Source organism: Pseudomonas sp. MPB03, from assembly GCF_046605385.1.
Taxonomy (GTDB): Bacteria; Pseudomonadota; Gammaproteobacteria; order Pseudomonadales; family Pseudomonadaceae; genus Aquipseudomonas; species Aquipseudomonas zanjanensis.
In genome coordinates this window covers 5,316,069-5,372,114 of the sequence record NZ_CP176770.1, presented here as the reverse complement: position 1 = coordinate 5,372,114, position 56,046 = coordinate 5,316,069, and the positions used below count along the sequence as shown (strand labels likewise).

Below are 56,046 nucleotides of genomic sequence, written 5' to 3'. Positions count from 1 at the left end.
GTTTGTAAGGTTTTTTGTCGGGTTGGCCGTGGTTGGGCTTGAGGTAATAGTCCAGGGCTCTTTGGGCGGCTTCGTCGAGTTTTTCGGGATCGGGGGTTTCGTGAGGGGATAGCGGATCGGTGTGGGGTGGGTTAGGTGTGGCTTTGAACATGGTGATCTTCCTTAAAATAATGCCTTGACCACTTCGCGACTAAACGGAGGGGTGGCGGCTGTACGCAGGTTAGTCGACCGGGGAAGTGTCACCAAAAACCGGCGCGCCGAAGCGCCCTGCGCACAGCCACCATCAAGAGCAGGGATAGGGAGACCTGACTGATGGAGACGCAATGCATCTTGGTGATGTACCCCGGGCGACTAAACCCGATCGCTGGATATCAGCGACGCGAATCAAGTTACGGGGCGAGGCCAAGGTGCACAAGCCGGCGGATTCTGGCGGATCTGTAGTCCGTTGCGCAAGGCGCTGTAGTTAATCGGACTTTTGCTGTCTCGCTGTAGGACCAATGTGATCGGGCTGCTGTTTCAGTGCGAAGCGCTCCCCAAAAAAGGGGCTGCTACGCAGCCCAGCGGGAGCAAGCTCCCTCGCCACGGGTTCATCGTGTTACTTAAGTGATCAGCTTCAGGCGGTTCCGGCTTTTTTCCAGGCCAGGTATTGGGTCACCAGGGCCGCACCCAATTCGCTGGGGCGCGAATCCAGGGTTGGCACGCCGTGGGCGGCGAGCTGCTTGTGCAGCTCCGCCCGCGCATTCAAATAGTCCACCGTCCCGCAATAGGCCAAGGCCTCGGGCAAGGTTTGCACCGGTGCCTGGCGCAACCGGTCGAGGGCGTCTTCGCGCAGGCTGGCCACCAGCACCCTATGCTGTTGCCCCAGCCGTTTCACGGCCGCGAGCAATTGCGCATCGTCTTCATCCCGCAGGTTGGTCACCAGCACCACCAGGGCCCGGCGTTTTTGCCGGGCCAGCAGTTCGGTGACGGCGGCCTGGTAGTCGGCGGGACGTTGGCTGCTGTCGAGGTCGTACACGGTGTTAAGCAGGACGTTGAGTTGGCCGGTGCCTTTGACCGGGGCGAGGTAGCGGCTTTGCTCGCTGGCGAAGGTGCTCAGGCCCACGGCATCGCCCTGGCGCAGGGCGGTGTAGCTGAGCAGCAGGCACGCGTTGAGGGCGTGGTCGAAATGCGCCAGCTCGCCGTCCTGGCTGCGCATGCGTCGGCCGCAGTCGAGCATGAAGATGATCTGCTGGTCGCGCTCGTCTTCGTATTCCCGGGCGATCGGCGTGCGATGGCGGGCGGTGGCTTTCCAGTCGATCTGGCGCAGGCTGTCGCCCTCGCGGAATTCGCGCAATTGATGGAATTCCTGCCCCTGGCCGCGGCGTTGCCGCTGGCGAATGCCGAGCTGGCTGAGCCAATTGTCCACCGCCAGCAACTGGCCGTCGTAGAGCCTGGCGAAATCCGGGTAGACGCGGGTGTGGTCGACGGCGTCCAGCAGGCGCTTATCGGTCCACAAGCCCAGCGGGCTCGGCAGGTTGGTTTCGCACTGGACGAAGGTAAAGTGACCGCGCTTGAGCGGGCGCAGGCGGTAGCCGACCTGGCTGCGCTGGCCGGGTTGCAGTTCGACCGACTGCGGCAGGTTTTCGAAGTCCAGGCCATCGGGAACATGATCGAAAAGCTGCACGTGCAGCGGCTGGGCAAAGTCGTGGCTGACTTCCAGGCGGACATCACCCCAGCGGCCCAGGGCCAGGCTCCCGGGCATTTGCCGTTGCACCCGCGGCGAGGGCAGGCGCCGGACGCGCACCGCGTCGAGCAGCGCCAGGGCCAGCAAGGCCAGCAGCAACCCCCAGTTGATCGACAGCAGCGTCGATGGCACCGCGATGCCCAGCGCTCGCAGTGCGCCGAGCACGATACTCACGCCCAGCAGCACGGCGAGCCAGGTCAGCAGCAGGCGTGAGGGTTTCATCGGCGCATGCCCTTGCAGGGGATGTTTGCCTTGGCAAAGAAATTTGCTGCAGTGAGGTTTCCTGTGGCGAGGGAGCTTGCTCCCGCTGGACGCGCAGCGTCCCTTGGCGGTGTGTCAGATAGAACTTGGGGGCTGCTTCGCAGCCCAGCGGGAGCAAGCTCCCTCGCCACAAAAAGCATGCCTGCCACCAAGAATTTTCCTGGCACAAAAAGCATGCCTGCCACCAAGAATTTTCCTGGCACAAAAAGCATTCCTGGTACAGAAGACATTCCTGCCATAGAAGGTATTCCTGGCACAAAAAGCACGCTTGGCACAGACGCCCTCATCACAACCGCGGCGCCGGCACTTGATCAAGCAACTGCCCCAGCACCTGATCCACCGACAGCCCTTCGATGTCCAGCTCCGGCGCCAGCCGCACGCGATGGCGCAGTACGGCCAGGGCGCAGCCCTTGATGTCGTCCGGCACGACGAAGTCGCCGCCGCGCAACAACGCCCGGGCCCGGGCGCAACGCACCAGGGCAATCGACGCGCGAGGCCCGGCGCCGAGGGTCAGGCCTGGCCAGCTGCGGGTGGTGCGGGCCAGGCGCACGGCGTAGTCGAGCACCTGGTCGTCCATCGGCAGGTCGCTGGCGATGCGTTGCAACGCTTGCACGTCCTTGGCCTGCAACACCATGCGCAGCGGTTGCACATCGAGCATGTCGGCGCGGGTCGAACGGCTGACCTGGCGGACCATGTCCAGCTCCTGGTCGGCATCCGGGTAATCCATGCGCACCTTGAGCATGAAGCGGTCGAGCTCGGCTTCCGGCAGCGGGTAGGTGCCTTCCTGTTCGATGGGGTTCTGGGTGGCGAGGACCATGAACGGCTGGGCGATGGGCAGGGCACGGCCTTCCAGGGTGACCTGGCGCTCCTGCATGGCTTCGAGCAGCGCGGCCTGGGTCTTGGCTGGCGCACGGTTGATCTCGTCGGCCAGCAGCAGATGGGTGAACACCGGGCCCTTGCGCAGCTTGAACTGTTCGGTCTGCAAGTCGTACACCGCGTGCCCGGTGACGTCGCTGGGCATCAGGTCGGGGGTGAACTGGATGCGCGCAAACTCGCCGTTGAAACAGCGAGCCAGGGCCCGCACCAGCAAGGTCTTGCCCAATCCGGGAACGCCTTCGAGCAATACGTGGCCACCGGCGATCAATGCCGTGAGCACATCGTCGATCACACTGGCCTGACCCACCACCGCTTTGCGTAGCTCGGTGCGGATGGCCTGGGCCAACTGACTGGCGCGCTGGCGCTGTTGGGCGGCGTGGGCCTGGCCGTCGGCAGGTTCGTTCTGTTCAGTCGTCAATTCTGGCGTTCTCCTAACGGTTAAATCCTATTTACTCGTGATCTAACGCTTTCATCCTTCAGTGCCGGGCAGTGATAGCTGAGTCGCTGGCACACCTTAGCCCATCTGAAAATGCAGGTTTGGAAAGATTAATCCGGCGAAGCGTGCGGGCAACCCCGCTTCCACCGTTCGAGACCGGGGGGTACTGCTAACCACGATCCCCGCTTCGATCAAGCGGCCCAGCTCTTCGGTTGCCAGCCGATCCTTCAAGCCTGTGAATACCTTGAACTCCGCCCGCGGCATTACGCCCTGAGTGAGAAGCGCCAGTACGGCAGCAGCACTGGTGGGCCGGATGCCGGCACGGCGAAGCTCAGGATCCGTCGAGAACACATGAACAACCTGTTCGCGCAGCTTGGCCGGGTTTAGCGAGGTCGTCATGTACTCGATCTGGTCGTGGCAGACATCGAGCATGAACTCGATGAAGTTGAAGTAGTGACGCTGTGAGAGTTGGCCGCGCCCGTCATAGTCACCCTCACGCGGGTGATCAGCCAAGGCCAGGAAGCGATAGTACTCGTCTTGCCTGCGAGCCAGGCCGCGAGACAGTGACCAAAGAAAAGGTTTTAGCCCGAGGTGAACCAGTTGCAGGTGGGTGAGCATCCGAATCACTCGACCATTGCCGTCCAGGAAGGGGTGAACAAGCGCCACCCGGTGATGGCCTGCCAGGGCAGCGATCAATTGGCGCCGCGGATCCCTGATTCGTCCGTAGTGCAACTGCAGATGCTCAAGCATGGGCAATACAACAGCCGCCGAGGGAGCGACATGCGCGCCAACCTGGACCTGTTCATTCTCTTCGGCCCGCAGCCTGCCGGGTTCCATCAGGCGCCCATCGCCCAGGGTCAGTTCCTGCTTGGACGCGTCCTTGAACAGACGACGATGGATGGCCGCGATCAACTTGGGATCGAACAGCGCGGAGAAATTGTCCGCTGGCCGCATACGAAGTAGCCGCTCCATCACTTCCTGCTGCGTCATGTGGTGCACGGCCAGCTCTTTGAGTTCCTTTCTTTCCCGTTTTGGTGTCGTGCGAGCAACTTGGAGGTCGGCAATCTCGGTGCGATGCCCTTCGATCAGGTTCGAGTAGTAGGTGTTGGTGATGCGCAACAGGCCCGCCAGTTGCCTGGATGTCTCATCGGCCAGACGTCCGGCCAGAAAGGCTGCCTTGCGTGGCAACTGATCCGCGGCCTGAATGAGCGAGTCGGGCAGGTTTTCTGGCAGTACGGGATCCAGGTACGTTTTCGAGGTGATCATCGTTTGCTTCCAGCGAACATAACGGCTGTTTATTGGGCAATACCTGCGGAAATTTTTACGGAAAATAAAACGGCTTGTAACGCCTGTTATTACTAGCTGTAGCGACACCGTACGATAGGCGATTTCCAGTGATTTTGCGGATTTTTCTGCGGAAAAATCTATAAGGCATTCCTAAGGCTTTGCAAATGGGCGACCTGGCGGCAGAACTCGGCGCCGGACATCCGCTGTTTCGGCCGTGGGCTCAAGGCCTGGCTGATGGCCCGCGTCGGTTGTCGGGTCAGGCGGGCGAGTACCTGCCACTGTTCGGCGACGGCCAGTTGTTCGAAACCTGGGTGAAGGTGGCGTGCCCGGCGCAGCACGTCTTGCTGCAAGGCGTGCAACAGGTGCTGCTGGCCGTTGTGGCGCAGGTGGAAACCGGCGCTGGCCTGCACGTGTTCTTCCAACTGGCGCCGCGCCTTGGAGGCGGGGGGTTGCAGCGGGCCATGGCGCACCGCCGAATGCCAGAACCACAGGGCAACCAGGGCCAGCAGTGCCACCAGCGCTTGGGGGAAATAGCGCAGCAACAGGGTCAGCAGGTCGTCGTGGTCGGTATTGAACAGCAGCGTGACGTCCGTGTCGGCGCTCAAGTACCAGAGCAGCCAGGCGTTGTCGTACTGCTCGATCGCATCGTTCTTCCACAGCTCGGCATCGGTGAGCACGGTGATCGAGCCCAGGCCGAGGGTCAATTGCATCATGTGGGTCGACGACGCGCTGTTGGCCCAGGCCTGGGCCAGGTTATGCGGGTCTTCGAGGTGAAAGTCGGTGTCGAAGCCGATATAGGCCGGCGCCTCTTCGTCTTCCAGGTAGAGCTTGGTCAGTTCCGGATAACGGTCCTTGATCAGTTCGGGCGCGGGCTCCTTGAGGTCCTTGCTCAGGAATTGGCGCAGGCGCACGCGGTCGAGCAGCAGGTCGCCGCTGTTGCCGGCGCTGTCGTCCCACAAGGCTTCGGCCACGAAGAGCAAGCGCCCGCCGGCCCGGGTCCAGTTCATCAATCGGTCGACTTCCCGGGGCGTCATGTGGGTGCGCTCGCCCAGCAACAGCAGGCTGTGCTGGCGAGGCTCCAGGGTGGGCAATACATCCAGGCTGTTGGCGTGCTCGACGTTGATGCCCCGCTGGCGCAGGAAATGCTCGGCGGCCAGGTAAGGGTTGGCCTGGGCTTCGGGAGAAGGGCCGTGCTCGACGACCTCTTCATAGGGCACGGCTTTGGCGTAGAGATAGAAGCCGAATGCGCCCACCACGGCGGCCAGCACGGCGCCGATCAGCCACCCCGCATGCCGGCTCATCGAGACGCTCCCGGACCGAATAGCCCGCGCCAGCCGTCACACAGTTCCTGTTGCAGGTGGGTCGGCGGTGGGCGATGCCCGTAGGCAATGTTTTGCCAATGCAGCGTCAGGGCTTTGCTGAAGCCCAGCAGGTCGTCCTGCTTGAGCTGTTCGACGCGTTGCAGCACCTGGCCTTCGGTGTCGGACGGTTTCAAGGGGATCTTGAAGTCATGATGCAACCGGCTGAGCAGCGCCCGGTACAGCAGGCCCAGGGCTTCACGGGGTTGCGTGGCCCACAGTTGTTCGACGCTGGCGGCGATGTCGGTCGGCAGGCTTTCTTCACGGATATCCAGGCCGAACATGCGTGCCGGCGCCGCTCGTTCCACGGGCAGGCGTGGCGTCGGTCGGCGATTGACCAGGGCCTTGAGCCGTTCCCGATAGTGCCAGGCCAGCCAGACGATCGCGCCTATCAAGCAGGCCCACAGCGCGATCTGGATCAGCGCGGCGGCGATGTCGAAGCGTTGGCCGCCGAGCCATTTGAACAGGGCCTTGAGCCAGCTCGGTTTGGCCTCGGTCTCTTCGGTCTCCTCGGCGGGTTCAGCGGTGTCTTCGCCGAAACGATAACGGGTGATGGTCTCGGAGTTCTTGAAGGGCGGGGCGTCGAGGATCGCCTCGATGCCGTCCCGGGAGGCTTCGCTGGTGAGGGGCTGGTTGAGCAGCCGCGGGCTGTCGGGGCCGTTGGTGTCCTCTGCGGCAAACGCCGGGGGCGCCAATGGCAGCATCACCAGGGCCAGGAGCAACAACACCGGGGCTACGCCGCTCAGCCGTTGGCGAAGGCGCCGGAACACCAGTTCGATGTCCCACGCCTCGAGGATCGTACGCCGGTTCAGGTAGAGGCTGAAGCCGCAGGCGACGTACACCGGTTCCCACAAGATCAGCAGCAGCGGATACAGGAAGTTGACCAGGTGCTCGAACCACAACCAGTCGTGTTCGGCTGCGGACACCAGCGTCTCCCAATCCCATTGCAGTTCGACTTGTTGCGGCACGAACAGATAGAACAGCGCCATCAGGCCGAACCACAGGGCGGTTTCCAGGTGCATGCCGATGATGGTCAACCATTGCGAAGCGCCGCGATTACGTTGCAGCAAGACCCGTATGCGTTGCTCCCGTGCTTCACCTGCGAGCCCTTCGAGTTGCACCACCGGCAGCAGGAAACTGCGGCTCAGGCTCAGCCGGCGCCAGGTCAGGCTGGCCAGCAACTGGGGCTTGAGCAGCGCTGGCCATTGGCGCAAGGCCTGCCTCAAGGTCGGGGTTTCGCCAAACAGCGCCTTGGACAGAATGTACAAGGGCAGACGGTCAAAGGCCGGCTTCAGCCACCAGAACAGCATCACCACCAGGGACGGTGAATCCCACAGCAGCAGGGTCAGCAACAGGTACACCGGTAGCGTGATGATCGCCCAACTGGTCATCAGCAGGCGTCGATGCTGCTGGCTCATCAATACACCCAGGTCCATGGCTTCCCAGGTGGTGCGTGGGCGGATGACGACGGTGGCATCACTCAGGCGCATGGCGGACCCGTCCGGCAAACGACAGATAGCTGATCACCAACAGCCATAACAACGCGCCCACCGTGTATTTGGTGGCGGGCGTCACGGCGCTGGAGGACCAGTAGGCCTCGATGAACGCGGCGATGAGCAGGAACAGCATCACGCCGCCGATCATCAGCACGCTTTTGCCCGCCGCGAGCCGCAAGGCCTCGCCCCGGGTCAGGCGTCCCGGCGCGATCAAGGCCCAGCCCAATTGCAGGCCCGCGGCACCGGCCAAGGCGATGGCGGTGAGTTCGAAGGCGCCGTGGCCGATCACGAACGACCAGAACGTTCCCCCCGAGCCGATCTGGGTCAGGTGCCCGGCCACTGCGCCGATGGTCAGGCCATTGAAAAGCAGGAAGAACGCGCTCCCGAGACCAAACATCAAGCCACTGGCGAACGTCTGAAAGGCAATGCCGATGTTGTGCATGATGTAGTAGCCGAACATGACCCAGTCTTCGCTGGCGGCCCGTTCGACCGAGCGCCCCAGGTGCCCGGAGGCGGGGTCATACATGCTGCGGATCTGGCTGATTTCGTCGGCGCCCAGCACGCTGTAGACCAGTTCCGGAAACAGATAGACCAACAGCCCGATGCCCACCAGGCTGCCGAGGAACAGCAGGCTGGCGGCCAGCACAAAGCGCCATTGTTCACGTACCAGGCGAGGGAAACCGACCAGGATGAAGGCCGAGAGGCTGGCCGAGGGGCGGCTGCGATCCCGGTAGAGTTGCTGATGACCGCGTAGCGCCAGTTGTTGCAGGGTGTCGACCAGCAAGCTGCTGTAGCCCCGGGCCTGGGCCAGTGCCAGGTGATGGCAGAGCCGTCGATAGGCGGCGGGGAAATCACCGCTCTGGGGCACGTTGCGGCTGCGCTCCAGTTGATCGAGTTGTCGGGACAGATGCTCCCATTCGCCTTGGTGGCGGCTTTCGAACAGGCTTTGCTTCATGTCGGCCCCAACAGGCCACGGGCGATGCCATTGAGCTCGGCGGTGGCGTTCGGCCCCTGGACGTTCAGTGGCGCAGCCAGGATCGCCGCCAGTTCGTTGACCCGCGCCCGTGACAGTTCTGCCTGGCGTTCGGCGAAGCCCAGCACGGCGCGTTGTTCATGCAAGTTCAGGGTGAAAGGCGTGCGTATCGGCGGGGCCATGGGCAATGCGGGGCGTTTGACAGGTTGTTCGCGATACACCACCAGCGTGCCGGCCGCGAGATCGCCCAGGCGCTTGAACGCCGGATGCTGCAGGCAGCAAATGGCCCCGAAGGTGTAGCCAAAGGGCAGCATGTCGACGAAACGCAGCAGGTTGCGGATCAACGACGCCGACCAGCCGATGGGCCGGCCATCGTCCTGCACCACGCGCAGCCCCATGATCTGCTTGCCGGGAGAGCGCCCCTGGTTGAGCACCTCGAACAGCACCATGTACCACCAACTGACGACAAACAGCAGGATGGAACCCAGGCCGAGCCCCAGCTCACCGAAAAACGCCAGGACCAGGAAGAAAAACCCCAGGACCAGCCCGCGAATGCCCAGGTCGATGGCGAAGGCGATTGCACGCGGCATCAACCCCGCCGGGCGCAGCGGCAGGTCGATGCCTTCCGGCGTTTCAACCTGATAACGCGTGTCCAGGGGCGCGGGCAGCGTCGCGTTCCTTTGCAGTGCTGGTGTCTCGAGCATGGGCAACCTGTGATGGGCCAGACCGAATGTTCAATCTCGGCCCAGATGCTAGCAGTCTTCGCGCGGGCAAACGATAGAACTGTGTGGGTCATTTCATGGTTTGCAACAGGATTGGGAGGGCGAACACGGTCTGTACCTCCATGCCGGGATTGCACTCGCAGGCACCGCAGACCAACTGTGGGAGCGAGCTTGCTCGCGATGACGGCAGCCCATTCAACAGGGATGCAAGCTGACCCACCGCCATCGCGAGCAAGCTCGCTCCCACATGGGGCATGGGGTGGACCCGTGTGTTGGCATTCAAAAGTTACAGCACTGCTGGTCGCAGGCGGGTTCGAGCGCCTAGACTTCGCCAGTCTTCAGTTCAGGAACAGCCCGTGACTTCCATCTTCTGGTACGACTACGAAACCACCGGCATCAACCCGCGTTGCGACCGGCCCTTGCAGGTGGCGGGTATCCGTACCGATTTCGAGCTCAATGAAATCGACGAACCGGTGAACCTGTATTGCCGGCCCAGCGATGACATCCTGCCGCATCCGGCGGCCTGTGCGATTACCGGCATTACCCCGACTTGCCTGGCCGAAAAAGGCTTGAGCGAAGCCGATTTCATGACCCGTGTCCACGACCAACTGGCCGCGCCCGGTACCTGTGGCGCCGGCTACAACACCCTGCGCTTCGACGATGAAATGACCCGCTACAGCCTTTATCGAAACTTCTTCGACCCGTACGCGCGGGAATGGCAGGGCGGTAACAGTCGCTGGGATCTGATCGACCTGGTGCGCGCGGCCTATGCGCTGCGCCCACAGGGCATTGTCTGGCCGCAGGAAGACGGTCGCGTCAGCCTCAAGCTCGAACGCCTGACCGCCGCCAACGGCATCGACCATGGCCAGGCCCACGACGCGTTGTCGGACGTGCGCGCGACCATCGCCCTGGCTCGCCTGATCCGCCAGCAGCAGCCCCGGCTCTACGACTGGCTGTTCCAGTTGCGCAGCAAACAGAAGGTGATGGACCAGATCCGCCTGTTGCAGCCGATGGTGCATATTTCCGGTCGCTTCTCGGCGGCGCGCAACTACATCGGCGTGGTCCTGCCCCTGGCCTGGCATCCGAAAAACCGCAACGCCCTGATTGTCTGCGACCTGCACCTGGACCCCCAGGGCTTGTTGGACCACGACGCCGACAGCCTGCGCCAACGGTTGTATACCCGCCGTGAAGAACTGCTCGAAGGTGAGCTGCCAGTGCCGCTCAAGCTTATCCATATCAACAAATGCCCGGTGGTCGCGCCGTTGTCGGTGCTGCGCCTCGAGGACCAACAGCGGCTGGCGCTGGACATGGAGGGTTACCAACAGCGGGCATTGCGGCTAACTGACGCACAGAAAGTTTGGCAAGATAAACTTCAGGCTATTTATGGCCACGAAGATTTCACCGCCAGCGAGGATCCCGAGCAACAGTTATACGCAGGCTTCTTGGGCGACCGCGATCGGCGTTTATGTGAACAAGTGCGCATGGCGGACCCGGCGCAATTGGCTCAAGAGCGCTGGCCTTTCGATGATGAGCGTCTACCGGAACTATTGTTCCGATATCGCGCACGCAACTTTCCAGACACCTTGGATCCCGAAGAGCAGGGGCGTTGGAGACTTTTCTGTCAACAACGTCTGTCCGCCCCGGAATGGGGAGCGCCTAATACCTTGCAAAGTTTTGACGAGGCGATGGGAGAGTGGCTGGACCTGTCGACACCCATGCAGCGAGAAGTACTCATGCAATGGCAAGGCTACAGCCAGCAATTGCGCAAACGTTTAAGCCTTGAGTCGCTATGAATTGAAAAGATGACAGGCATAAAAAAACGCCAGCAATCGCTGGCGTTTTTTTGTTCGCAAAGAAGCATGCGACGCGGCGAGGCTTAGCCCAGCAGGGTTGCCCAGCCTTCTACCACGTCACCGCCCCACTTGGCTTTCCACTCTTTCAGCGTCTTGTGGTTGCCACCTTTGGTTTCGATGACTTCGCCGTTGTGCGGGTTCTTGTATTGCTTAACTTTGCGAGCGCGCTTGGTGCCAGTAGTTTTGACGGCGCCACGTGGCGCTTTGCTCGACTTGGCTTCTGGATCCAGCAGGGCAATGATGTCACGCAGCGACTTGGAGTATTCGCCCATCAGCGTGCGCAGTTTGCCTTCGAATTCCAGCTCGGTTTGCAGTTTGTCGTCTTGCGACAGATTTTTCAGGCGAGCTTGCAGTTCTTTGATGGCTTCTTCTGTGGCGCGGTATTCATTGATCAAGGACATGTGGACTACCTTATGTAGGACGCGGGTGACAAGGAGACAGTGCGGCAATAGTAATCAGACAGTTTCATCAAGTAAACATTTAACCGATGTTTTATTTAATTAATTAGTGCTGCGCCACAAAAAAGCCTGTTGCAGTTAAATACCGTGACAGTGTCTTCACATCTATTCACACATATAGCCGGCCTTGCCAGGCCTCGCCGGCCATGGCCTGGGGCGGTCGCCCAGGCTCCGGCGTGTCATCGATACTGCAGTTTTGCCGCGCAATGGCTAGAATGGCCGCCTTTGCGAAGTTCTGGAGTTTCCCTAATGCGCACTTTTCGTCTGGTGATTGCTTGCCCGGACCGCGTCGGCATCGTTGCTAAAGTCAGTAACTTTCTGGCGTCCCATAACGGCTGGATCACCGAAGCGAGCCATCACTCGGACAATCAAAGCGGTTGGTTTTTCATGCGTCACGAGATCCGTGCCGACTCGCTGCCCTTCGGTATCGAAGCCTTCCGTGAAGCGTTCGCACCCATTGCCCAAGAGTTCTCGATGGACTGGCGCATCACCGACACCGCGCAGAAAAAACGCGTGGTGCTGATGGCCAGTCGTGAGTCTCACTGCCTGGCTGACCTGTTGCACCGCTGGCACAGCGATGAGCTCGATTGCGACATCGCCTGTGTGATCTCCAACCATGATGACTTGCGCAGCATGGTGGAATGGCACGGCATCCCGTACTACCACGTGCCGGTCAACCCGCAAGACAAGCAGCCGGCATTCGCCGAAGTCTCGCGGCTGGTCAAGCAGCACGACGCCGAAGTGGTGGTGCTGGCCCGCTACATGCAAATCCTGCCGCCGGCGTTGTGCAGCGAGTACGCCCATAAAGTCATCAACATCCACCACAGTTTCCTGCCGTCGTTCGTCGGGGCCAAGCCGTACCACCAGGCCTCGATGCGTGGTGTGAAGCTGATTGGCGCCACCTGTCACTACGTGACCGAAGAGCTGGATGCCGGCCCGATCATCGAGCAGGACGTGGTGCGCGTCAGCCACAGCGACAGCATCGAAGACATGGTGCGTTTCGGCCGTGACGTCGAGAAAATGGTGTTGGCCCGCGGTCTGCGTTATCACCTGGAAGACCGGGTGCTGGTGCACGGCAACAAGACCGTGGTCTTCTGACAACACTTCGAAGGGCCTGGACGAGCGATCGCCAGGCCTTTTCATTGACTAAAGAACAACGATGCCCCGTGGCGAGGGAGCTTGCTCCCGCTGGGCTGCGAAGCAGACCCAAAACCATTCAACACCGTGCACCGGGAAAATAGAATAGGCAGGCTTTACGACTGCTGCGCAGCCGAGCGGGAGCAAGCTCCCTCGCCACAGTGATTCATACCGCTCAAGGAGCAACGCTGCGCCATGACCGATCCATTGGACAAAGCCACCTCCAAGGCCCCAGTCACCCTGGGCGAAGGCTGCCTCAGCCGCTACGACCCTGACGCATTGAGCCCGGAGGACGGCACCGAGTTTCCCGACGCCGCGCAATTGTGGGAGCAACTGCATCCCCAGGACGAGGCCGAACAAAAGCCGTGACCGGTCAGGCTTGCCTGAGCCTGATCAGCTTCTTGATCAACGGCCGCCCGACCATCAGGAAAAACACCGGCCCGCCGGCCACCAGGTAGAAGTAATAGGTCACCGCCCGCCAGATCAGGATCGCCGCCGCCGCGGTGGACTTGCCCACCATGGGCGCCAGCAGCGCCGCCGAGGTCAGTTCGGCCGCCCCGGCGCCACCCGGCAGCAGGCTGAACTGTCCCGCGCTCAAGGACAGCATCTGGATCAGGAAACTCCAGGCCCACTGCAAGTCCGCCCCGAGTCCCTTCAAGGCCAGGTACAACACGCTGTAGCGCAGCGCCCAATGCAGGCAGGTCAGGCCGAAGACCTGGAACAGGGTCCGTCGCGGCAATTTCAAGGTGTCGGTGAACGCCGCGAGGAAGTTCAGGATCTTGCGGCCCCAGCGTCGGCGGGTGGTGGTCTTTACCCGCAAGTGCCGCAGCACCCGAGCGCCCAGCAGGATCAATCGACGATGATAACGGGCCACCAGGACGCAGCCGAACAGCCCGCCAAACAATGAAATCGCGCTCAACGCCAGCATCCATTCCAGGCGCTGGCTGAGGTTCTGGAACAGCGCGTAGAACAGAATGCCCACCAAGGCACAGAGGAAGAACAGCAAGTCGCTCAGTTGATCCATGGCGAACACCGCGCTGCCATGGGCCGGGCGCACGCCGTTGCGCGCTAGCAGGGCCATCAACGTCAGCGGGCCGCCACTGCCGCCGGGCGTCGCGCACATGGCGAACTCGGTGGACATCACCACGCCCATGCTTTTCCACCGGCCGATGCGTCCACGGTATTCACCCAGCAACAGGCGCAAGCGTACGGAGTTCAAGCCCCAGCACAGCACGATCATGCCGAGCATGGCCAGCAGCAGCGACAAGGGAAAACGCTGCACCCGCGACCACATTTCCCCGCCGCCGACCAGCAGCGGCACCAATAGCGCCGTGAGCAGCGCGGCGCCCAGCCAGATCAGCCGTTTCATGCGGCGCTACGGGCCGGCAGCCCCTGGGTCGCCAGCCAGCCGACCTTGGTCATCGGCACGCGACCGTCGTTGAGCAGGCGTTCGAGGGTGCGCAGCCAATAGTCGCGGGAAAATCCGTGGCGCATGTCCACCGGGTGCAAGCCAAGGCGAATCACCGGGGCCTGGCGCCAGCGCTGTTCACGCTGGTCGCTGATGACTTTCGACAGGCCACGGCGCCAGGCGCTGCGGGCACTCCAGACCAGGCCCGGCGCGTCGATGGCGGTAAAGTCGGGCAAGCGATAGAGGTGTTGGGTATCGCTGGTGTAGCTCAGCGGCAACTGGCGCAACGCCCGACGCGTGCCTTCGCTCATCAGCCAGGCCGGGGCGACGAAACCTTCCAGCGGCCAGTGGTAACGCTCAAAGGTGTCGATCCCGGCGCGCAGGCGGGCGAGGGCGGCTTGCTCGGACAGGTTGTAGAACTCCCCTTCGTGGGTATAGACCCGGCGCATGAACCAATCCTTGGGGTGACGGGCAACAGGGCCGTCGTCGCAATGGTAGTAGCCATGCAACACCAGCTCATCGCCACGCTCCACCCGACTGTCGAGCAGGCGCCGAAAGCCGGGGTGAGCCTCCAAGGCATTGTTGCGATGAAAATCCGGCACCACCAGCCAGGTCATCGGCACCTGGCCGAGGGCATCGACGGCCTCGACGAAGGGCTGGTAATCGGGCCAGGTTTGCGGAGCCACGTCGTGCAGCACCAAAAGCACGCTGGGTGAGGAACTCATCGACACGGACCTCGCCTCAACCATTGGCCAGCAGCGGTAGCTGTTCGCCGAGCACGGCGTGGTAATGCCCCAGCAAACTGTTGACCACGGTATCCCAAGCGTAATGCCGTTCCACATGCCGGCGCGCCAGTGCACCACGGCGCTGGCAGCCTTCGGCAAACAGTTGCCGCACGGCATTGGCCATGGCCTGCGGGTTGTTGGGCGTGCACAGCAACCCGCAGTCCTCATTGACGATTTCGGTGAAGGCCCCGGCCGCCACGGCCACCACGGGAATACCGCTGGCCATGGCTTCGAGGATCACCAGGCCGAAAGTTTCCTGGTCACCGGCGTGCAACAGGGCATCGGCGCTGGCCATGAGCCGGGCGACTTGCGGCGCCGGGCAGAACTCATCGACCACCGTGACGTTGTCCGGCACCACGGCGGGCATCGACGAGCCCACCAGCAACAGGTGATAGCGCTCGCCCAGGCGTTTCATGCACTTGAGCAGCACCGGCAGGTTTTTTTCCTTGGAGCCGCGACCGGCGAAAATCAGCAGGCGCGTGTCTTCGGCAATGCCCAGCTCGGCCCGCAGTTCCGGGTCGCGGGCGGCGGGGGTGAAGGTTTGCAGGTCGACGCCCAAGGGTTGCACGAAGACGTTCTTGACCCCCAGCCCGGTCAGTTTGTCGGCCATGACCTGGCTTGGGGCCAGGACCCGGTCGAAATTGCCATATAACTTGCTGACGTAGGCTTCGATGTTGGGAGTGAACCAGTTGCCCATGCGGTTGCTCACCAACAATGGCAGGTCGGAGTGATAGAAGCCGATGACGGGCACATCGAGCTGACGACGGGCATCCAATGCGGCCCAGGCGGTGAGGTACGGGTCGCCGACCTCGATCAGGTCCGGCTGCAGATCGCGCAGGACATTGCGCCACGGCGCCAGGCGAAGGGGAAAACGATAGCCCTTGCCGAACGGCAGCGCAGGGGCCGGAACCTTGTAGATTCCGTCGTGCTCGCTCAAATGCGCGCCGGGAATCAACAGGCTGTGACGAATACCGGGCCGATCGCCCAGGCGCCGGTGCTTGGCATCCAGGTAAGTGCGCACGCCTCCGCTGGCAGGGGCGTAGAACATGGTTATGTCCGCGATATGCACGATGAACATCCCTCCGGTCTGTGTTCTCCTGTGTTGACCTTCATGAAGAATAGATGTTCGGTTGGGGTTGTGGTGACGGGGTGTCAGTGGCGTATTGCTGGGTTTGACAGGGCCTCATCGCGAGCAAGCTCGCTCCCACACGGGATCTGTGCATACCACAACCCCCTGTGGGAGCGAGCTTGCTCGCGATAGGGCCAGCCCGGGTTCCCAGCTATTATTCCTGCTGCCGAGGCCTTAATGCCCCAGGCATGCTTTTATATAAGCGTGCAAAATGGCGTCATATCGCAAACACCACGGGTGACCACATGCCTGACTCATCGCAACTCGTTATCGGCGCCGACCTCAGCGGCCAGCCCATCGGCCAGGCCATGCGCCTGGCGAACCGCCATGGCCTGGTGGCGGGCGCCACCGGTACCGGCAAGACCGTCACCTTGCAGCGCCTCGCGGAAATGTTCAGCGATGCCGGCGTGGCGGTGTTCGCGGCGGACATCAAGGGCGACCTGTGCGGCCTCGGCGCGGCGGGCAACCCTCAGGGCAAGATCGCCGAGCGTATCGCGGGCATGCCCTGGCTCGATCACAAACCCCAGGCTTATCCGGTGACCTTGTGGGATATCCACGGCCAGTCCGGTCATCCGCTGCGCACCACCCTGAGCGAGATGGGGCCGTTGTTGATCGGCAGCCTGTTGGAACTGACGGACAGCCAGCAATCGGCGCTCTATGCCGCGTTCAAGGTCGCCGATCGCGAGGGCCTGTTGCTGCTGGACCTCAAGGACCTGAAGGCGCTGCTCAATCACCTCAAGGACAATCCCGAGTTACTGGGGGATGATGCGGCGCTGATGACCACCGGCTCCAGCCAGGCGCTGCTGCGGCGCTTGTCCACCTTGGAGCAGCAGGGCGCGGACGCGTTGTTCGGCGAACCGGCCTTGCAGCTTGAAGACATCCTGCAACCGGCCAGCGATGGCCGCGGCCGCATCCACTTGCTCGACGCCAGCCGCCTGGTCCACGAAGCGCCGAAGGTCTACGCGACGTTCCTGCTGTGGCTGCTGGCCGAGCTGTTCGAGCAATTGCCCGAGCGCGGCGATGCGGACAAGCCGCTGCTGGCGCTGTTCTTCGACGAGGCGCACTTGCTTTTCGCCGGTACGCCCAAGGCGTTGCAGGAACGCCTGGAGCAAGTGGTGCGGCTGATCCGCTCCAAGGGCGTGGGGGTGTATTTTGTGACCCAGTCGCCCGGCGACTTGCCGGACGACGTGCTGGCGCAATTGGGTTTGCGCATCCAGCACGGGTTGCGAGCCTTCACGGCCAAGGAACAGAAATCCCTGCGGGCGGTGGCCGATGGTTTCCGGCCCAACCCGCAGTTCGATGCCCTGGCGGTGTTGACTGAACTGGGCATCGGTGAAGCCCTGGTGGGCACCTTGCAGGAAAAAGGCACGCCGGAAATGGTCCAGCGCGTGCTGGTGGCGCCGCCGCAATCGCGGATCGGGCCATTGAGCGAGGCCGAGCGCGCCGGGCTGATCGCCAGTTCAGCGTTGCAAGGGCGCTACGACAAGCCGATTGATCGCGAGTCGGCCTATGAGGTGCTGATGGGGCGCAAGGGGCTGGAGCCCCAGGCCGAAGCGGTACCGAGCAAGCCGGCGGCTGAAGCGCCCAGCTTCACCGAACAAGCCGGCGAGTTCCTCGGCACGGCGGCTGGCCAGGCACTTAAATCGGCGATGCGCCAGGCAGCCAATCAATTGGGCCGGCAGTTGGTGCGTGGGTTGATGGGGTCGTTGCTGGGGGGCAGCAAGCGCCGCCGGTAGTTGGGACCGAGTCGCCGCCCTTCGCGAGCAGGCTCGCTCCCACAGTGGAGCGATGTCGTACGCAAAATGTGCGTCCGCTGAAGATCCCCTGTGGGAGCGAGCCTGCTCGCGAAGGCGGTCTGGCAGGCGAAAATAGGCTGGCTGACCTGCCGCTATCGCGAGCAAGCTCGCTCCCACAGTGGAGCGATGTCGAACGCAAAATGTGCGTCCGCTGAAGATCCCCTGTGGGAGCGAGCTTGCTCGCGATAGCTATCTGACAACCGCCGAAAATTTCAATCCTTGGGCCTGGCATGGGCCGCCAACCGCTCCAGCGCCGCCCGCAGGTTGGGATCGCTGATGCCATCGGCGGTGGCCTGGATGGTCGCGGCGGCGTCGGTGGACAAATCCAGCGTATGCCCCTTGGCGCCGACCTGGACAGTAGGCGGTTGGACCTTGAACAGGATCCGCGTCAGGTTGGCGAATTCTTCGAACGCCTGGAGTTGGCGCAGCAAGCGTTTTTGCTGGTAGCGCAGGCGCGTGGCCCAGTGGCCGTCGGTGACGATCAACAACAAGCTGCCTTCGCGCCACGACGCTACGTGGCAATGTTCGCGCGCGGCCGGTTGCAACTGGCTGTCCAGCAGGCGCTGCAGGTGGCCCAGGCGCCGGGCGTGGCCGAAGATGGCTTTCAGCGGCTTGGCTTCGCGCAGCAGAACGGCGGGTGCCTTGGCTGGAAGAGGGCGAAAGGCCATGAATGAGTACCGCAAATGACAGAGGCGCCATGGTAGCAGAAAGCGCCGGATGCGCCTCGACCCTCTCGCCCAGCGGCTTTTAGCTACACAATCAATGAGTAACTTCTGCACCTTGCGGGTTGAAGTTCGCGCAAAAGCCCTTATTTTAGTGTGGCCCCGTCACAGCGCTGTGCCAGCATCGTGGAATAACGCCACTTTCCTCTCCATCGTTTCCGGGTAGAATGCTCGTTCGCATGCGGCCATGAGGGCTGCACGGGCGACTCATGGGGCCGCCCTCCATCCCTTTAGTGTGGAAGATCCTGCCGATATGTTTGCGCCTTTGTTAAAGAAACTTTTTGGAAGCAAGAACGAGCGTGAAGTCAAGCGCATGCTCAAGACGGTACAGACTGTCAATGCCTTCGAAGAGCAAATGGTGGCCCTTTCGGACGATCAGTTACGCGCCAAGACTGCCGAATTCAAGGACCGCATCGCCAAAGGGGAAACCCTTGACCAGCTCCTGCCCGAAGCCTTTGCGGTCGCCCGTGAAGCCGGCAAGCGGGTCATGGGCATGCGCCACTTCGACGTTCAGTTGATCGGCGGCATGACCTTGCACGAAGGCAAGATCGCTGAAATGCGTACCGGTGAGGGCAAGACCCTCGTGGCGACCCTGGGCGTGTACCTCAATGCATTGTCCGGCAAGGGCGTGCACGTGGTGACGGTCAACGACTACCTGGCCCGCCGCGACGCCAACTGGATGCGCCCGCTCTACGAATTCCTCGGCCTGACCGTCGGCGTCGTCACGCCGTTCCAGCCGCCGGAAGAGAAGCGCGCCGCCTATGCCGCCGACATCACCTACGGCACCAACAACGAATTCGGGTTCGACTACCTGCGCGACAACATGGCGTTCAGCATGGAAGAGAAATTCCAGCGTGAACTCAACTTTGCCGTGATCGACGAAGTCGACTCCATCCTCATCGACGAAGCCCGTACCCCACTGATCATTTCCGGTCAGGCGGAGGACAGCTCCAAGCTGTACATCGAGATCAACAAACTGATCCCGCAGCTCAAGCTGCACGTCGAGGAAGTCGAAGGCGAAGTGACCCAGGCCGGGCACTACACCGTTGACGAGAAGACCCGCCAGGTCGAACTCAACGAGGCCGGTCACCAGTTCATCGAGGAAATGCTCACCCGCGTCGGCTTGCTGGCTGAAGGCGAGAGCTTGTACTCGGCCCATAACCTGGGCCTGCTGACCCACGTCTATGCCGGCCTGCGTGCCCACAAGCTGTTCCATCGCAACGTCGAATACATCGTGCAGGACGGCCAGGTCGTGCTGGTGGACGAGCACACCGGCCGTACCATGCCGGGCCGTCGCCTGTCCGAAGGCCTGCACCAGGCCATCGAAGCCAAGGAAGGCCTGAACATCCAGGCCGAGAGCCAGACCCTGGCCTCGACCACCTTCCAGAACTACTTCCGCCTGTACAACAAGCTGTCCGGCATGACCGGTACCGCGGACACCGAAGCGTTCGAATTCCACCAGATCTATGGTCTGCAAGTGGTGGTGATTCCGCCGAACAAGCCGCTGGCTCGTAAAGACTACAACGACCTGGTGTTCCTGACCGCCGAAGAGAAGTACGCGGCGATCATCAACGACATCAAGGAAGGCATGGCCCAGGGCCGTCCGATCCTGGTGGGTACCGCCACCATCGAGACCTCCGAGCACATGTCCGCCTTGCTCGACAAGGAAGGCATCGAGCACAAGGTCCTCAACGCCAAGTTCCACGAGAAGGAAGCCGAGATCATCGCCCAGGCCGGTCGCCCGGGTGCGCTGACCATCGCCACCAACATGGCCGGTCGTGGTACCGACATCCTGTTGGGCGGCAACTGGGAAGTGGAAGTCGCCAGCCTGGAAAACCCGACGCCTGAGCAGATCGCGCAGATCAAGGCCGACTGGCAGAAGCGTCACCAGCAGGTGCTCGAGTCCGGCGGTTTGCAGGTGATCGCGTCCGAGCGTCACGAATCCCGTCGTATCGACAACCAGCTGCGTGGCCGTGCCGGTCGCCAGGGCGACGCCGGTTCCAGCCGTTTCTACTTGTCTTTGGAAGATAGCCTGATGCGCATCTTCGCCTCTGACCGGGTGAAGAACTTCATGAAGGCCCTGGGCATGCAGCCAGGCGAGGCGATCGAGCACCGCATGGTGACCAACGCCATCGAGAAGGCCCAGCGCAAGGTCGAAGGCCGCAACTTCGATATCCGCAAGCAATTGCTCGAGTTCGACGACGTCAACAACGAACAGCGTAAAGTGATCTATCACATGCGTAACAGTTTGTTGGCCGCCGACAACATTGGCGAAACCATCGCCGATTTCCGCCAGGACGTGCTCAACGCCACTGTCAGCGCCCACATCCCGCCGCAATCGCTGCCGGAACAGTGGGACGTCGCCGGCCTGGAAGCCGCCTTGCAGAGCGACTTCGGCGTGGCATTGCCGATCCAGCAATGGCTCGACGAAGACGATCACCTGTACGAAGAAACCCTGCGTGAAAAACTGCTGGCCGAACTGATCGCCGCCTATAACGAGAAGGAAGACCAGGCGGGCGCCGAGGCCCTGCGTTCCTTCGAGAAGCAGATCGTGCTGCGGGTGCTGGACGACTTGTGGAAAGATCACCTGTCGACCATGGACCATCTGCGCCACGGTATCCATTTGCGTGGTTACGCCCAGAAGAACCCGAAGCAGGAGTACAAGCGCGAGTCCTACACGCTGTTCTCCGAGTTGCTCGATTCGATCAAGCGCGACTCGATCCGTGTGTTGTCCCATGTTCAGGTTCGCCGCGAAGATCCGGCCGAAGAAGAAGCTCGCCTGCGCCAGGAAGCCGAAGCCCTGGCCGCGCGCATGCAGTTCGAACACGCCGAAGCCCCTGGCCTGGAAGTGGTCGCCGAAGAGGGCGTCGATGTGGATGTCGCCCTGGCGACCGCACCGGTGCGCAACGAGCAGAAGCTGGGCCGTAACGAACTGTGCTACTGCGGTTCGGGCAAGAAATACAAGCATTGCCACGGGCAGATCCAATAATCCCGTTTCAACGCTGAACGACCCGCGCCGCGACAAGAGTCTCTTGTCGCGGCGTTTTGCCATTTGATCAATCGTCTTGATAAGGACGATGCTGAATACATTTTATTAAGGAGCGCATTCATGGCTGTTGGTCTTGGTCCGTTGCCCACGTTGCACCCGGTTGCCGGTTTTGAACTCGGTATTGCCTCGGCCGGCATCAAGCGCCCCGGGCGCAAGGATGTGGTGGTCATGCGTTGCGCCGAAGGCTCGACCGTAGCGGGCGTGTTCACCCTCAACGCCTTCTGTGCCGCGCCGGTGATCCTGGCCAAGCAACGCGTGCAAGGGCCGGTGCGTTACCTGCTGACCAACACCGGCAACGCCAACGCCGGCACCGGCGCGCCAGGCCTGGCCGCCGCCGAGCGTACCTGCGCCAAGCTGGCTGAGCTGACCGGCGTCGACGCCAGCCAGGTGCTGCCGTATTCCACCGGTGTGATCGGCGAGCCGCTGCCGGTGGAGAAGATCGAAGGCGCGCTGCAAGCCGCCCTCGATGACCTGTCGGAAAACAACTGGGCCGCGGCCGCCACCGGCATCATGACCACCGACACGCTGCCCAAGGGCGCGAGTCGCCAGTTCCAGCATGACGGCGTGACCATCACCGTCACCGGCATCAGCAAGGGCGCCGGCATGATCCGCCCGAACATGGCGACCATGCTCGGCTACATCGCCACTGACGCCAAGGTCTCGCGACAAGTGCTGCAAGACCTGATGCTCGACGGCGCCAACAAGTCGTTCAACCGCATCACCATCGACGGCGACACGTCCACGAATGACTGCTGCATGCTGATCGCCACCGGCCAGGCCAACCTGCCGGAAATCACCGAGGCCAGCGGTTCGTTGTTCGCTGCCCTGAAGCAGGCAGTGTTCGAAGTGTGCATGGAAGTGGCCCAGGCCATCGTCCGTGACGGCGAAGGCGCGACCAAGTTCGTGACCGTGCAGGTCAACGGCGGTGGCAACCACCAGGAATGCCTGGATGTCGGCTACACCGTGGCGCACTCGCCGCTGATCAAGACCGCGCTGTTCGCCTCCGACCCGAACTGGGGCCGGATCCTTGCCGCCGTCGGCCGGGCCGGCGTGCCTGAGCTGGACGTGAGCAAGATCGACGTGTTCCTCGGTGAGGTCTGCATCGCCAGCCAAGGTGCGCGCGCTGCCACCTACACCGAAGCCCAGGGCGCGGCGGTGATGCAGCAGGAAGAAATCACCATCCGTATCGAGTTGGGACGGGGTGATTGCAGCGAAACGATCTGGACGACTGACCTGTCCCACGAGTACGTCAAGATCAACGCTGAGTACCGGACTTAATACGCTCGGGACCGAGCTGCTCCAATCGCGAGCAAGCTCGCTCCCACAGTGGATCTGTTGGGTGATATCGATAGTGTTCACACTACAAGCCCCCTGTGGGAGCGAGCTTGCTCGCGATGGCAACAGAACAGACACCTCAGAACCACAAGAAAGGAATCCACATGAGCCTGCACCTGATCATCGGCGACAAAGATCTCTCCTCCTGGTCCATGCGCGGCGCGCTCGCCCTGGCGCTGACCGGCGCGAAGTACACCGAAGAATTGGTCAGGCTCGGCCAGCCGGATACCCGTGAAAAGCTGCTCAAATATTCAGCCACGGCCAAGGTCCCGTTGCTCAAGACCGAATTCGGCGTGATCTCCGATTCCCTGGCGATTGCCGAATACCTGGCCGAACAATTTCCCGAGGCCAATCTCTGGCCCAGGGACGTGGCTGCCCGGGCCCAGGCGCGCTCGGCCTGTGCGCAGATGCACAGCGGCTTTTTCGCCCTGCGCAACCATATGCCCATGGATCTGCTGCACGATGCGCCGTTGTCACCGATGCCATCCGACGTGCAGGCGGACATCCAGCGGATGCTGGCGTTGTGGGCCGAATGCCGTGCGGCGGCGACCGAAACCGGTCCCTACCTGTTTGGCCGCGTAAGCCTGGCCGATGCATTTTTTGCCCCGGTTGCCGTACGCTTGCGCACTTATCAAGTGGCACTGCCGGAGGTCGATGAGGCCTACGTCCAAACCCTATATCAATGGCCGGCGTTCAAGGCGTGGCAACAAGCTGGCCTGGAGGAAACTACGCGGTGAAACGAGTCCATGTGGCGGCGGCGGTGATCCGCGACGCTGCCGGCAAAATCCTCATTGCCCGACGGGCCGACACCCAACACCAGGGTGGCCTGTGGGAATTTCCTGGCGGCAAGGTCGAGGCCGATGAGTCCGTCGAGACGGCCCTGGCCCGCGAGCTTCATGAGGAACTGGGCATTGTCGTCGACGCTGCCCGGCCGTTGATCAAGGTGCGTCACGATTACCCGGACAAACAGGTGTTGCTGGACGTCTGGGAAGTTTCGGCGTTCAGTGGCGAACCCCATGGCGCCGAAGGTCAACCGTTGGCTTGGGTGACGGCCCGAGACCTGACGAATCATGAGTTTCCAGCGGCCAACCAGCCGATCGTCGCGGCGGCCCGTTTGCCGGGTGAATACCTGATCACCCCGGAAGGCCTTGAGACGCCAGCCTTACTGCGCGGCCTGCAGAAGGCGATTGCCGGCGGGATCAAGTTGGTCCAGTTGCGTGCGCCCAACGGCTACGACCCGCAATACCGCGATCTGGCGGTGGATGCGGTGGGGTTGTGTGCCGGCAAGGCCCAACTGATGCTCAAGGGACCGTTCGAGTGGCTGGGGGATTTTCCTTCCGCTGGCTGGCACATTACCGCTGCGCAACTGCGCAAGCATGCCTCGGCCGGTCGACCATTCGGCAAGGACCGTTGGCTGGCGGCTTCTTGCCATAACGCCGAGGAACTGTCCCTGGCGCAGCAGATGGATGTGGACTTCGTCACCCTTTCGCCGGTGCAGCCGACCCAGACCCATCCCGATGCGCAGCCGTTGGGCTGGGCAGAGGCGGCGCGGTTGATCGAGGGCTTCAACCGGCCGGTCTATCTGTTGGGCGGGGTGGGGCTTGGCGAGCAGCAAAAAGCCTGGGAGGCCGGGGCGCAGGGTGTGGCGGGGATTCGGGCGTTTTGGCCTGAGGCTTGATTTTGTGGTGTAACCGCTGACGCCATCGCGAGCAGGCTCGCTCCCACACGGGATCTTCGGCCTTCACAGAACCCCTGTGGGAGCGAGCTTGCTCGCGATGGCGGCCTCAAGAACGATTCAGCCCTCAGGCTTGGCCGCCGCCACCCAAAGCACCTCCGCCACCCCTTGCCGCCGGGCAATGACCCGCGCGGTCACGAACAGCAGATCCGACAACCGATTGATATAGGCCAGCCCCGGCCCGGCCAACGGCTCCACCGCGTTCAGTTGCTGACAACGACGTTCGGCGCTGCGGGCCAGGGCTCGGCAGACGTGAGCTTGCGCGATCAAGGAAGAGCCGCCGGGCAGGATGAAGTTTTCCAGCGGCCCCAGTTCTTCATTCCACAGGTCAATCGCCGCTTCCAGCCGCTCGATTTCCGCCACGTTCAAGGCTTGGTACGCCGGCATCGCGAGCTCACCACCCAGGTCGAACAACCGGTGCTGACACGGCGCCAACACTGCGATGACTTCCTCCAGCGCCGAATGCCGGACGGACTCCTCGGCCAGCCCGGCGAGCAACAAGCCCAACTGGCTGTTCAGTGTGTCCACTTCGCCGATGGCCTCGACCCGTGGATGATCCTTTGCCACGCGGCGACCATCGCCCAACCCGGTTTCACCTTTGTCGCCGGTGCGGGTGTAAATCTTCGACAGGCGAAAGCCCATGCTCAGCGCTCCAGTTGTTTGTTTTCCTGGGCCACCATCGACGTGCCCGCCAGGGGCAGGCGCAGCGTGAAGCAGGTGCCTTGGCCCGGCGCCGACTGCACTTCCATCTGGCCCTTGTGGTTGTTGGTGATGATGAAATATGAGACCGACAGTCCAAGGCCGGTGCCCTGGCCGATCTCCTTGGTGGTAAAGAAGGGTTCGAAGGTGCGCTTGCGCACGTTCTCGCTCATGCCGATGCCGTTGTCCTCGACCTGGATTTCCGCCCACGGCGGATTCAACCGTGTGCGCAGGATAATACGCCCGGGCTCGCTGTCGTCCTGGCGCTGATGAATCGCCTGGGCGGCGTTTTTCAGCAGATTGAGCAGCACCTGTTCCAGTTCGTTGGCCGTGCCGGGCACCGGCCCCAGGTTCGGGTCGAACTGGCGGATGATCGCCTGGCCCTTGAAGTCGAAGCCGATCGCCAGGTCGAAGTCGTTACCGGCGATTTCCACCGCCTGGTCGATCAGTGCGGGCAGGTCGCAAGGCGCCATTTGCCGGGTGCTGCGCCGGCTGAAACTGAGCATGTGGGTGACGATTTTCGCCGCCCGGGCGCCGGCTTGCTGGATGCCGTCGAGCAACTGCGGAATCTCGCGGCTTTCCAGGTAGCGGTTGACCACCGGCAATTCGATGCCCAACTGCTCGGCCTGTTCGAGGTTCTTTGGCAATTCCGGTGACAGCCGCCGACGGATGTTCTGCACGTTGTGCAGGATGGCGCCCAAGGGGTTGTTGATTTCATGGGCCATGCCCGCCGCGAGGCCACCGACCGAGAGCATTTTTTCCGATTGCACCATCATTTCTTCCAGCGACAGGCGCTGGGTGATGTCATCGATGCGGATCACCACGCCACGCCCGGCGCCGCCCATCAACGGGTAGAAGGTCAGGGCGTAATGCCGGGCTTCGTCGTCCTTGGTCCAGGTGACGCGTTCGATCTTGGCCACCGTGTGTTGCTCGACGGTCTGCTTGAGTTGGGGCAGGTACGGCTTGAGTGGTTCGAAGGCGAGGAAGATCGGCTGGTTCAAGGCCTCGTCCAGGCGCGTGCCGGAGAGGGCGCTGGCTTCCTGGTTCCATTGGGTCACGTAGAGTTGTTCGTCGAGGGCGATCAGCGCCGACGGCATGGAGTCGATGATGCTGTTGAGATAATTCTGGAAGCCCGTGAGTTTTTTCTCGATCTTGCTGCGCACCTGGACTTCCAGCTCCAGCTTGCGATTGGTATGGCGGGTTTCTTCCGCCAGGCCCTGGGCCTGGTCGTAGGCGGCCTGGGAGTCGTCCCGCGCGCGCTTGAGTTGCTGTTCCCGGGCTTCGATCCGCGACAGCATGGTATTGAACGCCTCGGCCAGGCTGCCGATTTCATCATGGTTGCCCCGGGCGGCGCGCAGGGCATAGTTTTCCTCGCGGGTAACCTGGCGTGACAGCTCTTCGAGCTGATGGATCGGCTGGGTGATCAGGCGTTTGATCTGCTGGGCAATGACCAGCCACAGCAACACGCTGAAAATCAGGATGCCAAGGCTGGCGGTCAGGGTGCCGGTGTAGAACGCCGTGGGCAATTCGCTGCTGGCCACCAGCAACAGGTGGCCGGGCTCGGTGCCCGGACGGGGCAGGGTAATGACCTTGTTGCTGCGAAACTCACCCGCTTGCCAGGCTTGTATGTTGCGGTAATGGTCCGGCAGCTTGAGCTTTTCGCCCTGTTGCAGCTGTGCCAGGCGCTCGCCCTGGCCGTCGTACAGCGCCGCCGCCCGCAGCGGTGCATAACTGTTGAGCTCGTCGAGCAGGCGTTGGGCACTTTGGGGCGATTGCAGGGCGTCGGAGATCAGGCTCGGATTGGCGATCAGCCGGCCAATGGTCTGCAGGGCCTGGGGCGCCATGCTTTCCTGGGAAATGTAGTAGGCGGCGCTGATAAAGGTCAGGTTGGCCACCAGCAGGACAGTGGTCAACAACACCAACAGGGCGGCCAGCAGTTTCTGGCCGACCGGGAGGTTTTCAAGGCGCTGGCGCAATGGCATCAGACTCGTCGCTAAGAAGGAACACGAGGCCAGCGTAGCCGCTGCTCAGTCGCTGGGCAATCCGAGGTTGTCCAAGTGGGCAATCAGTCGCTGGCGCAGCTGTTCCAGATGCGGCACGCTCAGCTCATGGCGTTGGGCGACCTTGCAGGCGTAACCGAGCAAATAGCTGATTTCGGTGCGACGCCGATTGGCGACGTCCTGGTACATCGAGGAGTAATTGGCGGCCGTGGCCTGGATCACCCGTTCGACTTCCGGCTGCAAATCCTCAGCCGCCGCGGGCTGGCCGCAACGTTCGAGCAGGTCAGTGAGCTCCGCGCACAAGGTCGCGACTTCGCAGCGGTGTTCCTGCAAACCGCCGTTCTTGCAGTGATGCAGCACGGTCAGTGGGTTGATCGCGCAATTGAGCGCCAACTTGCGCCAGAGTCGGGTGAGGATGTCGGCGCTCCATTCGTGGGGAATGCCGGCGGCGGTCAGGTCGTCCAGCCAGAACGGCGCGACCGGGTGCGCCGGGTCGCCCAGCCAGGTATAGCCGTGGCCGGCGAACACCACGCGCCAGTCACCGTCGCGGAACGCGCCTTCGGTGCTGGAGGCGCTGATGCAACGGGCCTGGGGCACACAGTTGGCCACCGCATCCTGGCTGCCGAGGCCGTTTTGGAGCAGGATCAGTTCCGATTCGGCGCCCATGCGATGGGCCACCGAATTCACGGCTGCTTCTGCGTCGTAGGCTTTGCAGGCGAGCAGCAGGCGCTTGATTGGCGCCGGGCTGTCCGCCGTTTCGCCCGGCACCGGGTAACACTGCGCCTGGCCTTGTTCCACCAGGGTCAGGCCACCGGCGTTGCGGTAGGCCTGCAAGCGCGCTTCGCTGCGCAGCACCAGCCGCACCGGCAACCCGGCCCGGGCCAGGCGCGCCGCCCACAACGTGCCGAGGCTGCCGGCCCCGAGGACATGCCAAGTGGTCGACATCAGTTTTTTGCTCGGATTGATGCAGGCATCGGAGGGCTCGCAGTGTCGGCAGGAAAAGAGCCGTTATAATGAGCCCGATTTTAACCACAAGCCAAGCGCGCGCCGTTGATACTGGCGCGCCTTTTTATTTGGAGAACACTACATGCCGTCATTCGACGTGGTATCCGAACTGGACAAGCACGAAGTCACCAACGCGGTTGAAAACGCCGTCAAGGAACTCGACCGTCGTTATGACCTCAAGGGCAAGGGCAGTTTCGAGTTCAAGGAAAAAGACCTGACCGTGAACCTGACCGCCGAGGCCGACTTCCAGCTCGAGGCGATGATCGAGATCCTCAAGCTGGCGCTGGTCAAGCGCAAGATCGATGTGCAGTGCCTTGAAGTCAAGGACGCCTATGCCTCGGGCAAGTTGATGAAGCAGGAAGCCGTGCTCAAGGAAGGCATCGATAAGGAGCTGGCCAAGAAGATCGTCGCTCACATCAAGGACGCCAAGCTCAAGGTACAAGCCGCCATCCAGGGCGAGCAGGTGCGGGTCACCGGCAAGAAACGTGACGACTTGCAAGAAGCCATTGCGGCACTGCGCGCCAAAGCATTCGACATGCCCCTGCAATTCAATAATTTCCGCGACTGATTTCGGATTTTCGCGGTTACCGTGGCGAGGAAGCTTGCTCCCGCTTGGGTGCGCAGCACCCATCAATAGGGCCGCTACGCAGCCCAGCGGGAGCAAGCGCCCTCGCCACACAATGCCGCGTGCAACAGGAATAAGGAGAATTAGATGGACTTGAACGCTGAAGTGGACAACCTGGTCAAGGCTTCCCAGGCCTGGATTCCCATGATCATGGAATACGGCAGCCGCGTGCTGCTGGCCGTCATCACCCTGGCCATCGGCTGGTGGCTGATCAACAAAGTGACGCAGAAACTGGGTGCGTTGCTGGCCCTGCGTAACGCTGACCTGGCCCTGCAAGGGTTTATCAGCACCCTGGCCAACATCATCCTGAAGATATTGCTGATCGTTAGCGTCGCTTCGATGATCGGTGTGGAAACCACTTCGTTCGTCGCCGCCATCGGTGCCGCCGGCCTGGCGATTGGCCTGGCCTTGCAAGGCAGCCTGGCGAACTTCGCCGGTGGCGTGCTGATCCTGCTGTTCCGTCCGTTCCGCATCGGTGACTGGATTGAAGCCCAGGGCGTGGCTGGTACGGTCGACAGCATCCAGATTTTCCACACGGTGTTGCGCACCGGTGACAACAAGACCGTCATCGTGCCCAACGGTAATCTCTCCAACGGCATCATCACCAACACCAACCGCCAGCCGACCCGCAAGGTCGTGTTCGATGTCGGCGTGGATTACCAGGCCGACCTGCAAAAGGCCCGGGAAGTGTTGCTTGAGTTGGCCAAGGATGAACGCGTGCTGGCGGATCCGGCGCCTGAAGCAGTGATTTCCACCTTGGGCGACAGTGCGATCACGGTGTCGTTGCGTATCTGGGTCAAGACCGCGGACTATTGGAGCGTGATGTTCATGCTCAATGAGCTGGCACGGGATCGCTTGAAGGACGCGGGCATTGATATTCCGTTTCCACAACGAGTGATTCGGGTGGTTCAGGAAGGGCCGGCGCAATAACGACTTGAATATAACCTGGCACTGGAGTCAGGTTATGTTTAGTTAGCTTGCTATTTAAGAAGTTGTGCTAGAGCTGACATTGCAAAGGACATAAAAAAACCGCTCACCTGATCAGGTGAGCGGTTTTTTGTTTGTTGCGGGTGAAGCTATCGAACTAGCACTGAATTACAAGATGCTCAGTGGGTATTCGACGATTACGCGGAAGTCGTTGTTGTCTCGGTTGCCACTGGCGGTGGTGTAAGAGGTGTTGGTGCGGTAGAAAGCGCTACGAACACGGAACGACAGGTCTTTGGCTGGACCGCTTTGCAGAACGTACTTGGTTTCGAAGTCCCATTCGTGCTCTTTTGCTTCGCCATCAGCGGTGGAAATGTTGTCACCGGTAACGTAACGAGTCATGAAGCTCAGGCCAGGAACGCCGTAGGTTTTCATGTTCAGGTCGTAGCGAGCCTGCCAGGAACGCTCGTCCTGACCGTTGAAGTCGGAGTACTGGATGGAGTTGGCGAGGAAAATGGTACCGCCGCCGTCAACGCCGTACACGTAGCCGGTATCACCGGTGGAGCGCTGGTGAGCCAGGGTGAACTTGTGGGCACCGATGGCATAGGCTGCTGCGAGGGACCAGATGCGGTTGTCAACGTCGCCGCTGAGCTTCTGGCCTTGGTCCTGGCTGTCATAACCGTTGAAGTCGAAGTTCAGGGACTGATCTTCGTTGATCGGCAGGGTGTAGTTCAGGTTCAGGTATTTCTTTTTGTAGTGGTCTTCAACATCGGAAGCCGCTACGCCACCGACGAAATTGTCGGTGAACTGGTAGGTCGCGCCAACGATGTCAGCGGATTTCAGGCCAAGGCCGTCATCACCCATGCCAGTTTGCGAGCTGATGGCGTTGAAACGACCTGCGGTCAGCTCCAAGCCTTTGATTTCTTTACTGGTGATCAGGGTACCAGTGGCAACTTCCGGCAGCAGACGGCTGTCGTCAGTGGAGAAGACCGGGCTGGTAGTGAACTGGTTACCGTATTTCAGGACGGTGTCGGACAGGCGGAATTTAACCGCGCCACCCACTTTAGATTGTGTGTCTTCCAGGTTGCCGTCGCTGTCACTAGCGAACAGACCGTTACCGGCACGACCGCTGCCGCCATCGATGCGAACGGTGCCAAATGCGAAGCCGTCAACGCCTACACCAACGGTGCCTTGAGTGAAGCCCGACTCGTAAATGGCACGAGCGGCAACACCAGACTCTTCACGATAACTTTGACGAGTGTTTAGTTCGTTCTTGAAATCACGGTTCATGTACAGCGCACGGGTCAGAACAGTCAAGCTCTGATCTTCGATAAAACCCTTGGATTCCTCTTGGGAGGACGCCATTGCGAACTGCGAGGTACCGGCCGATACAGCCAGTGCGATCATGCTCCACTTCATCACGCGCATCGTGATTTGCTCCTTTGGTTTTTAGAAGAGTACTGCCGTCCCACCTGTTTTTTTATCTGGGCGGCTCTTTCTTTTTGTGTCGGCGCAAACTTATATCACGTCGACATTCTTTGGCGATACTTGCCCATTCAACCTTTCAGCTTCTTTACGACCCTGTCGCCAATGGCTCGATCCATGTCGCATTTCAGCTGTTCCGACGCAACCGTATTCACAACTTTTATGTTGTTTTTCTTTTCCGGCATCGGTGTAAAGAGTCCGTCGTTACCGCGTTTGAAGCTCCTGTGGGCAGCCTTGCCACTTTAATTTGTGTGTCGGCAGGTTCTCGCGTCCGGCGAGCCCCTTGGACAGTGCGAGTATGAATGCAACAAGCATGCACAAACCCGGATTTCGTTTACATTTTTTTCACATTTCACCGGTTGACGCGGTGAAACCTCATGAAACCGGGCTCCAAAGGCCTTGTTTTAAATAGGGTTGACTCGTGTGAGCTCCCGTGTTTGGCATCGGTAAATGCGGCAAGACAACCAAAAACGTTACCGGTTCACCCTACCCAGTGAGTAAATCACGGATGCTTTGTGCACTGAGCGTAGACGTACTGTGCTGTTTTGGTGCAAAAAAATTTCATGTTGTACGAAAATCTTACAGCGCCGAGGCTTTGCCTGGGCTCTGGCATGGTCCTTCCAGGGTATTGCCGTGCCGCTTGCGCTGTGTTGGTGCGTCACCTGGCACAGGATGATGCCGTATGTTGAAAAACACTCGAAAAAATGGGCGTCGGGACGCTACGCAGTGATCGATCCGGCATTCGCGGGTATGCTGCACCTCTGTGTCCGGCGCAGGCCTGCGGGCCGCTGAGCCGGGCAGAATCGATAACGAGGAGTACGCGCGGTGTTTGCCTTAGATCCACGACTGCAACAAGACACTTTGCCTATCGGCGATTTCCCGTTGTGCCGTTTACTCTTGTCCAACGACGCCAACTACCCGTGGTTCATCCTCGTGCCGCGGCGAGAAAATATCAGCGAATTGTTTCAGTTGGATGACATCGATCAAGTGCAGCTGTGGAAAGAAACCACGGCGCTCGCCGAAACCCTGAAGGATTCGTTCGATGCCGACAAGATGAACGTTGCAACCTTGGGTAACGTGGTCAGTCAATTGCACATGCATGTCATCGTGCGCAAGCGTGATGATGCCGCCTGGCCTGCGCCGGTCTGGGGCAAGCATCCGGCCCAGCCGTATAATGCGGGGCAGGTCGCGGCCATTCGCGAACGGTTGCGAGTGGCCCTGGCCGATGATTTCAAGTTTCTGGAGGGCTGAACCATGAACCTTGAAGAACGTGTAACCGATCTGGAAAGCCGTCTGGCTTTTCAGGATGACACCATCCAGGCATTGAATGATGTGCTGGTGGCGCAACAGCGCGTTGTCGAGCGTCTGCAGCTGCAGATGGCGGCGTTGCTCAAGCGCCAGGAAGAAATGGCCGGGCAATTCGAGTCGTTCGAGGAAGAAGCGCCGCCGCCTCACTACTGATGTGGCCTTGATTGCCAGGCAATAAAAAACCGCGAGCAGCCAGGCTGCATCGCGGTTTTTTTACGCTTGGATCAGCGGCGTGGTAGCGCAGCGATCACATCTTCGGCTTGCAGGCCCTTGTCGCGGTTCATCACGGAGAATTCCACGCGCTGGCCTTCCACCAGGACGCGATGGCCTTCGCCACGAATGGCCCGGAAATGCACGAAAATGTCATCGCCGGAGTCGCGGGAGATAAAGCCGAAGCCCTTGGACGTGTTGAACCACTTCACCGTGCCGGTATCGCGGTTGGACATGTCGTAGTTCTGCGCAGCGGCGGCTGGCGACGACTTCTTGTAGAAGCTGACGGCCAGGTGCAGTGCCACGGCGAACAGGGCCGCGCCCAGGCTGAACAGAATGGCCGGTTGACCGCCGATTTCCGGCATCGGTGCCAGCAGGGCCAGGGTTTGCAGGGCAACGGCCAGCACCAACAGGGCGCTGACCAGGTTTTGCAGCTGGTGACGTGGACCTTTGTTCCAGTAAGGGATAACAGGTGCAAGGGTCAGGTTGAGCAGGCCGAAAAAGGCCAGGTACAGTGCATCGGGATGTTGCAGGTAAGGTGTGGCTTCGGAACCCAGGCTAGGGATGAAGGACAGCAGCAGGGCAGCTGCGCCCATTAGCAAGTGGACGATTTTCAACATTTTGATTGGCTCACGGTTAAGACAGGTCACAAGGAAGAGCGGGTCGGGGACGGTTCGCTTCGAAACAATGAGAGGCGTTGGACACGTACCCGAATCAGCCTATGCGCTACGCCCGGGAAAATAAGCGTAGCGACACACTGCCTATTTAACAGCAAAGCTTGGGCCTTCTCAAACCCGTTACGGGCGCGCACCGCGCTGTTCGTCGGCCAGAAAAGCTGCGCCGATGCCTGGAGGTGCCAGGCAAGCGGCGTTGAATTGCCCAGGGTGTCGGAACCGTCGGCTGTCCTGGCTTGTCGGTTCTGGAGGGCTGGCGATCTGTCGCAGGCCATCGGCCGCCAAAACCACTAGAGTTTAGGGCGTCGTTGAATTCATCACCCTCAGGAGATCAACCCAATGGCAATTGATATCGGTATCAGTGAAGAAGATCGCAAGTCCATCGTCGACGGGCTTTCGCGACTGCTGTCGGACACCTACGTGCTGTACCTCAAGACCCACAATTTCCACTGGAACGTCACAGGGCCGATGTTTCGGACCCTGCACCTGATGTTCGAAGAGCAATACAACGAGTTGGCCTTGGCGGTGGACCTGATTGCCGAGCGAATCCGCGCCCTTGGCTTCCCTGCACCGGGCGCCTACTCGGTGTATGCGCGCCTGTCTTCTATTAAGGAAGAGGAAGGCGTGCCTGCCGCCGAAGACATGATCCGACAACTGGTCGAGGGTCAGGAGGCGGTGACGCGTACGGCCCGTGGCATCTTTCCTTTATTGGACAAGGTCAGCGACGAGCCCACCGCTGACCTGCTGACCCAGCGCATGCAGGTCCACGAAAAGACCGCGTGGATGCTGCGCGCGCTACTCGAAGGCCAATAAGCCCAGACGGGGATGACGTGGGGTGGGGCTTATTGCCTGCACGTGCCGTGTAGGACGACGTAATTCGTCGCCGGCCTGCTGTTGGCTTGTCCTACGCCCATGGTCATAAAGTCATCTGGAACTGGCGGTGCCGTTGAGCTTCCATAGAGCCACGGATGGGTTGTTCCAACCCAGAGGCTCGTATGGCAAAGGAGTGTCAACGGTATGATTCAAGGAAAAGAACCCGGAGAAGGGGGGCGAGGGCGGTTCCAGCCCATCAGCGTCGACCCGTTCGTCCGGGGGTTCGATATGCAGCTGGCCCGGCCCCTGGCCCGATCCATTCGCTTGAACGGGTTCGCCACCTGTCTGCGGCTGGAGCAGGTTTATTGGGATATCCTCGGCGACATGGCCGAGCTCAACCGCTGCTCCATCAGCACGTTGCTGTCCCATGTGGACAGGGAAGTGCACCTGCGTCACGGCGGGGTGCGCAATTTCAGCGGGTTGGTGCGCGTGGTCTGTGTGGTGCACAGCTTGAAAGAGGCGGGAATGGATCATCGTGTGGTCTAGCCCCGTCAATGGTTGCGAGCGCGGTGTCCCCCAGGGGAATGAGTTCATTCGTGGCGAGGGAGCTTGCTCCCGCTGGGCTGCGCAGCAGCCCTCCTTGTGAGCGCTTCGCACTCAAGCGGGAGCAAGCTCCCTCGCCACAATGAGTCGCGCAAGCCTTGAATGAACAAAAGGATCGGCAATGACTGTGCGGTCTTACGGCTGCACAGGCCGCATTTAATGGATATAATCCCGCTCTTTGCCGCAAAGCCTGCCTTTGCGCGTGTAACCTGATCGCCGAGACAACCCCATGCCGATGTACGACTACCAATGTGCTTCCTGTGGTCATCAGATGGAAGCCATTCAAAAGATCAGCGCTGCACCGCTGGTCGATTGCCCTGCCTGCCAGGCGCCGGAACTGAAAAAGATGCTCTCCATGCCTGGTTTTCGCCTCGGTGGCACGGGCTGGTATGAAACCGACTTCAAGACCGGCGCCAAGAAGAACCTGGCCGGTGGCGACAAAGCTGATTGAGTTGAATACGCGCGAGTTCTTGCACGGGCAGGGCCTCCAACCGAATGTCGAATTACGAGAAGTGAAACCACTACCATGATGCGCAGCCATTATTGCGGCCAACTGAACGAAAGCCTGGAAGGTCAGGAAGTTACTCTTTGCGGATGGGTCCATCGTCGCCGTGACCATGGCGGGGTGATTTTCCTCGATATCCGTGATCGTGAAGGCCTGGCCCAGGTGGTGTTCGATCCGGACCGCGCTGAAACCTTCGCCACCGCCGACCGCGTGCGCAGCGAATACGTCGTCAAGATCACCGGCAAGGTGCGCCTGCGCCCGGCCGGCGCCGGCAACGCCAACATGGCGTCGGGCATGATCGAAGTGCTGGGCTACGAGCTGGAAGTGCTCAACGAAGCGGAAACCCCGCCGTTCCCGCTCAACGAATACTCCGACGTGGGTGAGGAAACCCGCCTGCGCTACCGCTTCATCGACCTGCGTCGCCCGGAAATGGCCGAGAAGCTGCGCCTGCGTTCGCGCATGACCACCAGCATCCGTCGTTACCTGGACGAGAACGGCTTCCTCGACGTCGAGACGCCGATCCTGACCCGCGCCACGCCGGAAGGCGCCCGCGACTACCTGGTGCCGAGCCGTACCCACCCCGGCAGCTTCTTCGCCTTGCCGCAATCGCCACAGCTGTTCAAGCAACTGCTGATGGTGGCCGGGTTCGATCGCTACTACCAGATCGCCAAGTGCTTCCGCGACGAAGACCTGCGTGCCGACCGTCAGCCTGAGTTCACTCAGATCGACATCGAGACCAGCTTCCTCGACGAAAAAGACATCATGGGCCTGACCGAGGGCATGATCCGCAACCTGTTCAAGGAAGTGCTGGGCCTGGAGTTCGGCGAGTTCCCGCACATGACCTTCGAAGAGGCCATGCGTCGCTACGGTTCTGACAAGCCGGACCTGCGTAACCCGCTGGAACTGGTGGACGTGGCCGACCAGCTCAAGGAAGTCGAATTCAAGGTGTTCAGCGGCCCGGCCAACGACCCGAAATGCCGTATCGCGGCCCTGCGTGTTCCTGGCGGCGCCAGCATGCCGCGCAAGCAGATCGACGACTACACCAAGTTTGTCGGCATCTACGGTGCCAAGGGCCTGGCGTACATCAAGGTCAACGAGCGTGCCGCCGGTGTCGATGGCTTGCAATCGCCGATCGTGAAGAACATCCCGCAAGACAACCTCAACGTGATCCTCGATCGCGTCGGTGCGGTTGACGGCGACATCGTCTTCTTCGGCGCCGACAAGGCCAAGATCGTCAGCGAAGCCCTCGGCGCGCTGCGCATCAAGCTGGGCCACGACCTGAAGCTGCTGACTTGCGAATGGGCGCCAATGTGGGTCGTTGATTTCCCGATGTTCGAAGAAAACGACGATGGCAGCTTCTCCGCGCTGCACCACCCGTTCACGGCGCCGAAGTGCTCGCCGCAAGAGCTGGAAGCCAACCCGGCCACCGCGTTGTCGCGCGCCTACGACATGGTCCTGAACGGCACCGAGCTGGGTGGCGGTTCGATCCGTATCCATCGCAAGGAAATGCAGCAAGCGGTGTTCCGTCTGTTGGGTATCGATGAAGCTGAACAGGAAGAGAAGTTCGGCTTCCTGCTGGACGCCCTGAAGTTTGGTGCACCGCCCCACGGTGGCCTGGCCTTCGGCCTGGATCGCCTGGTGATGCTGATGACCGGCGCCCAGTCGATCCGTGAAGTGATCGCGTTCCCGAAAACCCAGAGCGCGGCCGATGTCATGACCCAGGCGCCGGGCGTGGTGGACGCCAAGGCGCTGCGCGAGTTGCACATCCGCCTGCGGGAACAGCCAAAGGCTGAGTAAGGCTGGCACCTGAGAGGGCGCATCTTCGGATGCGCCTTTTCATTGGCGTCGATATTTCTGATTGTCGGCCACTGCGCACGCGCAGGGCGGGCAATGTTCCAAAAAGAAACGGAGCGAGTTATGGCAGGTCATTCCAAGTGGGCGAACATCAAGCACCGCAAAGAACGTCAGGATGCCAAGAGAGGCAAGATCTTCACCAAGTGGATCCGTGAGCTGACGGTCGCGGCCCGCCAGGGTGGCGGCGACCCGGGTTCCAACCCGCGCCTGCGCCTGGCCCTGGACAAGGCCTTGGGTGCCAACATGAGTCGCGACATCATCGACCGGGCCATTGCCCGTGGCGCCGGTGCAACCGAGGCGGATAACGTTGAAGAGCTGACCTACGAAGGTTACGGCCCGGGCGGCGTGGCGGTGATGGTCGAATGCATGACCGACAACCGCAACCGTACCGCCGCCGCCGTGCGTCACGCCTTCAGCAAATGCGGTGGCAACCTCGGCACCGATGGCTCGGTGGCCTATCTGTTCGAGCGCAAGGGGCAGATCAGCTTCGCCCCGGGCCTCGATGAGGATGCCCTGACGGAGGCGGCCCTGGAGGCCGACGCCGATGACGTGGTCAGCCATGAAGACGGTTCGTTCGACGTGTTCACGTCGTTCGCCAGCTTCTATGCCGTGCGCAACGCCTTGGAGGCCGCCGGCTTTGCGCCTGCCGACGCGGAAATCGTCATGCAGCCGACCACCAGCGCCGAGCTGGACCTGGAAGGGGCCGAAAAGGTGCTCAAGCTGATCGACATGCTGGAAGACCTGGATGACGTGCAGAACGTTTATTCCAACGCTGATATTCCGGAGTCGGTGGCTGAACAGCTGGGTTGAGAAAACCTGTTCAAACATTGACGATTGCCATTGATCAATTTGTGGGAGCGAGCTTGCTCGCGATAGTGGTACATCAGTCAACACTGCGTTTGCTGATCCGACGCCATCGCGAGCAAGCTCGCTCCCACAGGGTCGCAAAGCTCCTCTTTAAGCCGCAGGCGTTATGACTTTAATCCTTGGTATCGACCCTGGTTCGCGCATCACCGGCTACGGTGTGGTTCGCGATACCGGGCGCGGCTGCGTGTATGTCGCCTCTGGTTGCATCCGCACCGGGGCGGGTGAGCTGCACGAGCGCTTGCAGATCGTTTATCGCGGCGTACGCGAAGTCATCCAGACCTACGGCCCGGTGACCATGGGCATCGAGCGGGTCTTCATGGCGCGCAACGCCGATTCGGCCCTGAAGCTGGGGCAGGCCCGGGGTGCGGCCATCGTGGCGGGCGCCGAGGAGAACCTGGAGATCGCCGAATACACCGCGACCCAGGTCAAGCAGGCGGTCGTCGGCACGGGAGCGGCGAACAAGGAGCAGGTGCAAATGATGGTGATGCACTTGTTGAAACTGGTCAGCAAGCCACAGATCGACGCCTCCGACGCCCTGGCCATCGCCATTTGCCATGCCCACACCCGCTCCAGTCTGTTGCCCCATGGCCTGGGAACCGCACGCAGTCGTGGCGGACGCCTGCGTCTCTGATAGCATCAGCGCTTCATTCATGAACCCGAGCCCGTTGCGCCTGTATCGTCGGCCTTAATGCTCGTGTTGTTACTCGCCAGCCTGGGGCTGGCCAACGCCCAAGGATCTGAAACGTGATTGGACGCTTGCGCGGCACCCTGGCTGAAAAACAGCCGCCGCACCTGATTCTGGATGTAAACGGCCTGGGCTATGAGCTGGAAGTGCCCATGACCACGCTGTATCGCTTGCCGTCGGTCGGCGAGCCGCTGACCCTGCACACCCATTTGGTCGTGCGCGAGGATGCGCAGTTACTCTATGGTTTCGTCGGCAAGCGCGAGCGGGACTTTTTCCGCGAGCTGATCCGTCTCAATGGCGTCGGTCCGAAACTGGCCCTGGCCTTGATGTCGAGCCTGGAAGTCGACGAACTGGTGCGTTGCGTGCAGTCCCAGGACACCTCGGCCCTGACCAAGGTGCCGGGGGTGGGCAAGAAAACCGCCGAGCGCCTGCTGGTCGAGCTCAAGGACCGCTTCAAGGCCTGGGAGGCGGTGCCGGCCATGTTCGCCCTGGTGCCGAACCAGCCGGATGCGCCGGTGCCAGCGGTCAGCGCCGAAAACGATGCGGTCACCGCGCTGATCTCCCTGGGCTACAAGCCTCAGGAAGCCAGCAAGGCGATTTCCGCCATCAAGGAAAAAGGCCTGAGCACTGAAGACATGATTCGCCGTGCCCTGAAGGGAATGATTTAAGTGATTGAAGCTGACCGTCTGATCGCCGCCACGGGCGCGCCCCGTGACCGCGAGGAAATCCAGGATCGCGCGATTCGTCCTGTCAGCCTGGCCGACTACATCGGCCAGCCGACCGTGCGCGAGCAGATGGAGCTGTTCATCCAGGCCGCCCGTGGGCGCAGCGAATCGCTGGACCACACCTTGATCTTCGGCCCGCCGGGCCTGGGCAAGACCACCCTGGCCAATATCATTGCCCAGGAAATGGGCGTCTCGATCAAGAGCACATCGGGGCCGGTGCTCGAACGGCCGGGCGACCTGGCGGCGCTGTTGACCAACCTTGAGCCTCATGACGTGTTGTTCATCGACGAAATCCATCGGCTGTCGCCGATCGTCGAAGAAGTGCTGTACCCGGCCATGGAAGACTTCCAGCTCGACATCATGATCGGCGAAGGGCCGGCGGCGCGCTCCATCAAGCTCGACCTGCCGCCGTTCACCCTGGTGGGCGCCACCACCCGCGCCGGCATGCTGACCAACCCGCTGCGGGACCGTTTCGGTATCGTCCAGCGCCTGGAGTTCTATAACAACGCCGACCTGGCGACGATCGTCAGCCGCTCGGCGGGCATCCTCGGGTTGCCACTGGACCCCGACGGGGCCTATGAAATTGCCCGGCGTGCCCGGGGTACGCCGCGCATCGCCAACCGCCTGCTGCGTCGGGTGCGGGATTTTGCCGAAGTCCGGGCCAAGGGCCACATCACCAAGCCGATTGCCGACCTGGCGTTGAACCTGCTGGACATCGACGAACGGGGTTTCGACCACCAGGACCGGCGCCTGCTGCTGACCATGATCGAGAAGTTTGACGGTGGCCCGGTGGGCGTGGACAGCCTGGCGGCGGCCATCAGCGAAGAACGCCACACCATTGAGGATGTGTTGGAGCCTTACCTGATCCAGCAGGGCTACATCATGCGCACCCCACGCGGGCGCGTGGTGACCCGCCATGCCTATCTGCATTTTGGCTTAAACATCCCGACACGAATGGGCGAGATGCCGGTGGTAGACGAATTCCTCGATGCCGTGGACGATTGAACGAGCTCCGAATGCCGACTTTTTTCCAGTTCGTGCTGTCCCAGACGACGCCTGGAGCGTCAATGCGTTCGAGAATGAAAAAACAGTTGCCTGGCCGATTGGCAACCTGAGGAGTAAGCACTAGAGTATGCGCGCGCAAAACGGGCTGGAGTCGTTCGCACATCGCTGTCGCGTTTATTACGAGGACACCGATGCTGGCGGCATCGTCTACTACGTCAATTACCTCAAGTTTATGGAACGGGCTCGAACCGAACGGCTGCGGGAACTGGGTTTTGCCCAATCCGCGCTGGCAGGGGAGGACCTGTTATTCGTCGTGCATTCCAGCGAAGCGCGCTACCACGCGCCGGCGCGACTGGACGACGAACTGGTGGTAAGTGCCGATGTCATCGAATTGAACCGTGTCAGCCTGCGCTTCAAGCAGCAGGTCAGGCGGGCTACGGATAACGTGCTGCTCTGCGAAGGGCAGTTTTTGGTGGCCTGTGTGCGCACCCATAGTTTGAAACCCCGGGCCATTCCCGAAGCTCTACGCGCGGCCTTTGCCGGCGTGAGCGGCGCGGGTACACACTCAGAGCAGGAGATAAAGCGTGGAAGCTAACGTCGTCGACCATTCCTCCATGTGGAGCCTGGTCAGCAATGCCAGCGTCGTGGTGCAACTGGTAATGCTGACCCTGGTAGCCGCATCGGTGACCTCATGGATCATGATCTTTCAGCGCAGCAACATGCTGCGCGCCGGTCGCCGTGCCCTGGAGAGCTTCGAAGAGCGCTTCTGGTCCGGCATCGACCTGTCCAAGCTGTATCGCCAGGCCGGCAGCAACCCGGACCCGGATTCGGGCGTCGAGCAGATCTTCCGTGCCGGCTTCAAGGAATTCTCCCGCCTGCGCCAGCAGCCCGGTGTGGATCCTGAAGCGGTCATGGAAGGCGTGGCCCGTGCCATGCGCGTCGCCATCTCCCGCGAAGAAGAGAAACTCGAACAGGGCCTGCCGTTCCTGGCGACCGTTGGTTCGGTCAGCCCGTACATCGGCCTGTTCGGTACCGTGTGGGGGATCATGAATTCCTTCCGTGGCCTGGCATCCGCCCAGCAAGCGACCCTGGCCACCGTGGCCCCAGGTATTGCCGAGGCACTGATCGCCACCGCCATCGGCCTGTTCGCGGCGATCCCGGCCGTTATCGCCTACAACCGCTTCGCTGCCCGCAGCGAAACGCTGACCAGCCGTTACTACACCTTCGCCGATGAGTTCCAGGCGATCCTGCACCGCAAAGTGCACACCAGCGAAGAATAAGCAGGTATTTCCCAATGGCTTTAATCGCTCGAGCCCGAAAAAAGCGCAAGCCGGTTGCCGAGATGAACGTGGTGCCCTACATCGACGTGATGTTGGTGCTGCTGGTCATCTTCATGGTGACCGCGCCCATGCTCAATCAGGGCGTGAAGGTCGATCTGCCCAAGGTTTCCAGCGAAGCCTTGCCGCAGGACAACAACACCCAGGTACTGACCATTTCGATCAAGGCTGACAAGACCTATTACTGGAACCTTGGCAGCGAAGTGGATACCGAGAAGCAGCAGGACCGGGCCATGACCTTGCCGCAGATGACCGACGCGGTGACCAAGATCATCAACGCCGGTAACGGCAACGGCAAGCGTACCCAGGTCTTCATTCGCGGCGACAAGACTGTCGACTACGGTGCCGTGATGGGCGCCATGGGCGGGCTGCAGAAAGCCGGGGTCGGTAATGTTGGCTTGATCACCGAGGCCCCCTGATGCAGCAACAGCGAGAGCCGTCCGCCTCGGAAAGCTACTTCTGGCCCAGTGTCCTGGCCATCGGCCTGCATGTGCTGGTGTTCGGCATGCTGTTCGTCAGTTTTGCCATGACCCCGGAGCTGCCGCCGGCCAAGCCGATCGTGCAGGCGACGTTGTACCAGCTCAAGTCGAAAAGCCAGGCCACTACGCAGACCAACCAGAAGCTTGCCGGTGAGGCGAAGAAATCCGCCGCGCGCCAGACCGAAGTCGAGCAGATGGAACAGAAGAAGGTCGAACAGGAAGCGATAAAGGCCGCGGAACAAAAGAAAGAGGAAGCGGCTCAAAAGGCCGAGGAAGCCAAGAAGGCCGATGAGGCGAAGAAAGCGGACGAGGCGAAAAAGGCTGACGAAGCCAAGAAAGCCGACGAAGCGAAGAAAACCGCCGAGGCCAAAAAGGCAGAAGAGAAACAATTGGCTGATATAGCCAAGAAGAAAGCCGAAGAAGAAGCCAAGAAAGCCGCTGAAGAAGAGGCCAAGAAAGCGGCCGCTGAAGAAGCGAAGAAAAAGATCGTCGAGGACGCCAAGAAAAAAGCGGCCGAAGACGCCAAGAAGAAAGCTGAAGCTGAAGAGGCGAAAAAGAAAGTCGCCGAAGACGCGAAGAAGAAAGCCGCCGCCGACGCCGCCAAGAAAAAGGCCCAGGACGCAGCGCGTAAATCCGCCGAAGACAAAAAGGCCCAGGCCTTGGCAGATTTGCTTTCCGACACGCCAGAGCGCCAGCAGGCCTTGGCCGATGAGCAGGGCGATGAAGTCGCCGGCAGCTACGATGATCTGATTCGCGCCCGAGCGGCGGAAGGCTGGGCTCGTCCACCTTCGGCGCGCAAAGGCATGACGGTAGTATTGCAAATCGGCATGTTGCCCGACGGTACGGTTACCTCGGTCAGCGTCGCCAAGTCCAGTGGTGACGGTCCGTTCGACGCTTCGGCGGTCGCAGCGGTCAAGAACATTGGGCGTTTGACGGAAATGCAAGGAATGAAGCCGAGCGACTTTGCTCCCTATCGTTCATTCAAGATGACATTCACACCTGAGGATCTAGCCTTGTGAGAAACCTTCTTCGATCAATGCTGGTCGTTATCTGCTGCCTGGCAGGGATAGCGGTAGCAGAGGAAAAGAACATCCTGGTCACCAGCGGCAGCGACCGGGCCACCCCGATCGCCGTCGTACCGTTCGGCTGGCAGGGCGGTAGCGTCCTGCCGGACGACATGGCGGAAATCATCGGCAACGACCTGCGCAACTCGGGTTACTACGCGCCGATTCCGAAGCAGAACATGATCAGCCTGCCAACCCAGGCCAGCGAAGTCATCTACCGTGACTGGAAGGCCCTGGGCGCCCAGTACATCATGGTCGGCAGCATCGTTCCGGCTGGCGGTCGCCTGCAGGTGCAGTACGCCCTGTTCAACGTCGCCACCGAGCAGCAAGTGCTGACCGGCAGCGTGTCGGGCAGCGTCGACCAGTTGCGCGACATGTCGCACTACATCGCCGACCAGTCGTTCGAAAAACTCACCGGCATCAAGGGCGCGTTCTCCACGCGCATGCTCTATGTGACGGCCGAGCGCTTCTCCGAGAACAACACCCGCTACACCCTGCAGCGTTCCGACTACGACGGCGCGCGTGCGGTGACCCTGCTGCAATCGCGCGAGCCGATCCTGTCGCCGCGCTTCGCCCCCGATGGCAAGCGCATCGCCTATGTCTCGTTCGAGCAGAAGCGTCCGCGCATTTTCGTGCAGCACATCGACACCGGTCGTCGTGAGCAGATCACCAACTTCGAAGGCCTGAACGGTGCGCCAGCCTGGTCGCCGGACGGTTCGCGCCTGGCGTTCGTGCTGTCCAAGGACGGTAACCCGGACGTCTACGTGATGAACCTGGCTTCGCGTTCGATCTCCCGCGTCACCAACGGCCCGGGCATCAACACCGAACCGTTCTGGGGCAAGGATGGCTCGACCATCTACTTCACCTCCGACCGCGGCGGCAAGCCACAGATCTACAAGACCAGTGCCGGTGGCGGCGGTGCCGAACGCGTAACCTTCGTCGGTAACTACAACGCCAACCCTAAACTGTCGGCTGACGAAAAGACCCTGGTGATGATCCATCGCCAGGATGGTTTCACCAATTTCAAGGTGGCGGCCCAGGATTTGCAGCGCGGTAGCGTAAAAATCCTCACTGATAGCACTCTGGACGAGTCACCTACTGTTGCGCCCAACGGCACCATGGTAATCTACGCCACCCGCCAGCAGGGCCGGGGAGTCTTGATGCTCGTGTCCATTAATGGACGCGTGAGGCTCCCGCTTCCTACCGCTCAAGGCGAAGTCAGAGAACCGTCCTGGTCCCCTTACCTGAACTGACGCGGCGCAATACGTTTTACTTAACACACTGGGGTTCATTAGGAGTTTCACGATGGAAATGCTGAAGTTTGGTAAATTTGCTGCGCTGGCTCTGGCCATGGCTGTAGCTGTAGGTTGCTCGTCCAAAGGCGGCGACAATGCCGGTGAAGGCGCTGTTGATCCAAACGCTGGTTACGGCGCTAACACCGGTGCAGTTGACGGCTCCCTGAGCGAAGAAGCTGCTCTGCGCGCAATCACCACCTTCTACTTCGAATACGACAGCTCGGACCTGAAGCCAGAAGCCATGCGCGCTCTGGACGTTCACGCCAAGGACCTGAAGTCGAACGGCGCTCGCGTTGTTCTGGAAGGCAACACCGACGAACGTGGTACTCGTGAGTACAACATGGCACTGGGCGAGCGTCGTGCGAAAGCCGTTCAACGCTACCTGGTACTGCAAGGTGTTTCCCCAGCTCAGCTGGAACTGGTTTCCTACGGCGAAGAGCGTCCAGTTGCTACCGGCAACGACGAGCAGTCCTGGGCTCAAAACCGTCGCGTCGAACTGCGTAAGTAATTCGTCATGCGAACGTGCCGTCGTGCTGTAACTGTTCTGGCTCTCAGCCTCGCGCCGCTTGCGGCGTGGGCTGCGGTTCCTGTGGTCGATAACGATGCCGGCTATAACAATAGCGGGAGCAGCTATCCGCCTGCAGGTTACGGTACGAACGGCGCCTATGCCGGGGGAGGGGTTTCGGCCCCTGTCTCGGCACAGGGCCAGCTGTTCAACCAACTGCAGCAAATGCAGGATCAGATCTCGCGCCAACAAGGTGTGATCGAAGAACTGCAAAATGATATCTCGCGCATGAAGCAGGAAAGCCTGGAGCGATACCAGGATCTTGATCGGCGCATAGGAACCGGCGTTGCACCTGCCGCGACTCCTGAGAATTCTCCTGCCGGTGGCGACTTGAACGCCCCCGGTGCAGCCGCAGGCGCGGGGGCAGCCGCTCCGGCAGCACCTGCCGCCGGTGGCGAACCGGCTGATCCGGCGAAGGAAAAGCTCTATTACGATGCTGCCTTCGACCTGATCAAGGCCAAGGATTTCGACAAGGCCAGCCAGGCCTTTGCCGCTTTCCTGCGCAAATACCCAAACAGCCAGTACGCGGGCAATGCCCAATACTGGCTGGGCGAAGTGAACCTGGCCAAGGGCGACCTGCAAGGTGCCGGCCAGGCGTTCGCCAAGGTGTCGCAACTGTATCCCAAGCACGCCAAGGTGCCGGATTCGCTGTACAAGCTGGCTGACGTAGAGCGCCGCCTCGGTCACACCGACAAGGTGAAAGGCATTCTGCAGCAGGTGGTGGCCCAGTACCCGGGGACATCCGCCGCCCAGTTGGCCCAGCGTGATCTGCAACGCATGTAAGCCGGCTTGAGCTGTTTTGAAGAAACCCGCGCCTGTCGCGGGTTTTTTCGTTAGAATTCACGCCCTTTTTCTGAAACACGCTTTTTGGGATCTGCGCGTTGGCGGGGTTCCTTGAAGTGCCTGACGGAGGCGGACAGCCTGTTTAGCTGTTACGCCCGTGGCGACTATGCAAGACACATTGAGAATCACCGAAGTTTTTTACTCGTTGCAGGGTGAAACGCGAACGGCTGGGCTGCCCACGGTATTCGTGCGCCTCACCGGTTGTCCGTTGCGTTGCCAGTACTGTGACAGCGCCTACGCCTTCAGTGGCGGCACCGTGCGATCCCTCGACGATATCCTGGAGCAAGTGGCCAGTTATCGTCCGCGTTATGTCTGTGTCACGGGCGGCGAGCCCTTGGCGCAACCCAACGCCATCCCCTTGCTCAAGCAATTGTGCGATGCCGGTTACGAGGTTTCGCTGGAAACCAGCGGCGCCCTGGATATCTCGGCCGTCGACCCGCGCGTCAGCCGCGTCGTGGACCTGAAAACCCCAGGCTCCAAGGAAGCGCATCGCAACCGTTACGAAAATATCGAACTGCTGACGCCCAACGACCAGGTCAAGTTCGTGATCTGTTCGCGAGAGGATTACGACTGGGCCGTGTCCAAGTTGATCCAGTACGGGCTCGATCAGCGGGCCGGCGAAGTGTTGCTATCGCCGAGTCATCACGATTTGAGCGCCCGGGATCTGGCGGATTGGGTGGTGGCGGATAACTTGCCGGTGCGCCTGCAATTGCAGCTGCATAAATATCTTTGGAACGACGAGCCGGGGCGCTGAGATGACTGAACATACGAATATGGCTGAAAAACGTGCGGTCATCCTGTTGTCTGGTGGCCTGGATTCGGCCACGGTCGTGGCCATGGCCCGTGCCGAAGGCTATCGCTGCTACACCATGAGTTTCGACTACGGCCAGCGCCACCGCGCCGAGCTGCACGCCGCCGAACGGGTGGCCCGGGACTTGGGCGTGGTGGAACACAAAGTCATCGGCTTGAACCTCAACGGTATCGGCGGTTCGGCCCTGACCGACAGCTCCATCGACGTGCCCGAGGCCCCAAGTGAAGGCATTCCGGTGACCTATGTGCCGGCGCGTAACACGGTGTTCCTGTCCTTGGCGCTGGGCTGGGCGGAAGTGCTGGGCGCCCGCGACATTTTCATTGGCGTCAATGCCGTGGATTACTCCGGCTACCCGGATTGCCGCCCGGAGTTCGTCGAAGCGTTCGAACGCATGGCCAACCTGGCGACCAAGGCCGGCGTGGAAGGGCAGGGTTTCCGCATCCAGGCGCCGTTGCAGAATCTCAGCAAGGCCGACATCGTCAAGGCGGGCGTGAAGCTTGGCGTGGACTATGGACTCACCGTTTCCTGCTATCAGGCCGACGATCAGGGCCGCGCTTGTGGCAAATGCGACAGCTGCCGCCTGCGTGCAGAAGGCTTTGCGGCGGCGGGTGTGAGCGATCCAACCCGTTATTTTTGATTTATTTCAAATTAAGTGTTGAATAGTCCTTAGAAATCAGTATTATACGCGCCACCACACAGCGGGTCGTTAGCTCAGTTGGTAGAGCAGTTGGCTTTTAACCAATTGGTCGTAGGTTCGAATCCCACACGACCCACCATTTTTAGCTGTTTTAAAAGTCTGGAAGGCCCACGAAAGTGAGGATTTCCGGATTTTTTTTTGCCCATGAAAAAGCCCACCCACCGAAGTGGGGCTCAGAGCAGGCCCTCCTCGGCGCATACTTGCATGATCTGCTCGCGAAGCCAGATGTTGGCGCTGTCCTGGCTCGCTTTCTCGCTCCAGACCATCTCCAAGGTAAAGTTCGGTAAGCCCGCGGGTGGCGGGTGTTCGCCGAATTGTGCTTGATCGCAAATCAATGCCTGGATACGCCGAGGCAATGTCAGGACGAAGTCGGTTCCAGCGATCAGGTTCAACGCTGCTACGTAGCTGTTGGCTCTTGCGACTATCTTGCGGCTATAACCCTGTCGGGCGAGCCAGCCATCGATCATGTTGGTGTCAGACGTCCACGGTGTTGGAAACACGTGCTGGCGCGCGGCGAACGCTTCCAGGCTGAAGTCTTCTTGCGGCCCTGGGAAATTGTTATCGAGCACGCACACCAACTCGTCTTCGAGCAGCACCTGGGAGCGCAGGCCTATGACGTCGCCATGGAAGTGTGGCCCGAAACAGACGACAAGATCGAAGCGATCGTCCCGCAGTGCATCAACCGGGATATCCCGATGAAATTTCGTCGTGTTGATGACCACCGCAAAGCGCTTGCCGATGAAGCGTTTGACCAATTTGGGCAGGATCAGCAGTTCGAAGTATTCCGGCGCACAGAGGTTGAAGGTGATTTCTTCCTGATTCGGATCGAATGTCTGGAGGCCGGAATGGCATTGATTGATTGCCTCTAGAACCCCCAGTATCTGGCCGTACATGGCGGTGGCTTTATGAGTGGGGCGCATGCCGGAGCGGGTATTGATGAACAACTCGTCCTGGAAACTGGTGCGCAGTTTCCTCAGGCAGTAGCTCACAGTTGACTGGCTGACGCATAAGGCCTCGGCGACCTGGGTGACGCTGCCTTGTTCGTACACCGCTACAAAAACCATCAGGTCTTGCATGTCCAGCTTTCTGAGCAGGTTACTGACCAGCATCAGCTATTCTCGGCGTCATCCCTGCGTCTCTCTTTGTCCTGGCGAAAGTCTTCCATTTATACAGGAGCCCGGGGCTTTTATCTTTGCTGGGCTTACGACAAGCGCTGTCTAGTCTATATGCCGTGCGTATTGCTTGGGATCGAAGCGCAGGACCATCATGAGCATCAACGCCATGACGGCAGTGAGTGACCACCAGGCCCATTCGAAGCTGCCCGATTGATCGCGAATCACCCCGGCAATCAATGGCGAGAGCCCGGCGATCAGGTAGCCGATGCCTTGCACGAATGCGGTCAGGCCACCAGCTCGTCGCGGGTTGTCCAAGTGGTCGAGGGAGACGATCAAACTCATTGGGAACAGGCCGCCGATGCCCAGGCCCAAAAGGCAAGGCCACAACAGGCTGAAGCGTTCCGGGCTTAGGATCAGGCCGCAGAAGCCGCCGATGATAAGGGCCAGCAGGGCGGTGAGGACCCAGCGTTTATCCCGGCTGCGGTTGGCAATCGCCGGAGTGACGAGGCCGGACAGCACCTCCATGGCCGTGAGGAACCCCAGCAGCAGGCCAGCGTGTTGTTCGCTCCAGCCCTTCTCCACATAGTACGGGGCCAGCCAGGCCAGTACACAGGTGTAGGAGGCGGTGCCCAGTCCGAAGAAAATCGCCAGCAGCCAAGCCCGGGAATTGCTGAAGAATGACGCTTGCTGCCGGACAGGCGCTCCGGGCAACGGGGGCACGGCTGCACGCTGGGCATACCAGCAACCCAGGGCAATCAACGCCAACAGTGCCCAGATCGCCAGGCCGATGCGCCAGCTGCCAGTTTGCGACAGGACAAGCGGCGAAAACGATGCGGCAAGTGCCGCCCCGCCCATGATCGACGTGACATACAAACCCATGAACAGCGAGACGTTGTCGGCGTAGCGCGACTTGATCAGGGCCGGCATCACCGCCTGGATCAACGCGATGCCGAGCCCGGCCAACACCGCGCTGACGATCAGCTCGGCGGCGCTGTCCAGGTACAAGCGCGATGCGGTGGCGATACCGATGATCAACAGCGACAGCACGATGGTGCGGTGCTCGCCGATGCGCTGGGCGATGCGCATGCCCAGGAACATCGCCAGGCCCATCGCCATCACCGGCAACATGGTCAACAGCGAGGCGGTGCTGAAGCTCAGCGGGACCTCCCCGCGAATGGCGGATAACAGGGGCCCGACGGCGGCCATCGAAGGCCGCAGGTTCAGCGCCACCAACACGATGCTGACCATCAGCCAGACGGCATGGGTGCTTGAGGTTCGAACGTTTTCCATGACAGGGCCTTGGCTGGATAAAGCCCCATTTAGGCCAGGGCACCGTGCGATGGGCAAACTGAAAACTGGCTGCTGGTATTGAAAAATTAAATACCGCGCCCGGCTGCCCTTTGTGGCGAGGGAGCTTGCTCCCGCTGGGCTGCGAAGCAGACCCGAAAGGTATGGGTACCCTTTGCCTGACACACCGGGTGCTCAGGTTTTGGGGGGCGCTTCGCACCCCAGCGGGAGCAAGCTCCCTCGCCACGAATTCAGTGCCGGTTATTCCATCCCGGGGCTTAACGTCCCCAACCAGGCCACCAACCCCAGGATGACCACCGCCACGGAGAACTCCAGGACCATGCTGCGCCGCAGAGCCTTCACCGCGACCCCATGCTCGCCGCTCTGTCGGGCACTTTCCAGGAGTGGGCTCAGGTGAAAGCGGTTCAGCGCGGCGAACGCCAACATGGCCGCGAACAAGATGAGTTTGAGCGCGAGCAACTGACCATAAAGGCTGTCGAGCAGCCCGACGATACTTGGGCCGACGATGAACAGATAGTTGATTACCCCCGTCACGCTGATGACCGCCACGATCACCGCCCCGGCGACTTCAAACCCGGTCAATGTCCGGGCCAGCACCGCCAACTGTGGTTCGGCCTGGCGAAGCAGCAGGGCAAACGCCGCCAGGGCTCCGACCCAGCCACCCGCCGCCCACAAGTGCAGGAAGTCAGTGATGAAGTGCCAGTTGCGGCGGGTGCCTTCGTCCATGGCGCCGTGGCCTGCCCAGGCCAGCGTCGCCAGTGCTACGGCTCCGCCCAGCGCGACCAGGCCGAGGCTGGCGGTCGGCCAGCGCTGATTGAGCGTCACGGCGACACCGGCCAGCAGCAACGCCGCCGTGCGTAGGGTCCAGGCCAAGCCGACGTCGGTCTCCACGACCGTCATTTCAATGTGCGGCCACAGCTCGGCCCACGTCGAAACACCGCTCATGGCCCAGGCCATGCACGCCATGGCGGCCAGGGAGAGCAACCCACCCAGCACCGCCGTGGCCAGCAGCAGTGGCGCGAAAGGCAACTGCGCATCCGACACCCGCTCCTGGCCTCGCAGGCTATACAGGCCAAACGCGGCCAGACCGAACAGCAACATCAAATCCAGGTACAGGGCAAAGCGCAGCGCGATGTTGATCGAGTCGCTCATCAACTCACTTCACCTTGAACGTGACGTTGCCGGTGATCGGGTGCGTGTCGGACGACACCGCGCGCCACTGGACCTGATAGGTGCCTGCGGTGAGAGGGGCATTCGGCGTGATGACCATGGTTTTCGGATCATCGCTGCCGGACACCTTGGCCGGCATCGGCATGGGCGAATGCGCCGCCATGCCCTGCATCGCGGTCATCATCAGCTTGGCGCCGGAAAACTTGGTCAGCAGGTTTTCGGAAAAGTGCAGCTCGATCTTTGCCGGTGCCGCCCCTTCGGCACCTTCGGCCGGGGTGGAGGACAGCAGTTTTGGATGAGCCTGGGCCAGTCCACTGAGCAACAGGCCAACGGACAATACGACAGCGGTTTTGATGACTGACATGCAAGGACTCCTACAACTTGGTTTTTAGTTTTTAGTGAAACAGATCAGAACCACAGGCGCAGGCCCAGTACCAGGCGGGCTTCGCTGCGGTCTTCACCCTCTTCTCGGACGTAGTCGGCGGTGTTGCCGTAGACCCGATTCCAGGTGACACCAATGTAGGGCGCGAATTCGCGGCGTATTTCGTAGCGCAGCCGCACGCCGAGTTCGGTGTCCGACAAGCCCGAACCGACGCCACGGGCGGGATCGTTCTTGCCATAGAAGTTGGCTTCGGCGGTGGGCTGCAGGATCAACCGATTGGTCAACAAGATGTCGTAGTCGCCTTCCAGGCGCGCCGCGCTCTGGCCACCTTCGCCGATGAACGCGGTGGCTTCGGCTTCGAAGTTGTAGAGCGCCATGCCTTGCACGCCGAAGGCGGCCCAGGTTTGCGAATCGCCCGGCTTGAAGTCCTGACGCACGCCGGCCACCACATCCCACCAAGGACTGATGGCGTGACCCCACAACGCCTGCAATTCGGCTTTTTCGGTCTTGCCATTGAGGCGTTCACCTTCGGAGCGCAGCCACAAACGGTCGATGTCGCCACCGATCCAGCCGGAGGCGTCCCAGTTCAGGGCGCTGCCGTCATCGGCGTCCTGCCATTCCAGTTGGTCGATGAGGAAAAATGAATGGATGGCGCTGTCGTGCACCGTATGTCCGCCATGATCCTCGTAGACGGCGGCGCGGTCGGCGGCGGTCAGTGCCGGGATCGGCGTGCGGCTGCTGGTCGGCGCCGGTTGCATGGGTTCCATGCCCTGCATCGAGTCCATGCCTTGCATCTGGCTGTGGTCCATGCCGGGCATGTCATTGCTCGCGGCCCAGGCCGAGAGGCTGCTGCCAAAAGCAAGAATGGCCAGGGGCAGGGCGGGGTATTTCACGATAGGGGTCATGGTCGCTTCCTCATTCCTGCACCCGAACTTCACGGAACATGCCCATCTCCATGTGATACAGCAGATGGCAGTGATACGCCCAGCGCCCGAGCGCATCGGCGGTGACCCGGTAGCTGCGCCGGGCGCCCGGTGGCACGTCGATGGTGTGCTTGCGGACCATGAACTGGCCGTTCTCATCCTCCAGGTCGCTCCACATGCCGTGCAGGTGGATGGGGTGGGTCATCATGGTGTCGTTGATCAGCACGATGCGCAGTCGCTCGCCGTACTTGAGCAGCAGCGGTGCGGCGTCGGAGAATTTCACGCCGTTGAACGACCAGGCGAACTTCTCCATGTGCCCGGTCAGGTGCAGCTCGATCGTGCGGCCCGGCTCGCGGCCGTCGGGGTCGGGGAAGGTGCTGCGCAGGTCGGCGTAGGTCAGCACTTTGCGGCCGTTATCGCGCAGCCCCATGCCCGGGTCATCGAGCTTGGGCTTGGCGTTCATGGCCTGCATGTCCACCAGGGGATTGTCTTTCTCGGTGTCGGGGTGCGCGAGCATGTTGTCCATGCCTTGCATGGCACTGTGATCCATACCGGCCATGTCACCCATGCCCTGCATCTGGCTGTGATCCATGCCTTGCATCGGGCTGTCGTCCATCCCCGCCATGCCCTGCATGGAGCCATGGTCCATGCCTTTCATTTCGCCCATGCCGCTGTGGTCCATGCCCGCCATGCCCATGTCGTCCATGGTCACCAAGGGGCGTGGGTCCAGGGGCGGCACCGGTGCCGACAACCCGGCCCTGGCCGCGAGGGTGCCGCGGGCATACCCCGTGCGGTCCATGGACTGGGCGAACAGGGTGTAGGCCTCTTGGGTCGGTTCGACGATGACGTCATAGGTTTCGGCCACGGCGATCCGCAATTCATCGACGCTCACCGGCTTGACGTATTGGCCGTCGGACGCCACCACGGTCATCTTCAAGCCGGGAATGCGCACATCGAAATAGCTCATGGACGAGCCGTTGATAAAGCGCAGGCGCAGACGTTCGCCAGGCTTGAACAGGCCGGTCCAGTTCATGTCCGGCGCCTGGCCGTTCATGAGGTAGGTGTAGGTGGCGCCGCTGACGTCGGCCAGGTCAGTGGGGTTCATCTTCATCTCGGCCCACATCTTGCGATCGGCCACGGTGCTGGCCCAGCCGTTCTTGCCCACATCGTCGATGAAGTCGCCAACGGTGCGTTTGTGGTAGTTGTAGTAGTCCGACTGTTTCTTGAGCTTGCGCAGGAGGGCGCCAGGGTCTTCGTCGGTCCAGTCGGTGAGCATCACCACGTAGTCCCGTTCGTACTGGAAGGGTTCGGGTTCCCTGGCATCAATCACCAGCGGGCCGTAGACCCCGGACTGTTCCTGGAAACCGGAATGGCTGTGGTACCAGTAGGTGCCGTTCTGCCGGACCTTGAACTGATACACGTACATGCCGCCAGGCTCGATGCCCTTGAAACTCAGCCCCGGAACGCCGTCCATGTTGGCCGGCAGCAGGATGCCGTGCCAATGGATGGAGGTGGTGTCCTCCAAGCGATTGCGTACCCGCAGGGTCACGGTGTCGCCTTCACGCCAGCGCAACAGCGGGCCGGGGATGCTACCGTTGATGGTCTGGGCGGTGCGGGGGCTGCCGGTGAAATTGACCGGGCTTTCGCCGATGAACAGGTCGAACTCGGTGCCTGTCAGTACGCTGGGCAGGCCCGAGCCGGTGACTGCCCAGACCGGCGCACGCCACAAGCCAAGGCCGCCGAGGATGCCGCCAGCAGTCAGGCCCTTTACGAAGGTTCGCCGGGAAGTTTTTGTTTGCATGGAATGAAAGTCCGTCCGTCGATTCGCAGCGAACACCGGTTCCCCTGTGTTGCGTTGAAAAGAAGATGACATAAGCCGGCGGCGCGGGTGATTACATTTCAGTCAGCTTGCCGGACGTGAATACCGGGGCGCTTTTGTGGCGAGGGAGCTTGCTCCCGCTGGGCCGCGAAGCGGCCCCGAGATCTGCCATCCTATCTGCCAGTCTGTTGTTCCCGGCCTTTTTGGGGCCGCTTCGCAGCCCAGCGGGAGCAAGCTCCCTCGCCACAGTGGAGCGCATCCGGCTCTGTGGCCGGGCACAGGTCAGAATGATCTTTTGCATCGACGGGATATTCTGTAGCCTTGCCGGCTTCACGCTGTCCCGTGCCTGATTGATACCCACTTTCCCGGCGGTACCCGAGTGGTCCGGAGCCGGGTGTATACTCGACTTTCGCGCTAAACGCGCTTGCAGGTCTTGCGAACATGACGCAAATTTCCGAACGCCTTCTGGTCCAGGCCCACCTCGACGCCAAGCAGCCCAAGCCGCTGACCGCCGAGCAAGAGGCCTGGTACCGCGCCGCCATCGCCGCTGAGCTCAAGGCTCAGGACGCGGTGCTGGTCGCGCACTTCTACTGTGACCCGATCATCCAGGCCCTGGCCGAGGAGACCGGGGGCTGTGTCTCCGATTCCCTGGAAATGGCCCGCTTCGGCAATGCCCATCCGGCCAAGACCGTGGTGGTGGCCGGGGTCAAGTTCATGGGCGAGACCGCCAAGATCCTCAACCCCGAAAAACGCGTGTTGATGCCGACCCTGGAGGCCACCTGCTCCCTGGACCTGGGTTGCCCGGTGGACGAATTCTCGGCGTTCTGCGACCAGCATCCGGAGCGCACCGTGGTGGTGTATGCCAACACCTCGGCGGCGGTCAAGGCCCGTGCCGACTGGGTGGTGACGTCCAGTTGCGCGCTGGAAATCGTCGAAAGCCTGATGGACAACGGCGAGACGATCATCTGGGGGCCGGACAAGCACCTGGGCACCTACATCCAGCGCAAGACCGGCGCCGATATGCTGCTCTGGGACGGCGCCTGTATCGTCCATGAAGAGTTCAAGTCCAAGCAGTTGGAGGACATGAAGGCGTTGTACCCGGACGCCGCGATCCTGGTGCACCCGGAGTCGCCGACCTCGGTGATCGAACTCGCGGATGCGGTGGGTTCCACCAGCCAGTTGATCGCCGCGGCCCAGACGCTGCCGAACAAGACGCTGATCGTCGCCACCGACCGCGGCATTTTCTACAAGATGCAGCAGTTGTGCCCGGACAAGGTCTTCATCGAGGCCCCTACAGCCGGTAACGGCGCGGCATGTCGCAGTTGCGCACACTGCCCATGGATGGCGATGAATACCCTGGAACGGACCCTCAAGAGCTTGCAGGAAGGCGCCAACGAGATCTTCGTCGACCCGGCGCTGATCCCCCAGGCGATTCGCCCGCTCAAGCGCATGCTGGACTTCACCCAGGCGGCGCGGATGAAGCTGGCGGGCAATGCCTGAAGCTGAAGAATATCTTCAGGCTTGCGGGGCTTCCTGTGGCGAGGGAGCTTGCTCCCGCTGGGCTGTAGGAGCTGCCGAAGGCTGCGATCTTTTGATCTTTTGATCTTTTGATCTCAAGACTCAATGGTCTGGAACAAGATCGCAGCCTCGTTGCACTCGACAGCTCCTACATGCAGCCGAGCGGGAGCAAGCTCCCTCGCCACGGGGGTGTA

Annotated in this window: 54 protein-coding genes and 1 tRNA gene (1 of these 55 cut by a window edge); 31 read left to right on the top strand and 24 right to left on the bottom strand. The window is 61.3% G+C overall.

Going from position 1 to position 56,046, the window contains the following annotated elements:
• The 8 genes from ACLH0I_RS23290 to ACLH0I_RS23255 all read right to left on the bottom strand — a co-directional run.
• Positions 1–151, bottom strand: the 5' end (the start) of a protein-coding gene (locus ACLH0I_RS23290; protein WP_411385495.1) for a DUF6124 family protein. It extends 218 nt beyond the left edge of the window; the window shows 151 of its 369 coding nt (coding positions 1–151); it begins with the start codon at positions 149–151; the stop codon falls past the left edge of the window.
• Between the two features lie 462 nt (positions 152–613).
• Complete coding sequence (locus ACLH0I_RS23285) at positions 614–1,945, bottom strand: DUF58 domain-containing protein (protein WP_250963389.1); 1,332 nt, start codon at positions 1,943–1,945, stop codon at positions 614–616.
• Positions 1,946–2,270: 325 nt separating this feature from the next.
• Positions 2,271–3,278 carry an AAA family ATPase gene (locus ACLH0I_RS23280; RefSeq protein WP_250963390.1) on the bottom strand — a complete coding sequence of 336 codons (1,008 nt, stop codon included), beginning with the start codon at positions 3,276–3,278 and terminating at the stop codon, positions 2,271–2,273.
• Between the two features lie 96 nt (positions 3,279–3,374).
• On the bottom strand, positions 3,375–4,562 hold the full coding sequence (locus tag ACLH0I_RS23275) for a Fic family protein (protein ID WP_411385494.1): 1,188 nt from the start codon (positions 4,560–4,562) through the stop codon (positions 3,375–3,377).
• Between the two features lie 158 nt (positions 4,563–4,720).
• The gene (locus ACLH0I_RS23270) at positions 4,721–5,884 is read right to left on the bottom strand and encodes a DUF4350 domain-containing protein (RefSeq protein WP_411385493.1); all 1,164 of its coding nucleotides are present in this window, start codon (positions 5,882–5,884) and stop codon (positions 4,721–4,723) included.
• A complete protein-coding gene (locus ACLH0I_RS23265; protein WP_411385492.1) occupies positions 5,881–7,431 on the bottom strand; it encodes a DUF4129 domain-containing protein in 1,551 nt (516 codons plus the stop codon). The genes ACLH0I_RS23270 and ACLH0I_RS23265 overlap by 4 nt, the downstream gene beginning before the upstream one ends.
• Complete coding sequence (locus ACLH0I_RS23260) at positions 7,418–8,392, bottom strand: stage II sporulation protein M (protein WP_411385491.1); 975 nt, start codon at positions 8,390–8,392, stop codon at positions 7,418–7,420. Before ACLH0I_RS23260 ends, ACLH0I_RS23265 begins: the two co-directional genes overlap by 14 nt.
• Entirely contained in the window at positions 8,389–9,114 is a 726-nt protein-coding gene (locus ACLH0I_RS23255) for an RDD family protein (RefSeq protein ID WP_411385490.1), read from the bottom strand. Before ACLH0I_RS23255 ends, ACLH0I_RS23260 begins: the two co-directional genes overlap by 4 nt.
• 374 nt (positions 9,115–9,488) lie before the next feature.
• On the opposite strand from ACLH0I_RS23255, the gene sbcB reads away from it, so the two are divergent.
• Positions 9,489–10,925, top strand: coding sequence for an exodeoxyribonuclease I (gene sbcB, locus ACLH0I_RS23250; protein ID WP_411385489.1), 1,437 nt, complete (start codon positions 9,489–9,491; stop codon positions 10,923–10,925).
• Between the two features lie 83 nt (positions 10,926–11,008).
• Here the strand turns inward: sbcB and mvaT are convergent, their stop codons facing one another.
• Positions 11,009–11,386: a histone-like nucleoid-structuring protein MvaT gene (mvaT, locus tag ACLH0I_RS23245; protein ID WP_003205091.1), complete on the bottom strand. Its 378-nt coding sequence runs from the start codon at positions 11,384–11,386 to the stop codon at positions 11,009–11,011.
• Positions 11,387–11,692: 306 nt separating this feature from the next.
• Between mvaT and purU the strand changes: the two genes are divergently transcribed.
• Together purU and ACLH0I_RS23235 are read left to right on the top strand one after the other, a co-directional pair.
• Positions 11,693–12,541 (top strand): formyltetrahydrofolate deformylase, encoded by an 849-nt coding sequence (purU, locus tag ACLH0I_RS23240; RefSeq protein WP_207964954.1) that lies wholly within the window; start codon positions 11,693–11,695, stop codon positions 12,539–12,541.
• A 234-nt stretch (positions 12,542–12,775) separates the two neighbouring features.
• The gene (locus ACLH0I_RS23235; protein ID WP_411385488.1) at positions 12,776–12,949 is read left to right on the top strand and encodes a hypothetical protein; all 174 of its coding nucleotides are present in this window, start codon (positions 12,776–12,778) and stop codon (positions 12,947–12,949) included.
• A 4-nt stretch (positions 12,950–12,953) separates the two neighbouring features.
• Here ACLH0I_RS23235 and ACLH0I_RS23230 read toward each other — a convergent pair whose 3' ends face one another.
• From ACLH0I_RS23230 to ACLH0I_RS23220, 3 genes are read right to left on the bottom strand one after another with little or no spacing between them, the layout of a single operon-like run.
• Positions 12,954–13,949 carry a YbhN family protein gene (locus ACLH0I_RS23230; RefSeq protein WP_250963398.1) on the bottom strand — a complete coding sequence of 332 codons (996 nt, stop codon included), beginning with the start codon at positions 13,947–13,949 and terminating at the stop codon, positions 12,954–12,956.
• Positions 13,946–14,713 carry a DUF2334 domain-containing protein gene (locus ACLH0I_RS23225; protein ID WP_411385487.1) on the bottom strand — a complete coding sequence of 256 codons (768 nt, stop codon included), beginning with the start codon at positions 14,711–14,713 and terminating at the stop codon, positions 13,946–13,948. Before ACLH0I_RS23225 ends, ACLH0I_RS23230 begins: the two co-directional genes overlap by 4 nt.
• A gap of 16 nt (positions 14,714–14,729) precedes the next feature.
• Positions 14,730–15,851, bottom strand: a complete 1,122-nt coding sequence (locus ACLH0I_RS23220) for a glycosyltransferase family 4 protein (protein WP_250963400.1) — start codon at positions 15,849–15,851, stop codon at positions 14,730–14,732.
• A gap of 296 nt (positions 15,852–16,147) precedes the next feature.
• Here ACLH0I_RS23220 and ACLH0I_RS23215 point away from each other — a divergent pair, with 296 nt between their 5' ends.
• On the top strand, positions 16,148–17,638 hold the full coding sequence (locus tag ACLH0I_RS23215) for a helicase HerA-like domain-containing protein (protein WP_411385486.1): 1,491 nt from the start codon (positions 16,148–16,150) through the stop codon (positions 17,636–17,638).
• Positions 17,639–17,910: 272 nt separating this feature from the next.
• On the opposite strand, the gene ACLH0I_RS23210 is transcribed toward ACLH0I_RS23215, so the two are convergent.
• Positions 17,911–18,366: a DUF721 domain-containing protein gene (locus ACLH0I_RS23210; protein WP_053124648.1), complete on the bottom strand. Its 456-nt coding sequence runs from the start codon at positions 18,364–18,366 to the stop codon at positions 17,911–17,913.
• A 307-nt stretch (positions 18,367–18,673) separates the two neighbouring features.
• Between ACLH0I_RS23210 and secA the strand changes: the two genes are divergently transcribed.
• The 4 genes from secA to ACLH0I_RS23190 all read left to right on the top strand — a co-directional run bounded on the left by secA (position 18,674) and on the right by ACLH0I_RS23190 (position 24,482).
• A complete protein-coding gene (gene secA / locus ACLH0I_RS23205) occupies positions 18,674–21,409 on the top strand; it encodes a preprotein translocase subunit SecA (protein WP_411385485.1) in 2,736 nt (911 codons plus the stop codon).
• A 120-nt stretch (positions 21,410–21,529) separates the two neighbouring features.
• Positions 21,530–22,747, top strand: a complete 1,218-nt coding sequence (gene argJ / locus ACLH0I_RS23200) for a bifunctional glutamate N-acetyltransferase/amino-acid acetyltransferase ArgJ (RefSeq protein ID WP_250963403.1) — start codon at positions 21,530–21,532, stop codon at positions 22,745–22,747.
• 161 nt (positions 22,748–22,908) lie between these two features.
• Positions 22,909–23,541 carry a glutathione S-transferase family protein gene (locus tag ACLH0I_RS23195; protein WP_411385484.1) on the top strand — a complete coding sequence of 211 codons (633 nt, stop codon included), beginning with the start codon at positions 22,909–22,911 and terminating at the stop codon, positions 23,539–23,541.
• On the top strand, positions 23,538–24,482 hold the full coding sequence (locus tag ACLH0I_RS23190) for a Nudix family hydrolase (RefSeq protein WP_411385483.1): 945 nt from the start codon (positions 23,538–23,540) through the stop codon (positions 24,480–24,482). The genes ACLH0I_RS23195 and ACLH0I_RS23190 overlap by 4 nt, the downstream gene beginning before the upstream one ends.
• Positions 24,483–24,599: 117 nt before the next feature.
• Here ACLH0I_RS23190 and ACLH0I_RS23185 read toward each other — a convergent pair whose 3' ends face one another.
• The 3 genes from ACLH0I_RS23185 to ACLH0I_RS23175 are packed head-to-tail and all read right to left on the bottom strand — an operon-like array spanning position 24,600 to position 28,183.
• Positions 24,600–25,181, bottom strand: coding sequence for a cob(I)yrinic acid a,c-diamide adenosyltransferase (locus tag ACLH0I_RS23185; protein ID WP_411385482.1), 582 nt, complete (start codon positions 25,179–25,181; stop codon positions 24,600–24,602).
• A 2-nt stretch (positions 25,182–25,183) separates the two neighbouring features.
• Positions 25,184–27,220: an ATP-binding protein gene (locus tag ACLH0I_RS23180; RefSeq protein WP_411385481.1), complete on the bottom strand. Its 2,037-nt coding sequence runs from the start codon at positions 27,218–27,220 to the stop codon at positions 25,184–25,186.
• Between the two features lie 45 nt (positions 27,221–27,265).
• A complete protein-coding gene (locus ACLH0I_RS23175) occupies positions 27,266–28,183 on the bottom strand; it encodes a putative 2-dehydropantoate 2-reductase (RefSeq protein WP_411385480.1) in 918 nt (305 codons plus the stop codon).
• A gap of 142 nt (positions 28,184–28,325) precedes the next feature.
• Between ACLH0I_RS23175 and ACLH0I_RS23170 the strand changes: the two genes are divergently transcribed.
• Together ACLH0I_RS23170 and ACLH0I_RS23165 are read left to right on the top strand one after the other, a co-directional pair.
• Positions 28,326–28,811, top strand: a complete 486-nt coding sequence (locus ACLH0I_RS23170) for a YajQ family cyclic di-GMP-binding protein (protein WP_186706362.1) — start codon at positions 28,326–28,328, stop codon at positions 28,809–28,811.
• A gap of 144 nt (positions 28,812–28,955) precedes the next feature.
• Positions 28,956–29,798, top strand: a complete 843-nt coding sequence (locus tag ACLH0I_RS23165) for a mechanosensitive ion channel family protein (RefSeq protein ID WP_411385479.1) — start codon at positions 28,956–28,958, stop codon at positions 29,796–29,798.
• 165 nt (positions 29,799–29,963) lie between these two features.
• On the opposite strand, the gene ACLH0I_RS23160 is transcribed toward ACLH0I_RS23165, so the two are convergent.
• Positions 29,964–31,220 (bottom strand): OprD family porin, encoded by a 1,257-nt coding sequence (locus tag ACLH0I_RS23160; RefSeq protein ID WP_411385478.1) that lies wholly within the window; start codon positions 31,218–31,220, stop codon positions 29,964–29,966.
• An 882-nt stretch (positions 31,221–32,102) separates the two neighbouring features.
• Here ACLH0I_RS23160 and ACLH0I_RS23155 point away from each other — a divergent pair.
• Positions 32,103–32,528 (top strand): HIT domain-containing protein, encoded by a 426-nt coding sequence (locus tag ACLH0I_RS23155; protein ID WP_411385477.1) that lies wholly within the window; start codon positions 32,103–32,105, stop codon positions 32,526–32,528.
• 3 nt (positions 32,529–32,531) lie between these two features.
• Positions 32,532–32,738, top strand: coding sequence for a SlyX family protein (locus tag ACLH0I_RS23150; protein WP_060740896.1), 207 nt, complete (start codon positions 32,532–32,534; stop codon positions 32,736–32,738).
• A 71-nt stretch (positions 32,739–32,809) separates the two neighbouring features.
• Here ACLH0I_RS23150 and ACLH0I_RS23145 read toward each other — a convergent pair whose 3' ends face one another.
• Positions 32,810–33,415: a cold-shock protein gene (locus ACLH0I_RS23145; protein ID WP_186706358.1), complete on the bottom strand. Its 606-nt coding sequence runs from the start codon at positions 33,413–33,415 to the stop codon at positions 32,810–32,812.
• 393 nt (positions 33,416–33,808) lie between these two features.
• Here ACLH0I_RS23145 and ACLH0I_RS23140 point away from each other — a divergent pair, with 393 nt between their 5' ends.
• The 18 genes from ACLH0I_RS23140 (at position 33,809) to ACLH0I_RS23055 (ending at position 47,696) form a co-directional block, all read left to right on the top strand.
• Entirely contained in the window at positions 33,809–34,282 is a 474-nt protein-coding gene (locus ACLH0I_RS23140; protein WP_053124624.1) for a Dps family protein, read from the top strand.
• Positions 34,283–34,486: 204 nt separating this feature from the next.
• Complete coding sequence (locus ACLH0I_RS23135; RefSeq protein ID WP_250963412.1) at positions 34,487–34,828, top strand: ribbon-helix-helix domain-containing protein; 342 nt, start codon at positions 34,487–34,489, stop codon at positions 34,826–34,828.
• 286 nt (positions 34,829–35,114) lie between these two features.
• Complete coding sequence (locus ACLH0I_RS23130; RefSeq protein ID WP_003178589.1) at positions 35,115–35,336, top strand: FmdB family zinc ribbon protein; 222 nt, start codon at positions 35,115–35,117, stop codon at positions 35,334–35,336.
• A 75-nt stretch (positions 35,337–35,411) separates the two neighbouring features.
• Entirely contained in the window at positions 35,412–37,187 is a 1,776-nt protein-coding gene (aspS, locus tag ACLH0I_RS23125; protein WP_411385476.1) for an aspartate--tRNA ligase, read from the top strand.
• A gap of 120 nt (positions 37,188–37,307) precedes the next feature.
• Entirely contained in the window at positions 37,308–38,054 is a 747-nt protein-coding gene (locus ACLH0I_RS23120) for a YebC/PmpR family DNA-binding transcriptional regulator (RefSeq protein ID WP_186706355.1), read from the top strand.
• Positions 38,055–38,217: 163 nt separating this feature from the next.
• Entirely contained in the window at positions 38,218–38,742 is a 525-nt protein-coding gene (ruvC, locus tag ACLH0I_RS23115) for a crossover junction endodeoxyribonuclease RuvC (RefSeq protein ID WP_014339919.1), read from the top strand.
• Positions 38,743–38,855: 113 nt separating this feature from the next.
• Positions 38,856–39,464 carry a Holliday junction branch migration protein RuvA gene (gene ruvA, locus ACLH0I_RS23110; RefSeq protein ID WP_053124616.1) on the top strand — a complete coding sequence of 203 codons (609 nt, stop codon included), beginning with the start codon at positions 38,856–38,858 and terminating at the stop codon, positions 39,462–39,464.
• A complete protein-coding gene (gene ruvB, locus ACLH0I_RS23105; protein WP_003178599.1) occupies positions 39,465–40,526 on the top strand; it encodes a Holliday junction branch migration DNA helicase RuvB in 1,062 nt (353 codons plus the stop codon).
• A 127-nt stretch (positions 40,527–40,653) separates the two neighbouring features.
• Positions 40,654–41,121: a tol-pal system-associated acyl-CoA thioesterase gene (gene ybgC / locus ACLH0I_RS23100; protein ID WP_003205037.1), complete on the top strand. Its 468-nt coding sequence runs from the start codon at positions 40,654–40,656 to the stop codon at positions 41,119–41,121.
• Entirely contained in the window at positions 41,111–41,806 is a 696-nt protein-coding gene (tolQ, locus tag ACLH0I_RS23095; protein ID WP_030140798.1) for a protein TolQ, read from the top strand. The genes ybgC and tolQ overlap by 11 nt, the downstream gene beginning before the upstream one ends.
• A 23-nt stretch (positions 41,807–41,829) precedes the next feature.
• The gene (gene tolR / locus ACLH0I_RS23090; RefSeq protein ID WP_172681749.1) at positions 41,830–42,282 is read left to right on the top strand and encodes a protein TolR; all 453 of its coding nucleotides are present in this window, start codon (positions 41,830–41,832) and stop codon (positions 42,280–42,282) included.
• Positions 42,282–43,361: a cell envelope integrity protein TolA gene (gene tolA / locus ACLH0I_RS23085; protein ID WP_003205033.1), complete on the top strand. Its 1,080-nt coding sequence runs from the start codon at positions 42,282–42,284 to the stop codon at positions 43,359–43,361. The genes tolR and tolA overlap by 1 nt, the downstream gene beginning before the upstream one ends.
• Positions 43,358–44,659, top strand: a complete 1,302-nt coding sequence (tolB, locus tag ACLH0I_RS23080) for a Tol-Pal system beta propeller repeat protein TolB (protein ID WP_411385475.1) — start codon at positions 43,358–43,360, stop codon at positions 44,657–44,659. Before tolA ends, tolB begins: the two co-directional genes overlap by 4 nt.
• Positions 44,660–44,711: 52 nt before the next feature.
• Entirely contained in the window at positions 44,712–45,209 is a 498-nt protein-coding gene (gene pal, locus ACLH0I_RS23075; protein WP_003205029.1) for a peptidoglycan-associated lipoprotein Pal, read from the top strand.
• Positions 45,210–45,215: 6 nt separating this feature from the next.
• Positions 45,216–46,049 (top strand): tol-pal system protein YbgF, encoded by an 834-nt coding sequence (ybgF, locus tag ACLH0I_RS23070; protein WP_250963420.1) that lies wholly within the window; start codon positions 45,216–45,218, stop codon positions 46,047–46,049.
• A gap of 166 nt (positions 46,050–46,215) precedes the next feature.
• A complete protein-coding gene (gene queE / locus ACLH0I_RS23065; protein ID WP_186706351.1) occupies positions 46,216–46,863 on the top strand; it encodes a 7-carboxy-7-deazaguanine synthase QueE in 648 nt (215 codons plus the stop codon).
• Between the two features lie 19 nt (positions 46,864–46,882).
• Entirely contained in the window at positions 46,883–47,557 is a 675-nt protein-coding gene (queC, locus tag ACLH0I_RS23060; protein ID WP_170862027.1) for a 7-cyano-7-deazaguanine synthase QueC, read from the top strand.
• A gap of 63 nt (positions 47,558–47,620) precedes the next feature.
• Positions 47,621–47,696 (top strand) — tRNA-Lys (locus ACLH0I_RS23055).
• 94 nt (positions 47,697–47,790) lie between these two features.
• On the opposite strand, the gene ACLH0I_RS23050 is transcribed toward ACLH0I_RS23055, so the two are convergent.
• The 6 genes from ACLH0I_RS23050 to ACLH0I_RS23025 form a co-directional block, all read right to left on the bottom strand.
• Positions 47,791–48,726: a LysR family transcriptional regulator gene (locus ACLH0I_RS23050; RefSeq protein ID WP_411385474.1), complete on the bottom strand. Its 936-nt coding sequence runs from the start codon at positions 48,724–48,726 to the stop codon at positions 47,791–47,793.
• A 108-nt stretch (positions 48,727–48,834) separates the two neighbouring features.
• Complete coding sequence (locus ACLH0I_RS23045; RefSeq protein WP_411385473.1) at positions 48,835–50,022, bottom strand: cyanate transporter; 1,188 nt, start codon at positions 50,020–50,022, stop codon at positions 48,835–48,837.
• 258 nt (positions 50,023–50,280) lie between these two features.
• Positions 50,281–51,192, bottom strand: a complete 912-nt coding sequence (copD, locus tag ACLH0I_RS23040; RefSeq protein ID WP_411385472.1) for a copper homeostasis membrane protein CopD — start codon at positions 51,190–51,192, stop codon at positions 50,281–50,283.
• Positions 51,193–51,196: 4 nt separating this feature from the next.
• Positions 51,197–51,574, bottom strand: coding sequence for a copper homeostasis periplasmic binding protein CopC (gene copC, locus ACLH0I_RS23035; RefSeq protein WP_250963424.1), 378 nt, complete (start codon positions 51,572–51,574; stop codon positions 51,197–51,199).
• A gap of 44 nt (positions 51,575–51,618) precedes the next feature.
• A complete protein-coding gene (locus tag ACLH0I_RS23030; protein WP_411385471.1) occupies positions 51,619–52,497 on the bottom strand; it encodes a copper resistance protein B in 879 nt (292 codons plus the stop codon).
• Positions 52,498–52,507: 10 nt separating this feature from the next.
• Positions 52,508–54,316, bottom strand: a complete 1,809-nt coding sequence (locus ACLH0I_RS23025) for a copper resistance system multicopper oxidase (RefSeq protein ID WP_411385470.1) — start codon at positions 54,314–54,316, stop codon at positions 52,508–52,510.
• Positions 54,317–54,775: 459 nt separating this feature from the next.
• Here ACLH0I_RS23025 and nadA point away from each other — a divergent pair, with 459 nt between their 5' ends.
• Positions 54,776–55,834 carry a quinolinate synthase NadA gene (gene nadA, locus ACLH0I_RS23020; RefSeq protein ID WP_003205010.1) on the top strand — a complete coding sequence of 353 codons (1,059 nt, stop codon included), beginning with the start codon at positions 54,776–54,778 and terminating at the stop codon, positions 55,832–55,834.
• The last annotated feature ends 212 nt before the right edge of the window (positions 55,835–56,046 follow it).

Bases quoted from the DNA above. Each gene is read 5' to 3' on its own strand.
- ACLH0I_RS23150 (WP_060740896.1), top strand. From the start codon at position 32,532: ATGAACCTTGAAGAACGTGTAACCGATCTGGAAAGCCGTCTGGCTTTT.
- argJ (WP_250963403.1), top strand. From the start codon at position 21,530: ATGGCTGTTGGTCTTGGTCCGTTGCCCACGTTGCACCCGGTTGCCGGT.
- ACLH0I_RS23160 (WP_411385478.1), bottom strand. From the start codon at position 31,220: ATGCGCGTGATGAAGTGGAGCATGATCGCACTGGCTGTATCGGCCGGT.
- queE (WP_186706351.1), top strand. From the start codon at position 46,216: ATGCAAGACACATTGAGAATCACCGAAGTTTTTTACTCGTTGCAGGGT.
- ruvC (WP_014339919.1), top strand. From the start codon at position 38,218: ATGACTTTAATCCTTGGTATCGACCCTGGTTCGCGCATCACCGGCTAC.
- queC (WP_170862027.1), top strand. From the start codon at position 46,883: ATGGCTGAAAAACGTGCGGTCATCCTGTTGTCTGGTGGCCTGGATTCG.
- ACLH0I_RS23135 (WP_250963412.1), top strand. From the start codon at position 34,487: ATGATTCAAGGAAAAGAACCCGGAGAAGGGGGGCGAGGGCGGTTCCAG.
- ACLH0I_RS23185 (WP_411385482.1), bottom strand. From the start codon at position 25,181: ATGGGCTTTCGCCTGTCGAAGATTTACACCCGCACCGGCGACAAAGGT.
- mvaT (WP_003205091.1), bottom strand. From the start codon at position 11,386: ATGTCCTTGATCAATGAATACCGCGCCACAGAAGAAGCCATCAAAGAA.
- ACLH0I_RS23210 (WP_053124648.1), bottom strand. From the start codon at position 18,366: ATGGCCTTTCGCCCTCTTCCAGCCAAGGCACCCGCCGTTCTGCTGCGC.
- ACLH0I_RS23195 (WP_411385484.1), top strand. From the start codon at position 22,909: ATGAGCCTGCACCTGATCATCGGCGACAAAGATCTCTCCTCCTGGTCC.
- ACLH0I_RS23120 (WP_186706355.1), top strand. From the start codon at position 37,308: ATGGCAGGTCATTCCAAGTGGGCGAACATCAAGCACCGCAAAGAACGT.
- ACLH0I_RS23130 (WP_003178589.1), top strand. From the start codon at position 35,115: ATGCCGATGTACGACTACCAATGTGCTTCCTGTGGTCATCAGATGGAA.
- ACLH0I_RS23170 (WP_186706362.1), top strand. From the start codon at position 28,326: ATGCCGTCATTCGACGTGGTATCCGAACTGGACAAGCACGAAGTCACC.
- pal (WP_003205029.1), top strand. From the start codon at position 44,712: ATGGAAATGCTGAAGTTTGGTAAATTTGCTGCGCTGGCTCTGGCCATG.
- copD (WP_411385472.1), bottom strand. From the start codon at position 51,192: ATGAGCGACTCGATCAACATCGCGCTGCGCTTTGCCCTGTACCTGGAT.
- nadA (WP_003205010.1), top strand. From the start codon at position 54,776: ATGACGCAAATTTCCGAACGCCTTCTGGTCCAGGCCCACCTCGACGCC.
- ACLH0I_RS23030 (WP_411385471.1), bottom strand. From the start codon at position 52,497: ATGACCCCTATCGTGAAATACCCCGCCCTGCCCCTGGCCATTCTTGCT.
- ACLH0I_RS23275 (WP_411385494.1), bottom strand. From the start codon at position 4,562: ATGATCACCTCGAAAACGTACCTGGATCCCGTACTGCCAGAAAACCTG.
- ACLH0I_RS23180 (WP_411385481.1), bottom strand. From the start codon at position 27,220: ATGCCATTGCGCCAGCGCCTTGAAAACCTCCCGGTCGGCCAGAAACTG.
- ACLH0I_RS23215 (WP_411385486.1), top strand. From the start codon at position 16,148: ATGCCTGACTCATCGCAACTCGTTATCGGCGCCGACCTCAGCGGCCAG.
- ACLH0I_RS23165 (WP_411385479.1), top strand. From the start codon at position 28,956: ATGGACTTGAACGCTGAAGTGGACAACCTGGTCAAGGCTTCCCAGGCC.
- ACLH0I_RS23140 (WP_053124624.1), top strand. From the start codon at position 33,809: ATGGCAATTGATATCGGTATCAGTGAAGAAGATCGCAAGTCCATCGTC.
- ACLH0I_RS23045 (WP_411385473.1), bottom strand. From the start codon at position 50,022: ATGGAAAACGTTCGAACCTCAAGCACCCATGCCGTCTGGCTGATGGTC.
- purU (WP_207964954.1), top strand. From the start codon at position 11,693: ATGCGCACTTTTCGTCTGGTGATTGCTTGCCCGGACCGCGTCGGCATC.
- ACLH0I_RS23270 (WP_411385493.1), bottom strand. From the start codon at position 5,884: ATGAGCCGGCATGCGGGGTGGCTGATCGGCGCCGTGCTGGCCGCCGTG.
- tolA (WP_003205033.1), top strand. From the start codon at position 42,282: ATGCAGCAACAGCGAGAGCCGTCCGCCTCGGAAAGCTACTTCTGGCCC.
- ACLH0I_RS23050 (WP_411385474.1), bottom strand. From the start codon at position 48,726: ATGCTGGTCAGTAACCTGCTCAGAAAGCTGGACATGCAAGACCTGATG.
- ACLH0I_RS23255 (WP_411385490.1), bottom strand. From the start codon at position 9,114: ATGCTCGAGACACCAGCACTGCAAAGGAACGCGACGCTGCCCGCGCCC.
- ACLH0I_RS23230 (WP_250963398.1), bottom strand. From the start codon at position 13,949: ATGAAACGGCTGATCTGGCTGGGCGCCGCGCTGCTCACGGCGCTATTG.
- copC (WP_250963424.1), bottom strand. From the start codon at position 51,574: ATGTCAGTCATCAAAACCGCTGTCGTATTGTCCGTTGGCCTGTTGCTC.
- aspS (WP_411385476.1), top strand. From the start codon at position 35,412: ATGATGCGCAGCCATTATTGCGGCCAACTGAACGAAAGCCTGGAAGGT.
- ACLH0I_RS23265 (WP_411385492.1), bottom strand. From the start codon at position 7,431: ATGCGCCTGAGTGATGCCACCGTCGTCATCCGCCCACGCACCACCTGG.
- ACLH0I_RS23285 (WP_250963389.1), bottom strand. From the start codon at position 1,945: ATGAAACCCTCACGCCTGCTGCTGACCTGGCTCGCCGTGCTGCTGGGC.
- ACLH0I_RS23260 (WP_411385491.1), bottom strand. From the start codon at position 8,392: ATGAAGCAAAGCCTGTTCGAAAGCCGCCACCAAGGCGAATGGGAGCAT.
- ACLH0I_RS23235 (WP_411385488.1), top strand. From the start codon at position 12,776: ATGACCGATCCATTGGACAAAGCCACCTCCAAGGCCCCAGTCACCCTG.
- secA (WP_411385485.1), top strand. From the start codon at position 18,674: ATGTTTGCGCCTTTGTTAAAGAAACTTTTTGGAAGCAAGAACGAGCGT.
- ACLH0I_RS23175 (WP_411385480.1), bottom strand. From the start codon at position 28,183: ATGTCGACCACTTGGCATGTCCTCGGGGCCGGCAGCCTCGGCACGTTG.
- ACLH0I_RS23145 (WP_186706358.1), bottom strand. From the start codon at position 33,415: ATGTTGAAAATCGTCCACTTGCTAATGGGCGCAGCTGCCCTGCTGCTG.
- ACLH0I_RS23225 (WP_411385487.1), bottom strand. From the start codon at position 14,713: ATGAGTTCCTCACCCAGCGTGCTTTTGGTGCTGCACGACGTGGCTCCG.
- ybgF (WP_250963420.1), top strand. From the start codon at position 45,216: ATGCGAACGTGCCGTCGTGCTGTAACTGTTCTGGCTCTCAGCCTCGCG.
- ACLH0I_RS23220 (WP_250963400.1), bottom strand. From the start codon at position 15,851: ATGTTCATCGTGCATATCGCGGACATAACCATGTTCTACGCCCCTGCC.
- ybgC (WP_003205037.1), top strand. From the start codon at position 40,654: ATGCGCGCGCAAAACGGGCTGGAGTCGTTCGCACATCGCTGTCGCGTT.
- ACLH0I_RS23025 (WP_411385470.1), bottom strand. From the start codon at position 54,316: ATGCAAACAAAAACTTCCCGGCGAACCTTCGTAAAGGGCCTGACTGCT.